General features: G+C 59.7%; 36 protein-coding genes. 6 read left to right on the top strand and 30 right to left on the bottom strand.

The window, feature by feature from the left end:
- Positions 1-184 precede the first annotated feature (184 nt).
- Entirely contained in the window at positions 185-859 is a 675-nt protein-coding gene (locus L972_RS01535) for an ATP-binding domain-containing protein (RefSeq protein WP_047434712.1), read from the bottom strand.
- A gap of 166 nt (positions 860-1,025) precedes the next feature.
- On the opposite strand from L972_RS01535, the gene L972_RS01530 reads away from it, so the two are divergent.
- From L972_RS01530 to L972_RS01520, 3 genes are all read left to right on the top strand, one after another.
- Positions 1,026-2,345 (top strand): MFS transporter, encoded by a 1,320-nt coding sequence (locus tag L972_RS01530; protein ID WP_047434708.1) that lies wholly within the window; start codon positions 1,026-1,028, stop codon positions 2,343-2,345.
- Between the two features lie 138 nt (positions 2,346-2,483).
- Positions 2,484-3,206 (top strand): MarC family NAAT transporter, encoded by a 723-nt coding sequence (locus tag L972_RS01525; RefSeq protein WP_047434705.1) that lies wholly within the window; start codon positions 2,484-2,486, stop codon positions 3,204-3,206.
- Between the two features lie 159 nt (positions 3,207-3,365).
- The gene (locus L972_RS01520; RefSeq protein WP_005340062.1) at positions 3,366-3,569 is read left to right on the top strand and encodes a hypothetical protein; all 204 of its coding nucleotides are present in this window, start codon (positions 3,366-3,368) and stop codon (positions 3,567-3,569) included.
- Between the two features lie 132 nt (positions 3,570-3,701).
- On the opposite strand, the gene tldD is transcribed toward L972_RS01520, so the two are convergent.
- From tldD to L972_RS01390, 26 genes are all read right to left on the bottom strand, one after another.
- Positions 3,702-5,150 carry a metalloprotease TldD gene (gene tldD / locus L972_RS01515; RefSeq protein ID WP_026035085.1) on the bottom strand — a complete coding sequence of 483 codons (1,449 nt, stop codon included), beginning with the start codon at positions 5,148-5,150 and terminating at the stop codon, positions 3,702-3,704.
- 133 nt (positions 5,151-5,283) lie between these two features.
- The gene (locus L972_RS01510) at positions 5,284-6,102 is read right to left on the bottom strand and encodes a carbon-nitrogen hydrolase family protein (RefSeq protein ID WP_047434701.1); all 819 of its coding nucleotides are present in this window, start codon (positions 6,100-6,102) and stop codon (positions 5,284-5,286) included.
- Positions 6,103-6,127: 25 nt separating this feature from the next.
- Positions 6,128-6,448, bottom strand: a complete 321-nt coding sequence (locus L972_RS01505; protein ID WP_047434698.1) for a Dabb family protein — start codon at positions 6,446-6,448, stop codon at positions 6,128-6,130.
- 34 nt (positions 6,449-6,482) lie between these two features.
- Positions 6,483-10,376 (bottom strand): YhdP family protein, encoded by a 3,894-nt coding sequence (locus tag L972_RS01500; protein WP_047434696.1) that lies wholly within the window; start codon positions 10,374-10,376, stop codon positions 6,483-6,485.
- Positions 10,377-11,846: a ribonuclease G gene (gene rng, locus L972_RS01495; RefSeq protein ID WP_005340056.1), complete on the bottom strand. Its 1,470-nt coding sequence runs from the start codon at positions 11,844-11,846 to the stop codon at positions 10,377-10,379.
- 95 nt (positions 11,847-11,941) lie between these two features.
- Positions 11,942-12,529 (bottom strand): Maf family protein, encoded by a 588-nt coding sequence (locus L972_RS01490; RefSeq protein ID WP_005340055.1) that lies wholly within the window; start codon positions 12,527-12,529, stop codon positions 11,942-11,944.
- A 2-nt stretch (positions 12,530-12,531) separates the two neighbouring features.
- Positions 12,532-13,017, bottom strand: a complete 486-nt coding sequence (gene mreD, locus L972_RS01485; RefSeq protein ID WP_005340054.1) for a rod shape-determining protein MreD — start codon at positions 13,015-13,017, stop codon at positions 12,532-12,534.
- Positions 13,017-13,907, bottom strand: a complete 891-nt coding sequence (mreC, locus tag L972_RS01480; protein ID WP_047434693.1) for a rod shape-determining protein MreC — start codon at positions 13,905-13,907, stop codon at positions 13,017-13,019. The genes mreD and mreC overlap by 1 nt, the downstream gene beginning before the upstream one ends.
- A 42-nt stretch (positions 13,908-13,949) precedes the next feature.
- A complete protein-coding gene (locus L972_RS01475; protein ID WP_005340051.1) occupies positions 13,950-14,990 on the bottom strand; it encodes a rod shape-determining protein in 1,041 nt (346 codons plus the stop codon).
- 204 nt (positions 14,991-15,194) lie between these two features.
- Positions 15,195-18,857, bottom strand: a complete 3,663-nt coding sequence (locus L972_RS01470; protein WP_162504348.1) for a DUF6701 domain-containing protein — start codon at positions 18,855-18,857, stop codon at positions 15,195-15,197.
- Positions 18,857-19,327 carry a hypothetical protein gene (locus tag L972_RS01465; protein WP_047434687.1) on the bottom strand — a complete coding sequence of 157 codons (471 nt, stop codon included), beginning with the start codon at positions 19,325-19,327 and terminating at the stop codon, positions 18,857-18,859. The genes L972_RS01470 and L972_RS01465 overlap by 1 nt, the downstream gene beginning before the upstream one ends.
- Positions 19,317-20,246 carry a PilW family protein gene (locus tag L972_RS01460; protein ID WP_139714650.1) on the bottom strand — a complete coding sequence of 310 codons (930 nt, stop codon included), beginning with the start codon at positions 20,244-20,246 and terminating at the stop codon, positions 19,317-19,319. Before L972_RS01460 ends, L972_RS01465 begins: the two co-directional genes overlap by 11 nt.
- A complete protein-coding gene (locus L972_RS01455; protein ID WP_047434684.1) occupies positions 20,246-20,806 on the bottom strand; it encodes a prepilin-type N-terminal cleavage/methylation domain-containing protein in 561 nt (186 codons plus the stop codon). Before L972_RS01455 ends, L972_RS01460 begins: the two co-directional genes overlap by 1 nt.
- A complete protein-coding gene (locus L972_RS01450) occupies positions 20,793-21,281 on the bottom strand; it encodes a prepilin-type N-terminal cleavage/methylation domain-containing protein (RefSeq protein ID WP_047434682.1) in 489 nt (162 codons plus the stop codon). The genes L972_RS01455 and L972_RS01450 overlap by 14 nt, the downstream gene beginning before the upstream one ends.
- A 57-nt stretch (positions 21,282-21,338) precedes the next feature.
- Positions 21,339-21,770 (bottom strand): prepilin-type N-terminal cleavage/methylation domain-containing protein, encoded by a 432-nt coding sequence (locus L972_RS01445; RefSeq protein WP_047434680.1) that lies wholly within the window; start codon positions 21,768-21,770, stop codon positions 21,339-21,341.
- Between the two features lie 14 nt (positions 21,771-21,784).
- Complete coding sequence (locus L972_RS01440) at positions 21,785-22,456, bottom strand: prepilin-type N-terminal cleavage/methylation domain-containing protein (RefSeq protein WP_052200014.1); 672 nt, start codon at positions 22,454-22,456, stop codon at positions 21,785-21,787.
- A 77-nt stretch (positions 22,457-22,533) separates the two neighbouring features.
- Positions 22,534-22,995 (bottom strand): hypothetical protein, encoded by a 462-nt coding sequence (locus L972_RS01435; protein WP_047434675.1) that lies wholly within the window; start codon positions 22,993-22,995, stop codon positions 22,534-22,536.
- Positions 22,996-23,083: 88 nt separating this feature from the next.
- Positions 23,084-24,304, bottom strand: a complete 1,221-nt coding sequence (locus L972_RS01430) for a type II secretion system F family protein (protein WP_047434673.1) — start codon at positions 24,302-24,304, stop codon at positions 23,084-23,086.
- A 3-nt stretch (positions 24,305-24,307) separates the two neighbouring features.
- Positions 24,308-26,017 carry an MSHA fimbrial ATPase MshE gene (mshE, locus tag L972_RS01425; protein ID WP_047434671.1) on the bottom strand — a complete coding sequence of 570 codons (1,710 nt, stop codon included), beginning with the start codon at positions 26,015-26,017 and terminating at the stop codon, positions 24,308-24,310.
- Positions 26,018-26,091: 74 nt separating this feature from the next.
- Positions 26,092-27,186 carry a tetratricopeptide repeat protein gene (locus L972_RS01420; RefSeq protein ID WP_047434669.1) on the bottom strand — a complete coding sequence of 365 codons (1,095 nt, stop codon included), beginning with the start codon at positions 27,184-27,186 and terminating at the stop codon, positions 26,092-26,094.
- Positions 27,183-28,073, bottom strand: a complete 891-nt coding sequence (gene mshM / locus L972_RS01415) for an MSHA fimbrial biogenesis protein MshM (protein WP_047434667.1) — start codon at positions 28,071-28,073, stop codon at positions 27,183-27,185. Before mshM ends, L972_RS01420 begins: the two co-directional genes overlap by 4 nt.
- A gap of 92 nt (positions 28,074-28,165) precedes the next feature.
- On the bottom strand, positions 28,166-29,839 hold the full coding sequence (mshL, locus tag L972_RS01410; RefSeq protein WP_047434664.1) for a pilus (MSHA type) biogenesis protein MshL: 1,674 nt from the start codon (positions 29,837-29,839) through the stop codon (positions 28,166-28,168).
- 70 nt (positions 29,840-29,909) lie between these two features.
- Entirely contained in the window at positions 29,910-30,239 is a 330-nt protein-coding gene (locus L972_RS01405; protein ID WP_047434660.1) for a SctD/MshK family protein, read from the bottom strand.
- Entirely contained in the window at positions 30,232-30,879 is a 648-nt protein-coding gene (locus L972_RS01400; protein WP_047434658.1) for a hypothetical protein, read from the bottom strand. The genes L972_RS01405 and L972_RS01400 overlap by 8 nt, the downstream gene beginning before the upstream one ends.
- Complete coding sequence (locus L972_RS01395; protein ID WP_005348605.1) at positions 30,879-31,472, bottom strand: PilN domain-containing protein; 594 nt, start codon at positions 31,470-31,472, stop codon at positions 30,879-30,881. Before L972_RS01395 ends, L972_RS01400 begins: the two co-directional genes overlap by 1 nt.
- Complete coding sequence (locus L972_RS01390; protein WP_047434655.1) at positions 31,472-32,335, bottom strand: hypothetical protein; 864 nt, start codon at positions 32,333-32,335, stop codon at positions 31,472-31,474. The genes L972_RS01395 and L972_RS01390 overlap by 1 nt, the downstream gene beginning before the upstream one ends.
- A gap of 87 nt (positions 32,336-32,422) precedes the next feature.
- Here L972_RS01390 and L972_RS01385 point away from each other — a divergent pair, with 87 nt between their 5' ends.
- Positions 32,423-33,346 (top strand): 1-aminocyclopropane-1-carboxylate deaminase/D-cysteine desulfhydrase, encoded by a 924-nt coding sequence (locus tag L972_RS01385; RefSeq protein WP_052200013.1) that lies wholly within the window; start codon positions 32,423-32,425, stop codon positions 33,344-33,346.
- A gap of 76 nt (positions 33,347-33,422) precedes the next feature.
- On the opposite strand, the gene L972_RS01380 is transcribed toward L972_RS01385, so the two are convergent.
- Entirely contained in the window at positions 33,423-35,351 is a 1,929-nt protein-coding gene (locus L972_RS01380) for an EAL domain-containing protein (RefSeq protein WP_047434652.1), read from the bottom strand.
- A 505-nt stretch (positions 35,352-35,856) separates the two neighbouring features.
- Here L972_RS01380 and L972_RS01375 point away from each other — a divergent pair.
- Together L972_RS01375 and L972_RS01370 are read left to right on the top strand one after the other, a co-directional pair.
- Complete coding sequence (locus L972_RS01375) at positions 35,857-37,383, top strand: EAL domain-containing protein (protein WP_047434649.1); 1,527 nt, start codon at positions 35,857-35,859, stop codon at positions 37,381-37,383.
- 310 nt (positions 37,384-37,693) lie between these two features.
- The gene (locus L972_RS01370) at positions 37,694-38,791 is read left to right on the top strand and encodes a calcium:proton antiporter (RefSeq protein WP_040069504.1); all 1,098 of its coding nucleotides are present in this window, start codon (positions 37,694-37,696) and stop codon (positions 38,789-38,791) included.
- A gap of 144 nt (positions 38,792-38,935) precedes the next feature.
- Here L972_RS01370 and hutH read toward each other — a convergent pair whose 3' ends face one another.
- Positions 38,936-40,468 carry a histidine ammonia-lyase gene (gene hutH / locus L972_RS01365; protein ID WP_047434645.1) on the bottom strand — a complete coding sequence of 511 codons (1,533 nt, stop codon included), beginning with the start codon at positions 40,466-40,468 and terminating at the stop codon, positions 38,936-38,938.
- Between the two features lie 4 nt (positions 40,469-40,472).
- Positions 40,473-41,615, bottom strand: a 1,143-nt coding sequence (gene hutU / locus L972_RS20455; RefSeq protein WP_047434792.1) for a urocanate hydratase, incomplete at its 5' end; no start/stop codon positions are given.

Genomic DNA, 41,615 nt, shown 5'->3' with positions numbered 1-41,615 from the left:
TTGACCCGCCACGGCAGGCAGAGAGAGGGCCGCAGCCAGCAAGGAGGCAAGCAGCGCCGGACGAGAGATGTGTTTCATAAGGCAGGTTGTCATCTTGAATCAAAAGAGGGGGCCAATAGTGCCCCCATCCCGCCTCTCAAATCTGTGAATGCTCCTGCAAAAGGGAGCATTTGACGCCCGATAATTAATCCTCGATTGGCAGCAGATCGGTAAAGACAAAACCGTCGCGCAGCACTGTCTCGCCGACCCGAATGCCGAGCGGACGGGAGAACATGGGGCCATCATAGGCCAGGGTGTGAAACTCGCCATTCTCGCCGCACGGATCGACCCCCGCCGGCAACGCCGCCAGCAGTGCCTCGTCAAAATCATGGCCACCCAGGCTGGCATCCAGCTTGTTCGGGTCGAGAGCACTGATCCGCGCCTTCAACCCAGCGGCCACCATCTGCGGCGCCAGTTCACGGGTATTGCTGCCCCACAGCGGGAATAGTGGTTCGATGCCGGTACCTGCCAGCTGCTTTTCACGGTAGGCGCGCACATCCTCGAGGAACAAGTCGCCAAAGGCCATATGGCGGATCCCCTGTGCCATCACATCGGCGATAAAGCCGGTCATGATGCGGGCGTAATCCTCGTTGCTGCAGGGCCAGGGCAGATCGATGGTGATGAGGGGCAGCCCGACACAGGCGGCCTGCTCGGTCAACAGCTGCTTGCGCACCCCGTGCATCGCCACCCGCTCGAATGCCTGATTGAGGGTAGTAAACAGCCCCACCACCTCGATGGCGGGGTCTTGCCGCAACTGATGCAATGCCCATGCGCAATCCTTACCGCTGCTCCAGGAGAGCAGTACCCGTTTCTTTTCCATCATTCCTCCGCCAGCGGGGCACTCGGATTGCCCCAAAAAGATGCAAGACAGTGTTGCGAATTGCGCGATTTACACACAAGAGGCAGGCAGCATACTCTCGATCACCTGTATATGCCCCTTGTCCGGGGTGACAATAACTAAAAAAACCGATGGGAAACATACGGATATGACCACAAGCACACAACAGCACGATCACGCCCGCCCCCTCAATCGACAGGATTACAAAACCCTGAGCCTGGCTGCCCTCGGCGGCGCGCTGGAGTTTTACGACTTCATCATCTTCGTCTTCTTCGCCGTGGTCATCGGCGAGCTGTTCTTCCCGGCCGATATTCCCGAGTGGCTGCGCCAGTTCCAGACCTTCGGCATCTTCGCCGCCGGTTATCTGGCCCGCCCGCTTGGCGGCATCATCATGGCCCACTTTGGCGATCTCATCGGTCGCAAGCGGATGTTCACCCTCAGCATCATCATGATGGCGCTGCCGACCCTGTTGATCGGTCTGCTGCCGACTTATGCGGTGCTCGGCATCGGCGCCCCCATCGCCCTGCTGGGCCTGCGGATCCTGCAAGGCGCCGCCATCGGCGGTGAAGTGCCGGGCGCTTGGGTGTTTGTCGCCGAGCACGTCCCTGCCCGTCGAGTCGGGGTCGCCTGCGGCACGCTCACGGCGGGATTGACGGCCGGCATCCTGCTTGGCTCCCTCATCGCCACTGCGGTCAACAAGAGCCTGACACCAGCCGAAGTGAGCGAGTGGGGCTGGCGAGTGCCCTTTCTGCTGGGCGGTATCTTCGGCATCGTCGCCATGTACCTGCGTCGCTGGTTGCACGAGACCCCGGTCTTCGCTGAGATGAAAGCCAACAAGACCCTGGCCGATGAGCTCCCCCTCAAGTCGGTACTGCGCAACCACAAGAGCAGCGTGGTGGTCTCCATGCTGCTCACCTGGCTGCTCTCCGCCGGTATCGTGGTGGTGATCCTGATGACCCCCACCTATCTGCAGAAGGTCTATGGCATCAGCCCGGCTGACGCCCTGACCGCCAACTCGCTGGCGATCGTTGCCCTGACCCTCGGCTGCATCGTCTATGGCCGACTGATCGACCTGCTGGGCAGCGGTCTCACCTTCATGTTCGGCTCCCTGCTGCTGGCGGGCTCCAGCTACGCCTTCTATCACGGTCTGGCGGCCGGTACGAGCCAGCTGGTGCCGCTCTATATGCTGGCAGGCTTTGCGGTCGGGATTGTCGGTGCCGTGCCTTATGTGATGGTCAACGCCTTCCCGCCGGTGGTGCGCTTCTCCGGTCTGTCATTCTCCTACAACGTGGCCTACGCCATCTTCGGCGGCCTCACCCCGATGGCGGTGACCCTCTGGATGAAGAGCGACATGCTGGCCCCCTCCCACTATGTGGTGAGTCTGTCGGTGCTGGGTTTCGCCATCGGTCTCTGGCTCTGGTTCCAGCAACGAGCCATCCGGCAGCAGCAAGCGCCGCAAGCGGCCTGACCCGAACAACAAGCCCCGGTATCTGCCGGGGCTTTTTTGTACTGCTTATGTTCAGTTTCGCCAGCATAAGATAGCCTCCCTCTGGGGCCTGCCACCCGCATCGCCCCATGACGTCCAACTCTTTATCCGAGGCTCAAGATGTTCTTTCAGGTCGTATTACTCACCTTGCTGGCGCTGCTGCCCATGGTCAACCCGCCCACCACGGCCACCCTGCTGCTGGGACTGAGCAAGGGGATGTCGCGCGAACACGTGCGCCGTCAGGTCAATCTGGCCGCCATCTATCTGTTCTGCACCCTCTGCATCACCTTCTTTATCGGATCCTCGATCCTGGATCTGTTCGGGATCTCCATTCCGGGCTTGCGTCTGGCCGGTGGCCTCATCATCGGCTTTATCGGCTTTCGCATGCTGTTCCCCGCCCCCAGCCAGCAGAGCGGGGTCGACATCAACCAGAGCATTGCCTTCGTACCGCTCACCATGCCTAGCATGTGCGGACCAGGCACCATGGCGCTGGTAATAAGCGGGGCAGCCCAGATCGCCGAGCTGCCTGACGAGTACAACCGCCTCACCATCTACGCCGGTGTGGTAACGGCGTTTGCCCTGATGAGCCTGATCAGCTGGGGGGTATTGAAGCTGGCAGATCCGGTCTGCAAGATCCTGGGCGCCACCGGCATCGACGCCATGACCCGTATCATGGGCTTCCTGCTGGTCTGCATGGGTATGCAGTTTTGCATCAACGGCATCAAGGAAGTGGCACAGGATCCGGTATTCCACGGCGGCCAGACCGTGCAAACCGCACCGGCGCTCCCAAAGGCTTCCGGCACGATTGATCAGTTACCGCAAAAGCCCACCGGCTCTGATTGAAAACGGTATCAAAAAGTCCCTGACGATCTGCACTGATCTTGTTCCTGATCATGTTATTGACACACAAATGAGTTAGTTTGTTTTTCATACAGACTTTATTCAGATGGACGCTGATAGGTTTGTTGATGAATACCCACTCAACTTCAGGAGAGTATGCAGATGGACAAGATGCTGACCGAAATAGGGAGCCATAGCCTGTTTCACGAGTACCTGAACGTGGTTGGGATTGCGAGCCCATCCCTCGCCAAGATCGAGCAACGCTGGGAATATAAAGATCAAGAGCAGCTGGTAGCCAAAATCCAGATCGACAAACAGGGTAACGCTCGCTATTTCATCGACGCCCGCGCCATATCCGTCAACTGATAACGAATAACCCGCCAGCCCCGGTCCAACGACCGGGGCTTTTTGTTGTCTGCGATCCCCTGAATAGCAAAACCCCGGCAAGAGCCGGGGTTTGAATGCGTCGGGTTACGCCGCTGCGCGGCTAACCAAAACCTACGACGTGCCACCCACGGTGAGCTGGTCCAGTTTGAGGGTGGGCTGGCCGACACCGACCGGTACGCTCTGCCCCTCCTTGCCGCAGATGCCAACCCCGCGATCCAGCGCAAGATCGCTGCCCACCATGGAGACCTGGCTCATCGCTTCGGGGCCGTTGCCGATCAGGGTCGCGCCCTTGATGGGGGCGGTGATCTTGCCATCCTCGATGAGGTAGGCCTCGGAGGCGGAGAAGACAAACTTGCCGGAGGTGATGTCCACCTGACCGCCACCGAAGTTGGGGGCATAAATGCCCTTCTTCACCGAGGCGATGATCTCGGCCGGATCGTACTGACCCGCCAGCATGTAGGTGTTGGTCATGCGCGGCATCGGCATGGCGGCGTAGGATTCGCGGCGCCCATTGCCGGTGAGCGGTACCCCCATCAGGCGAGCGTTCTGCTTGTCCTGCAGATAACCCTTGAGGATACCGTTCTCGATCAGCACGTTGTAGCCACCCGGTGTCCCCTCGTCATCAATGGAGACAGAGCCACGGCGACCCGGCAGGGTGCCATCATCGACGATGGTACAGTGCTTGGAGGCCACCTGCTCGCCGATGCGGCCAGCAAATGCGGAAGATCCCTTGCGGTTGAAATCCCCCTCCAGACCATGACCCACCGCCTCGTGCAGCAGCACGCCGGGCCAGCCGGAGCCCAGCACCACCGGCATGGTACCGGCTGGCGCGTCGATGGCTTCGAGGTTGACCAGCGCCTGACGCACCGCTTCACGCACATAGCCAAAGGCGCGGCTCTCCAGCCCGTCCAGTTCGAGGAACCAGTCGTAACCAAAGCGCCCGCCGCCACCGGCACTGCCACGCTCGCGGCGATCGCCCTTCTCGGCGATCACGGTCACCGACAGACGCACCAGCGGACGCACATCGGCAGCCAGGGTGCCGTCGGTGGCTGCCACCAGCACCTCTTCGTAGACGCCGCTGATGGAGGCCATCACCTGATTGATGGCGGGATCCAGACTTCTGGCGAACTTGTCCATCTGCTCCAGCAGGGCAATCTTCTGGTGCTTGTCGAGGGTCTGCAGCGGATCCATGGCCGGATAGAGCAGGTTCGCTTCGGTGCGCGCCCACGCCTTCACCTTGCCGTGAGCACCGGCTGCGGCGATGCCGCGAGCGGCAGTCACCGACTGTTGCAGCGCCAGCAGGCTCAGCTCGTCCGAGTAGGCGAAGCCAGTCTTCTCGCCGCTGACGGCGCGCACCCCGACCCCCTGATCGATGTTGTAGCTGCCATCCTTGACGATGCCATCTTCCAGCATCCAGGACTCGTGCCAGCTGCGCTGGAAATAGAGATCGCCGAACTCCACCTGATGGCTCATCAGGCTGCCGAGCAGCTGCTGCAGGCGCCCTTCGTCGAGATCGTTCGGGGCCAACAGGGAGGCACTAACCTGGCTCAATAGACTCAATCTTCTTCTCCACTCTCGTAACGAGCTGTTTTAAATCGTCTTGCCGACGGGTTGGCAACAAGCCGCACCATCACAACAAACGGGCATGCTCCAGCACGGGCAAACGGCTGCGTTTCAATTTTTCACCACACCATCAGAGCAAACGGGCGTGTTGCATCACTGGCATGGTGCGTTTCAATTCGTCGATAAGCCCGGGCTCCATCTTCGCCAGCACGGTGCCGCGCCCGGACTCTTTGCTCGCCAGCACCCGACCCCAGGGGTCGATCACCATGCTGTGGCCCCAGGTCTGGCGCCCTGTCTCGTGAGTGCCGCCCTGATTGGCAGCGACTACGTAGCACTGGTTTTCGATAGCGCGAGCCCGCAGCAGCGGCTCCCAATGCGCCTCGCCGGTCACGGCGGTAAAGGCGGCAGGCACCAGCAGCACACGGGCACCGGCTCGGGCCAACTGGCGGTAGAGCTCGGGAAATCGCAGATCATAACAGATCGAGAGGCCGAGGGGACCAAAGGGAGTGTCCACCAGCACAGGCTCCTCGCCGGGGCTGAATGTCTCCGACTCCCGATAGCGGCCGTGATTATCCGCCACATCCACGTCGAACAGGTGGATCTTGTGGTAGTGGCCCCTGAGCTCACCGCTGGGGTCAAACACCAGCAAGCTGGTGTGGATATGGTCGGAACCTGAGATGGTGGTCGGCATTCTTGTCGGCATAGCCCCGGCCACCAGCCAGATGCCGTAATCGCGGGCCCATTTGGCCAGCTGCTGCTGGATCGGGCCCTCACCTATGGCCTCCGCGCCATCCAGATAGCCCTGCCGTTCGCCAAACAGGGCAAAGTTTTCCGGCAGCAGCACCAGCAGCGGCCGCTCTTTGGGCAAGGCCGCCAGTTCGGCGGCGATCTGCTCCCGGTTATCCTGCCAGTGACGGCCAGATACCAGCTGTATTGCGGCTAACCACATGACGTTCTCCTTGTCGCTTGGGCCATCAGACGGTGACAGCATCCCCCGCCTGCAGGGTGTAATCCAGTACAATGATTCGCTCCAGCACAGGACGGAAGATGGCCTTGAGGGCATCGTGATCCGGATGGGGCAGATAGCGCTGGCGGGCCGCTTCGTCGGCGAAGGTCATCAGTACGCTGTGGGTAAAGCCACCATCCCTCCCCTCCGGGCTGTCATTCTCCCCCCACTCCACGGCGGTCACGCCGCTGACCTGATGGGGAATGGCGAGAAAAGCGTTACGCACCGCGTCTATCCGGGCAGGCTGGGTGTCCGGCTTGAAGGCGATCAGCAGGATATGTCGGATCATGGCTCACTCCTTGTGATGGTGCCGGGCCGCTCGTTCAGCGCTGAGCGGGCCCCGCGTGTTTGGGGTTCAGCAGGAAAGGGGTCACCTCTTGGGTCGGCAGGCTGGGAGCAACGGCATCTACCGCCTCTTTCTGCTGCTGGTTGAGCTTGATGCGCGCGCGATCTCGTCCCGCCTCGATCAGCTTGGGTGCGTCGAGCGGGCCCGAGATGCGAAAATCGATGCGGGTCACCACATCCACCACCGGCTCCAGCAGTTTGGAGAGGGCCAGCACATAGAGACCCGTGACCGGCGTGATGGAGAAAGCCGCCACCACCGGCAGGGTGCCCCCCAGATTGGGGGAGAAGCTCAGCTCGTAGTCGAGCTGCCAGCGCACCAGATCGGCGATCCCCTCGCCGCGCAGGTTGCCTGCCGCCCCCTTCATATAGAAATCATCGTTGCTGACCTGCCCCTGCTTGATGGTGGCAGAGGCGGACATGGATTCGAAGTAGAATCCCTTGTCGAACACATCGCGAAAATCGAGCCGCAGCTTGCGCAGCAGGGAGTCGAGACTGAGCAGGGAGAGCAGCCGTGCCCCCTTGTCGTTGACCTCCCGCAAGGTGCCGCCCTCCAGCTGATAGTTGGCACTTCCCCCCAGAGTCGGCAGGCTCGGGCGATAGGGCACATCCTGCCAGTTCAGATCAAAAGCGAGGGAGCCGGGGGCATCGCCGATGGGCGAGGTGTAGCCGAGCCGTTTGAGCAGCAGCTCGCTGTTGTTGCTGGTCAGCTTGCCACGGGCACGGGTCTGCATCCGGTTGCCATCGGCCAGCCAGTCGACGCTGCCGGTGAGCTGACTCCCCGCCAGCCGCACATCCAGCCCCTTGAGTGTCACCTTGTTGGCGCCGGGCACCAGCTCCCCTTTCACTTCACCAAGAGGTAGCTCGCCAAAGCGGCAATCGACACAGCTCACCTTCAACCAGGGGATGGATGCCATGATGGCGTTATCCTGCTTGGCATCGGGATCCGGGCTGAGATCCGAACTCTTGCCAGACCAGTAGATGCGGGCAAACTTGGCATCCACCGGGCGATTGGCCACTGCGGGTAGGCGGATCACCCCCATCACGTCGGGACTGTCGATCATCACTTCGGTCGCCTGATTGGTCGGCCCCACGGTGAAACGCGCCGCCTTGAGGGTGGCACTGCCGATATAGGCGCGAGCCAGTTGCCCATCCACCCACCACTCCTGCGGCAGGAACGCGGGGCCAACCACCGCATTGCCAGTCTGGTTCTGCGCTGGCAACCACTGCTTGAGTCTGGCCAGCCAGCCACCGACATCGGCCTCCTGCTGGTTGATGGCAAGCAGCATGGGGGCATCGCGCATTACCCGGGCGCCCGGCTGACCCACATCGACCCGCACCCGACTGAGATAGGGCACCCCTTCGCCGTAGACCAGTCGGGTCTGCATATCCACATCGGCCCCCAGCACGGCACGAATGTCGGCGCTGCCATCCCGGCCACGGGCGATCACCTTGAGCGGCAGCCGGCTGGCGCTGCTCTTGGCCAGCGGCAGCGGCAGATCCAGTCCCATCCCCTGCAGGTTGGAGTCGAGCGCCAGCTGGAAGCTGAACGGTTTGCTCTCGGGCAGGGTCAGCCCCAGCTTGCCACCCCAGTTGCTGCGGCCGTTGAGAATGCCGTACGAGGCGATGGCCGCAGGCTGACGTCGGCTATCCCACTGCCCCTTGAAATCGAGGTCGACCTGATAGTGATCCGGATGCTGGCGCCCCTGATAGTCGAGGGTCAGCGGCTGGTTCCACAGGCTCGCCTTGAGGTTGTTGAAACGGGTCTGTTCGTTGTCATATTCAAGGCGCCCCTGCACCTTCTCCAGCGGCAGGTCCAGACTGGCGACCCGCACCTTGTTGTTGCTGAAGGTGGCATCGCCGCTCGCCTTCACCTCGCTCTCGCCATCGAGAGGAATATCGAGCTTGACCGAACCGGCCATCGGGCCGCGGATCTCGATCTCCCGCAGCGCCTGACCTACCGAACTGCCCAGCGGGGAATCCTGCAGGTAGTCGCTGATGGCCTTGCCCTCCCCCTGCACCTTGGCATCCACATAGAGGTGGGCACCGGGGGAGAGATCCGGGATCCAGGCATGCACCGAGTCGGAGCTCGCCTTGCCGAGTTTGGTGGAGCGGCTGCGCATATCGAGACCGGCATTCTGGAACAAGAGATCGATCTGCAGGTCGGTGAGCGGCTGCCAATCGGGGAAGAATTCGTAGGTGGCCTGCTCCAGCGGCACCGCCACCTGGAAGATGCCCTTGCCGTTGTCGTAGGGGAAATCCCGAAACTCCCCATACCAGAGCAGGTCGGCCCCCTTGGCCTTGCCCCCCTTGATGGCGCCGCTCAGGTAATCCACCAGCCCCTTGTCCATCGCCTGCAGCGGGAAGTAGCGATCCGCATGGCCCGCATTCTTCACATCGATGCGGCCGGTCAGGGCCAGGAAGGGGTGCTCGAACAGATCGAGGCGGAAACGGCTGGCCAGGGTCAGATCCGGGTTATCCAGCGCGATATCCTGCCCGTAGAGCACCCAGCCCTGTTCCTCACGCCACCAGTCGAGGCGGGCCGAGAAGTGGTCGACCGGGATTGGCACCTTGAAGTGACGGGCGGGATCCACCTTGTCGTTCGCCAGCGCCAGTCTGGCACTACCGCCGGTCGGGGTCAGCCAGAACTCGCCGTTGAGATCCTGCATCCCGGGTATATCCTGCCACGCCTTGAGGCGCACCTTGCTGAAGCGGCCACTGAGGGAGAGATCCTGCCAATCGGCATTGGCCAGCAGCGTCAGATCCTGCACCGCCCCCTGCGGATTGGTCTGGCGCAGGGTCTCGCAGAGTGTGGGGTAGAGCGCCGAGACCAGCTGACTGATCTGGGTGATCTTGTCGAACTCAATGCTGGGCAGATAGCCCTGCACCCGATCCCCGATCCGCTCCAGCTGCAAGCGGCTCTGCAACCAGGGTTTGCCGTCCAGCTTGAAGGTGACGTTGTGGCTGGCCAGTTGCCAGTCGGTGCCCTCACGGCGCAGCTGGATCTTGCCACCATCGAGGCCGAAACGGTGCATTTCCCCTTTCTTGGGATCCTTCCAGATCAGGTAGTTGTTGCCAAACGCCAGCAGGGTATTGCCCAGCTTGCCACTGTCAAACTCGCTCCAGAGCTGGAAGTCGAGCTGACCGGCAACCTTGGGTTCGCCCGCATGGATCTTGGCCAGGGTCGGGGTGATATCGAGCTGGCGGGCCCCCAGATAGAGTTGCCCCTTGAGGCGATCGAGCCGGGCAGTCGGGGCGTCCACATCCAGAATCAGATCGATGGTGCTCTCGCCCACCCCGTTGATGAGGTAAGCCTTGCCGACCCCCTGATGGCGCTTGCCACGGTTCTGCCAGCGCAGTTGGGCGATATCGAGGGCGCGCAGATCACCGAGGGAGGTGGTGACGCTGAGGCGGGTGTTGTGCACATCGAAGGTGGAGAGCTGGGTCAGCAGAAAGCGCAGCAGGGCGCCCTGCTGGGGATCGCCAGAGGGGCTCTCGTCAGCCGGTTGGCCCAAGTCGATGGTGATATCGCCATCGCTCAGGATCAGCTCGCCAAACACCGGCTTTAGCTCGTTAATGGTGCGCCAGAAGTCGAGATGCACCCAGGCTTTGCCGAGCTGTACGGCAAAACGCCCCGAATCCGGGGCGATGGCGAGTTGCTGCAGTTCGAGGGCGGGCCCGGACTGTGTCCAGTCCAGCCCCACTTGCTCCACGCTGACCTTGAGTTGTGAATCACCCAGCAGAGTGTGGATCAGACTCTCCCGGTATTGATTCAGCAAAGGGCCCCCGACCCGTACCAAGGTGACCAGCATGGCCATCAGTACGAACAGGACCCCCAGGGCCAACCAGCCCCGACTCAGCCAGCGATAGACCAATTACATCATCACCACGTCGAACTGCTCCTGACCACAGAGGGGTTCGCTCACTACCCGCACCTGCTTGCCGATGAACACTTCCAGCTCCGCCAGACTGTGGGACTCCTCGCCATGGAGATAATCGGCCACCGCAGGCGCGGCGTAGACAGTGAACTGATCCGCATCGTAGGCACGATTGACCCGGATGATCTCCCGCAGGATCTCGAAGCAGACCGACTCCACCGTCTTGACCCGGCCGCGCCCTTTGCACTCGGGGCACTCGGAGCAGAGCACATGCTCCAGACTCTCGCGGGTGCGCTTGCGGGTCATCTCCACCAGACCGAGCTGGGAGAAGCCGTTGACGTTGGTCTTGGCACGATCCTTTGACAGCGCCTGCTCCAGACTGTGCAGTACCCGACGGCGGTGATCCTCGGACTGCATGTCGATGAAGTCGATGATGATGATGCCGCCAAGGTTGCGCAGGCGCAGGTGACGGGCGATGGCCGCCGTCGCCTCGACGTTGGTATTGAAGATGGTCTCTTCCAGATTGCGATGGCCGACAAAGGCGCCGGTGTTGATATCCACCGTAGTCATGGCTTCGGTCTGGTCGATGATGAGGTAGCCGCCGGATTTCAGCTCTACCTTGCGCTCCAGCGCCCGCTGGATCTCGTTCTCCACGTCGTAGAGATCGAAGATGGGCGACTCGCCCGGATAGTACTCCAGCTTGCTGGCCAACTCAGGCACGTACTCTTCGGTGAAGCGCTTGAGCTGATCGAAGCTCTGGCGGGAGTCAACGCGGATCTTGTCGAGCTCGGCACCGACAAAGTCGCGCACCACTCGAAATGCCAGACTGGGATCCTCGTAGAGGATCTTGCAGGGGGGATACTTCTGCTTGCGCTCGAGGATCTTGCGCCACAGCCGTTTCAGGAAGGCAGCATCCTGCTCCAGCTCCTGCTCCCCCACCCCTTCGGCAGCGGTGCGGATGATGTAACCACCCAGCTCGTCCACATAGCCAGCTACGGTACGCTTGAGGCGCTCCCGCTCCGCTTCGGACTCGATACGTTGGGAGACACCGACGTGGGCACTGCCCGGCATAAAGACCAGATAGCGGGATGGCAGGGTGATATCGGTAGTGAGACGGGCACCCTTGGTACCCAGTGGATCTTTCACCACCTGCACCATGATGTCCTGCCCCTGACGCACCAGCTCGGCGATGTTACCGACCTGGAACTGCTCCTTCTCCTTCACCGCCACACACTCGGTGTGAGGGACGATATCAGAGGCGTGCAAAAAGGCTGCCTTGTCCATGCCGATATCGACGAAGGCCGCCTGCATGCCGGGCAGCACCCGGCTGATCTTGCCTTTGTAGATATTGCCGACAATGCCGCGCTTGGCCTGACGCTCTACATGCACTTCCTGCAGCAGACCGTTTTCGACCAGAGCGACCCGGGTTTCGGAGGGGGTAACGTTAACCAGCAGTTCTACCGACATAAGTAACCTTGCCTGTTCCAGTTTTGAATTCTATAGAGCCAATCCGGTACAACGCGCGCAAGGGAGAAACGCAGCAGAGCACAGCTGACGGGAAATTATTTGAGCTGTTCCAGATGATGCTTGATCAGCAGGTCTGTCTCCAGCAGGGGCAGGCCGACCACGGCGCTATAGCTCCCTTCGATGCGGCTGACAAACTTGCCGGCAATACCCTGAATGCCATAAGCCCCGGCCTTGTCACAGGGCTCACCGGTCTGCCAGTAGGCCTCGATCTCGGCCTCGTCCAGCTTGCGAAACGCCACGTTGGTGGTGACCAGACGCACGTCACAACGATCCTTGCTGGCCAGCGCTACCGCCGTCATCACCTGATGCACCTTGCCGGAGAGGGACTCCAGCATATCTTTGGCATCAAGCAGATCGGACGGTTTCTCCAGTACCCGGTCTCCCAGCACCACTATGGTGTCGGCACCCAGCACCGGCAACGCCGTCGGCGCACACGCCACGCCCGCCATCGCCTTGTCACGGGCGAGGCGGCAGACATAATCCTGCGCCTTTTCACCCTCTTCCCGCTGCTCGGGCACATCCAGTTTCAGCACCTCGAAGCGGTAGCCAATCTGGGTCAGCAGTTCACGGCGACGGGGAGAAGCCGAGGCGAGATAGAGTTGTGGTTCGTTGTTTTTGTTCATATTTACCTGATATTGAAGCGGCGCCGCACCTTGCGCAGCACCAGAAACACCCAGGGCCATATTAGCATCGTCGTCAACGTCGACCAAAAGTAGGAGAAGTTGAGACTGGCCTGGCTGAACAGATGCTCGGCCCAGAATACCGTCATTTTACCCACCAGCGAGAGGCCACCGATGATCAGTGCCTGCTGCCAGAGGGAGAAGTTGCGGATCTTCTGGAACTGGAAGGCCGCCAGATAGGTGGTGATGGCCATCGCCATCGCCCGCACGCCGAGGGTACTGCCAAGCAGCACATCCAGCAGCAGGCCCGCCACCCAGGCGGTGCCGACGTTGGTCCGGTGCGGCAAGGCCAGCGCCCAGTAGATGAGCACCATGGCCAGCCAGTCCGGGCGGAAGGGGTCAAATTCGAAAGGAAGCGGCAGGATCGACAGGCTCAAGGCCAGCAGGATCGAGATCCAGATCCAGATCCTGCCGCTGGCGGGTTCTAGCATCAGCGGGTGGCTCCTGCGGCGGACGCAGCGGGAACCGCCCGTTCGCCATCCTCATCATGTACTTCAGGCTTCTTGTCGGTCCACAGCAGCAGCAGATAACGCAGTCTGTCCAGCTCCACCAGCGGCTTGGCCTCGACCTGGGCGAAGGGCTTGCCCTCCACATACTCGGAGCGGGTCACGGTCGCCACCGGATAACCTTCCGGGAAGCGGCCACCCAGACCCGAGGTAACCAGCAGATCACCCACCTGAATATCGGTGTTGCGCGGCAGGTTGCGCAGCTCAAGCTTGTCGAGCTCACCACTGCCGGAAGCAATGGCGCGCAAGTCGTTGCGCAGCACCCGCACCGGAATGCCATGGCTGGAGTCGGTGATCAGCAGCACGCGACTGGTGGTGGAGCCCACGTGGAGCACCTGACCAATCACACCCTGATCGTTAATCACCGCCTGACCGTTGTAGACGCCATCCAGCGCCCCCTTATTGATCAGCACCTGATGGCTGAAGGGGTCGGAGTCCACCGACAGCAGCTCGGCCACCATCTTGCGGGACTCCTTGTGCACCGGCGAGCCCAGCAGCTCACGCAGCCTTTGGTTCTCGTGTTCCAGCTGATCCATTTTGAGCAGACGGGCCCGCAGAGTGAACAGTTGCTGCTCCTGCTGCTTGGTCTGCTCGATGAGATCGGCGCGGGTCTGCACCTGGGTCGACATGGTGTCGAGCAGGGTACCGGGCGCATTGGCCATGTATTGCAGGGGACTGACTAACGAACTGAGGTAGACGCGGACATGGGTAAACACACCGAAGCGGGAGTCCGCAACGATGGCAGCGATGGAGATGATGACGGCGAGAAACAACCGTAACTGAAGCGAAGGGCCTCTACCAAAAATGGGTTTCATGGGTCGTCAAAAAAGAGCCGGCACGCTGGCCGGCTTTGGGTCTTATTCGTAGTGGAACAGATCGCCACCGTGCATATCGATCAGCTCCAGCGCCTTGCCGCCGCCACGGGCCACACAGGTGAGGGGATCTTCGGCCACGACGACAGGAATGCCGGTCTCTTCCATCAGCAGACGGTCGATATCTTTCAGCAGTGCGCCACCACCGGTCAGCACCATGCCGCGCTCGGAGATGTCGGAAGCCAGTTCCGGCGGAGACTGCTCCAGCGCCACCATGACGGCAGCCACGATACCGGACAGCGGCTCTTGCAGCGCTTCCAGGATTTCGTTGGAGTTGAGAGTGAAGCTGCGCGGTACACCTTCAGCCAGGTTGCGACCACGGACTTCTATCTCGCGCACCTCTTCGCCCGGATAGGCGGAGCCGATCTCGTGCTTGATGCGCTCGGCAGTCGCTTCACCGATCAGGCTGCCGTAGTTGCGACGGACGTAGCTGATGATGGCTTCGTCAAACTTGTCGCCACCGATACGGACTGACTGGGAGTAGACCACACCGTTCAGGGAGATGATGGCCACTTCAGTGGTACCACCACCGATATCAACCACCATGGAACCGGTCGCTTCGGATACCGGCAGGCCGGCACCGATGGCAGCAGCCATAGGCTCATCGATCAGGTAGACCTCACGGGCACCGGCGCCCAGTGCGGACTCCTTGATGGCGCGACGCTCAACCTGGGTTGAACCGCACGGTACACACACCAGCACGCGCGGGCTGGGGCGGAAATAGTTGTTGTCGTGAACCTGTTTGATGAAGTGCTGCAGCATCTTCTCGGTCACGTAGAAATCGGCGATCACGCCGTCTTTCATCGGGCGGATTGCGGAAATGTTGCCCGGGGTACGGCCCAGCATCTGCTTGGCGGCATGACCGACAGCAGCGACCGATTTGGCGTTCCCGCGCTCTTGGCGAATGGCGACAACTGAGGGTTCGTTAAGGACGATCCCTTGATCTTTTACATAGATCAGGGTGTTGGCAGTTCCCAAATCGATCGACAGATCGTTGGAAAAGACGCCTCTGAGCTTTTTGAACATGGCTACGGGAAATCCTAAGAATTTGGAGGTGCAGAAAACCGGCTAACTTTACCAATGCCCACCCCAATGGGCAAGCGCTCAAACTGTCGCCAATCAATCAGGCGCGACAAAAATGCGAGTCATCACTCACTCGCACACGCTTGCAAACACTAATAAACAAGGATTTAGGGGGATGCTGTTGAGCCATTCCCCCTTTCACATCATTCAGTGCAATACTTCGCGCCGATAAATAATTCTGTCATTACCCCGGCTGGAGCCGAAAATGGCCTCACCTTGCAGGTTGCCGTCATTAGCACTCGTTGGGTCAGACAACCAGAGGGGCTGCGACGGCTGTTTTGCCAATTCGACCTTGTAGGGAATGCGCACCGAGATGTCCGGCTTGGCAAAGTGGAACAAGATCTCCCCATCTTTCGCCAGTGCAGCATCCCCACCCGGTGCCGAACTACCCAACCCCAGCTTTATCTTGCGACCCGCTCCCAGATTCAGCTCGCGAGTCGCCGCATCAAAGGTGTGACTCGGATTGAGGAAAGTGAACCCCTGATTGGCCAAAGAGAGCTGGGTACATTGATCTTCCTTGTTTTGCAGCCAGTTGCCCGCTTCGTAATATTGCATCTGCAGTGGAATGGCCAGCGGCGCCGAGGCAAGACCCGCCGCCGTGCCCGCCTGCAAGCGGCCGTACAACAGCTTTTGAGTACCCAGCAGCACCGCATTACACCCCGATCCGGAACATGTCCCAGCGACAGCAGTATTCATATTTGGATTAGCCAACAGTGTATTGCCGCCATCCTTATCATCGACTTTGAGACCAAAGCTCAACGTGGCGAAAGGTGCTTCTGGACTCGCTGCACGATCAAAGCGGGTATTCAGCCCCAAAGGTGACTGCTGATTAACGCTCGCAATACCACTTGCCCAGCTGAGCGAGGGAGATAGTGTAATACGCTTGTCACGCGCAACCCCATCCAGAGCATTGGCAGCCACCATCTCAGCAACCCCTTTAGCGAACGCCCCCTTATAGTTTTCTGTCGTCCCTTTCTGCAGATTGCGTGCAGTGAGGACAAAACCACTGACAAAGGGCTGGCTCATATATGTAAAGGCATTGCAGGCAGGCGTGATAAAACCATTACTCAAACTGTAATCCCAAGGTACGAAACGACCGATGGGTACGCTCCATCGCAACACAGTCTCAAGTTGGGGTAATTCATCCTGATAAGCGGGATAAGGCACAAAATTGCTGACGCCTAACCGGATCACCCCGACCTCAGACCAATTCGCCGTCACGTTTGCTTCCCCGCTCGCCAACGTGATCGCTGTCGGCGAAAATGCTCCAGTGCCGCCAGCTGCAGGCGCTAACAGCGCCCAAGAGACCGCCTTATTACTGGTCGCAAAGCCAGGGGTTAGCTGATCCTGCTCATTCAGGGCTCGCGCTTGCAGAGTAAAGGACTCTCCCGCTTTACGATAGACAGGGCATGCTGCATATGTGTTGTCGTTACTGCCCGAGCAGCCACTTTGTCCTTGTGCCTGGAGTGCGATCGCTTTAGGAATCACAGCAACCGTATCACTACCGGTCAGCTTAAGGGTGCCGGTGACATCATTCTTCTGGAAAGTAGCATCCAGTCGCAACACCCCCGCATCCGGGTACTGTACGGTCAGTTGACCCACCCCATCACTGTTAAACGCAACCTTAACGTTTCCTGATGGCGCGAGCGTGGTGCTATTGACCGTCGGCACGGCAGTGCTGCTCTCAGAGACGACCTTGCTCGAGGTAAATTGGAGAGTCTGATCTCCAGTCAGTAAGGGCACGCATACCTTGGTCGCCCCCACATCGTTTGATTTGATGGCGCGGATCGAGGTGACTCCCGAGGTACCGGCATAGAAGGTGGGGACATTGAAACGCAGTGCAGCATCGGCAAACGGGAGCGTGCAATATTGTTTAGCAGGCCCCAATGAACCGGACCGACATAAGGTATCACTCTGCGGCCGCAGTGGCGGAGTCGAGCTGGACACGCCCATAGTGATGGAACTGGCCGAATAATTACTTAGCATCACCTTAGTGGTGCCGCCAGTTATAGTGACAACACCATTATTCACGTTATTTAAACCACTACCTGACGACCAACCACCATTCGTAAAGGGGTTAGGAGTGAGCGCTGCCGTAACAGTACCCGACATTAGTTGTGAACAATCCTCATTGGCACAAGCTTTAATTGTGATCTCTTCAGGCTGGCAGGTGATTGCCTGCCCTGAATGAGCGAATTCGAAATGATGTACTTGAACCCCGACCGGATTCACTTTCAATGCACATATCTTTACGTTATCAATATCATGTATATTGTTTGAGCCACCTGTTGAGCCGGTGAACGAAAGGTAAAAGTTTTCTGGTATAGGTGACTGACCTAAACCATTAGCGGTAGCATCAAATGTAGGTATCCCAGGCACTGCTGCATAACCAGCACCAGTATTTCGATCTATTGACACCATGGTTTTATTTCCCGAACGGGAATCTACAGTCAAACGGTAGCGATGGGGGGGATTAGGGTAATTATTGCCATTGTGGATCGACGGGTTCAAGGTCGGTGAACCATAAAGATAGCGATATCCAGTTGTAGCAGAGCCAGAACCTCGAATAGCAATTGAATTCTTGCGGCGAGTTTGATTATTACTACCGCCTTCTGCAGAAAAGTTACCAAATTCGTCAATGCCAACACCCAACCAGCCACCTGCGAATCCGGGTGCAGCACTGCCTTTATGGCCATACCCCAGCGGTCCACCAAATGCCCCTGGTTGAGGGGTTATCTTGGCGTCTGACAACACCATGGCAATACCATCTGCACCAGTGCCACCATAAGCGGAATGATCGAACTCTACCGTCACCAAGTTATTAGCAGCAGGAAATAACTTAAGGTAAGTCAATGAGGTAGCTTGGTCATTCTTATTTTCAGTTAAACGCAAACGCCCCTCTTTAATTGAAGGGGTAAATGGACCTTTACTGGTTTTTACCACCCATTCTGGTTTGAGTGATGATGAATCAAAATTATCATTGAAGCATTGCAGTTTTGGCTGTCCATCATCATATATAACTTTACTACTACTTTGCATTGTAACATTTTTTGCACTAAGACGCCCAGTTAATACAACTTGCTCCTGCAACACCGCATCTCCTGCGACATAATAGCTGCCCTGAACATTGGCATTTCCTTTCACATATAGGGCACCACCAACGAATATATCCATGTCGCTCGCACCAGTGAATACTGAGTCCCTTTCAATAGTGAAATCACCTCTGACATAAAAACTTGTCTGACCAGAGCCGACTAGTGTTACCACCCCAGAATTAAGGTAAAAATCACCATCGATAATATATGTTTTACCCGCAGTCAAAACCAAGCTGGAGTTATTAAAAAGGGTCACTCCTTTTAATACGTATGCTGTATAACTGTCCGACACGTTCATCGCACCATCATTCAAAGTGACGGGCCCTATATCCCAACGCGTAGAGCTCACTCTCAGACCATAATTTACAGTAGTTCCTAACGTCACGGTTGGTAGCACCCATGGTGCAATAGTGTAACTTTTTGCATCTGTGCTACTAAGCATGCTTGGCGCTGAACGGACTTGACTAGCGATATTTGTTATAAGGCACTTACCTATTCCACATGCTTGATCATGCATCTCCCATTCATTCTTCAAACGTCTAAAGCAGACATCCTGAGAGTTATAATTTTCAATTTTTGCATTTTCTTGCATGTAAAGAGTTCCTCCGGTGGAGTAACTCTGAATTGGTCCGGGGAAAATGCTGTTGCAATCAATTGCAGCCCAAACTGGTGAAACCATGATGTATAAGCAAATGATCAGAAATAAATTGCGCATCAGGGAGTTCCTCCATCATAAGCTTCGGCCATCAGGGTTCGGCTCACTACAAAATCAGGATTGGCACTGCTAAGGTCGGAGCTGCCACAGGTTCCGACACTCTCGAGACGGTAGCCCGTGTTGCTCTGGTTGTTATAGGTCACCGGTACCTCCCGGCAGCTAACCACAACCTGACAACCAGCCAAACCGATGTTGTCATTAAACTGCTGTGTGGCAAGTACCAGACCACAACGATTAGGTGATGACACAGCCGGTCTGTTAGGGAATAGCTGATATAGAGCAATCTCCAGCCCGCTCTGGGCGGCCAGCAGGGCACGCACGCTGCGCACCTCCACCGTATTTTTCTCACCACTATCGACCAGAAAACGGCCCATGGCAGCCGCCAGCAGCGCCATCACCACAATAACAAACAGGGCGATCATCAAGGCACTGCCTCGCATCCGTCCGAAAGCGTGTGGATCAGGGCACATTGAACACCTCTATCTTGTGGTTAAAGGTGACCGACTCCCCCTTGCGCTCGAAGACAAAGCGCATACCAAACTCCCCTTCGGCGTTAAACGCCGAGGTTTCCCTATAGAAGGTGCCATTACGAAGGGAGTCCGCCATCAACACGCCCTGTGCAGGTAAGGGTCCCCCAATGGGCGCGGTAGCGCGGGTCAGCGCGTTTCCTTCCACACAGTAACGTACCTGCTGGTTGGCAAAGTAGACCCGGCTGCCGGGAGAGAGGCCCGTCAGACTCTCGGCACTGGTATAGCGGATGGTTTGCGCTCCGGATACGGGCGTCAGCACATCCGTAACCCTGGCTACGCAGCGGCCATAATCGCAGCCTGCCGTAAGCGAACCGACATTTTTGTCCGGCACGGGGAATACAATCAGCTGATCGTCTTTTTTAACGGCGGTGGCATCCACATCCAGCGGATTGGCAGCAGAAGCCGGGGTCGCCATCACCAGCTCAAGGGTGGCCGTGCTCCCCGACATGGCGCGGTTAAGTGCCAGATAGCGGCTCGAGGTGCTGATGGGCCAGAACCGCAAACAGGCACCGGTGTCGTCCCATGTCCCGCCAGTCGTCTCGATCCGCTCCGAGCCCGGCACCGCATCGCGCAGTTCGCGGTTAAGCCGCTCCATGGCGAAGCGGGCATCGCTCATCAGCTGCTCACGGCTGCTGGCATCGCCATAAATCTGGGTACCGATACCGATAAACTGGCTGGTAAAGGTCGCCATTATCCCGAGCAGCAGGATGACCATCACCAGCTCGACCAAGGTAAAGCCACTGTTACCCCGAGGTTTGCGGTAGGTTCGATTGGCCGCCAAGCGTGATCGGGTGCCGGAATTGGCTAAGAGTGCGAATATTCTGGCAGACAGGCAACACTCGACAGAGGAGCGATCCATCAGTAGTTCCCCCGGTAGAAGGAGAAATCGAGTACGCTCTGATCCGGTAGCTTGATCTGCAGATCAATACGCTTGCCCACAGAGCAGGGGGCGACACAACTCTTGAAGGTGCCGTCGCTGAAATCGGCTCCACTCACCGCAATTTTCACCTGATAGTTGCGATACTCCTCGCTACTGACTCCCACCTCAGTTTGGGTCAGCGTGTTGGCATCCACCCAGCTACCTGCGGTATCGAAATCATCCACATCGTTATAGGCATAGGATGCGGGCTCGCCATCCGGACCATAACTGGTGGAGCAGGAAGAGATGGTCACCCCAGCCACCTGCTCGCCACAACGATAACGACCACCGTTATGATCCGAATGTTCATCAAACGACTTTTGCAAGATCTCGCCGGAGAGGCGCTGGGCCAGCTGGGCGGCCCGCACCTGCTGCACCGGGTCTACCGCCTGAGGTGCCTGATTGATAAGCAACCCCAAAATGCCAGTCAAGGCCACCGCCAGCAGCACTATGCCAACGATCAGCTCAATCAGGGTGAAACCACGCTTAAGGGATCTCATGGATATATCCCTCTGACTCAATCTGGATACGGCTGGTTTCGCGACCATCACTCACCAGCAAGGTACAACCGGTGGCGCAGCTGCCTAGCGGTCTGCCCATCTGATCGAAGCGCAGCACGAAGTTGTTGCTGTTATTGAGGGAGATAGACATACCGGCAGAGGGGGTCACCAGCCGACCACGGGTGCGCAGATTGTCGGTCCAGCCACTGCTCAGATCATCGCTGGCAGGACACGCAGCATAAGTACGGTGGGCAAAACGGGGGGAGGCAACCACCAGCTGGGTGCAGCGGTTGGCGGGCTCATGCATATTGACGGTCTGCACCAGCCGCAAGCGGGTCAGCAACTCGTCACGTACGCTTTGAGTTTCAAAGCCGCCTTTGCCCAGCCATTTGGGCACGGCAAAGGCGGCCAGAATCCCGAGTAACAGGATCACCAGTACCAATTCAATCAGGGTAAAGCCCTTGGTTGCAGGCATGGGACTTCTCATCAGGGAAAAGAGAAAGCGAGGCCGAAGCCTCGCTTGGTCGAACAATCAGTTACTACAACCACTGACATCAACACTAAAGGGATCATTCTCTGATGCCTCATTGTATTTGACTTGGCAATTAGCGTTATTGCCTGCAGCAGCAGGCTTGAAGGTCCCTTTGGATGCAGATACTTCATCCCATCCATCTAAGGTAACTGCGCTTGCGATGGTATCTGCTGTCGGATAGCCAAACTTAGCCTTAACAGTAGTTCCCGCAACAGATACAGCAGCAGAAGACTTTTCGATCCCCTGAATTGCAGCTTTGCTGTAAACTAGGTTGGCCGCACTTTGCAAGGATGCCTTAACCCCATCAGCAGCAGCTTGACGTGCATCATCCTGCAGATTCAGGAACTTGGGTGCAGCGGTAACCGCCAGAATACCCAGAATGATGATCACGATAACCAGTTCGATCAGGGTAAAACCCGCCTGTTTTTTCATTTCACTTTCCTCTGTTAATTAATATTTGTGGTCACCTGACCGGATGCCGGGCGGTAACTGAAACTCATAAATGCATCAGTCTTGCCTTGCGGATCCTGATACTTGCCATCACGGCCCTTACTCAAACTATTGACCAAATAGTAACGGCAGACCGAATCCAGTCCATTACTGCTCACTGTGGCATAGTATTTCAGGTCATTGCCGCTACCGCGCACTTCATTGAAGCTGGCCGTAGCCTTGGGCGGGTTTTGCAGTAACCCCTCCCAAATATTGAGACAACGTTCGGCGGTCAGATTAGCGGGATCCACATCGGGATTACCGCTTGCAACGGTATCCATGGGATAACCGGGCGACAGCTCTCCGTTGCTGATCTGGGTATCGCTCGGAGTGGTCAGATAGAAGCGGCTGCCGTCATAGAGCACGGTATTGAGGCTGTCCTGTTTGGCGCGACCTTCCGCCTCCCATTGCGCCCGCACCAGCGAAACGCCGGTAGCAAAACCGCCGGAGACTCCCTCGACGCTGGCCTTTTTCGCTTCATCGGTCACATCGAGAAAGCGTGGCAGCGCAGTCACCGCCAGGATCCCCAGGATCACGATAACGATCACCAGCTCAATGAGGGAGAAGCCGGCAGACCGTCTCCTCATCCCGTTTTCCGGCATTGTTGGTGCCATTGGTTTCATTGTCATGCTCCCTCCGTAATGCCCTACATTATTTCATGCAGGCCCAAAAAAATCATGTAGTTGGGTCATATGATTAGTTTCATTCAAGGCTTTTTCATCACCCGCCCGTCAGAAAACTGATAAACCAACCAATAACCATCCCACCCCATCTCGCAACCACTGCCATCGGGGCGGGCCAGAACCTGCAGGGGAGGCATGCCCCCCTTCGTCTCACCCATCAGTGCCAGCCACAACTGACGGCAATTTTCCGAAGGGGATTGCAGCGGCACTAACCCCAGGGGCCACCCTCGGGCATCAAACTGCCACCCCTTGCCGGCGACATGCAGTGTCTGCGGGCGCCGCTCATCGAGCCAAATGCCGTGCAAACGCTGTGCCCGCTCGGCAAATTGCTCCCCCAGCAAGGTGAGAGTGAGCTGCTGCGCCTCTTCCCGGTGGCCCTGATAGCTACGCACCAGGGTCGCCACGATCACCATCAGCAGGATGATCACGGCGATCCGCCTATATCCGGTCAGCCAGCGATCATCCTGCTGCGTCTGTCTGTTCATCCAGCCCTCGACTCCACCGCTCACTTGCCTCTTACGGCTCGCATCATGTCCCACCACTCAGGCGTGAAGATATCCAGTTCCAGCAAGATTACTTGCCGCGAACAGCGCGCATCATGTCCCACATCGGTGTGAAGATACCCAGCGCCAGGATCAGCACCATCACCGCCACGATCCCGATCAGGATCGGCTCGATCCGTGCGGTGAGACTCTTGAGGTCATAATCCACTTCCCGCTCGTAATACTCGGCCGCTTCATGCAGCAGGTCATCGACCTGACCGGTCTCCTCCCCCACGGCGATCATCTGCATCACCAGCGGCGTAAACAGGCCGCTGCTGCTGGCTGTGCGCAGCAGGCTCTCGCCCCGCTCGATACCGGCGCGCATATCCCTCACCCGCCCCGCCATCCAAGCGTTATCCACCGCATCGGCCACTAGCGTCAGTGCCGTGTTCAGCGGCACCCCGGCTTTGAGCATCATGGAAAAACTGCGGGCAAAACGGGCCAGCAGGGAGCGCTCGATGATGGTGCCGACAATCGGCAATTTGAGCTGCCAGCGGTGCCAGGTCAGCTTGCCCTTGGTGGTGGCGACCCAGCGGCGCCAGCCAAACACCATCCCCGCCAGAATGGCGAGCAGCAACCACCAGTAGTGGACGAAAAAGTGGGAAGTCGCGAGCAGAATGCGAGTCGCAAGCGGCAACTCCACCCCGAATTTGGCGAACATGCCGGCAAACACCGGGATCACCATGATATTGAGGATCACCATGGCGATACCGATGGCGATCATCACGAAGCTGGGGTAGCGCATGGCGGTCTTGATCCGCTTGCGGGTCTCCAGCTCCAGCTCGAAATAGTTCGCGAGCTGCAAGAAGGACTCTTCCAGCTGACCTGTGTTCTCACCCACATGGATGATGGCGACAAACAGGCTGCTGAATACCTTGGGGTGCGCCTGCATCGAGCTCGACAGCGGACGACCGTTGCCGAGATCTTCCCCCAGCGAGTGCAGCGCCCGTTTGAGCGGCTTGCTGTGAGTGCTCTCCTCCAGCCCGGCGATGGCGCGCAGGATCGGGATCCCGGCCCGGGTCAGGGCATACATCTGGCGGCTGAAGATCACCAACTCATCCAGCTTGACGCCCCCTTCCAGCAACAGTGACCAGTCGATGGCAGCGGATTTGGCCTTGCCCGGTTTGAGCTCGGTGGGCATCACGCCACGGCGCATCAGCTGCTCGGCGGCCGCCATCTCGTTGGCCGCTTCGACCACGCCACTGGTGGCGTTGCCCTGGCTGTCACGCCCCTTGTAAGCAAAGTTAGCCATCGCTTACCCCAAATCCTCGGCCAGTCGCAGCACCTCATCCACCGAGGTGATCCCCTGACGGGCATAATCGAGGGCTGTGAGGGCCAGCGGCCGATAGTGTTCATGTTGACGGGCCGCCTTGGCGAACCCTTCCGCATCGTTGCGGCGCAGGGCATCCATCATCGGCTGATCCAGCTCCAGCAGCTCGTAGACCCCGATCCGGCCGGAATAACCGGTAAAGTTGCAGCTCTGGCAACCCCGGCCCTTGTGATAGGTGTGTTGGCCGGGCGCCTCGCCGGAGAGTACGGTGAGCCAGGTGGCCTGCCCTTCGTCGGGCGCCTTCTCCTCAACGCAGTGCTCACATACCCGCCGCACCAGCCGCTGGGCGACCACCGCCCGCAGGGCGCTCGCCACCAGATAGCCGGGCGCCCCCATGTCGATGAGGCGCAAGGCACTGGTCACCGCATCGTTGGTGTGCAGGGTGGTCAGCACCAGGTGACCTGTGATGGCGCCACGCAAGCCGATCTCCACCGTCTCGTTGTCCCGCATCTCCCCCACCAGCAGGATGTCCGGATCCTGACGCAGGGTGGAGCGCAGCACGTTGGAGAAGGTGAGGCCGATCTTGGAGTTGACCTGCACCTGATTGACGCGGGAGAGACGATACTCCACCGGGTCTTCTACCGTGATGATCTTGTTGCTGGACTGGTTGAGCTCGGAGAGTGCGCCATAGAGGGTGGTGGTCTTGCCGCTACCGGTCGGGCCGGTCACCAGAATCATCCCGTGCGGGCGTTTGAGCTGGCGACGGAAACGGGTCAGGATCTCCGGCGGCATCCCGGTTTCGGTCAACGACAAGATGCCGGAGGATTGATCCAGCAGACGCATCACCACAGACTCGCCATACTGCACCGGCATGGTGGACATCCGCACATCCACATCGCGACCGCGCACCTTCATGTTGAAGCGGCCATCCTGCGGCAAGCGCTTTTCGGAGATATCGAGCCCCGCCACCAGCTTGAGGCGCAGCACCAGCGCCTGGGCGATACGCACCTCGTTGAGGATGTTCTCGTGCAGAATGCCGTCGATCCGCTGGCGAATACGCAGCACTTTTTCGTCCGGTTCGATGTGGATATCCGACGCCCCCACCTGCACCGCATCCTCGAACAGGGAGCGCAGCAGCTTGGCCACCGTCGCCTCCCCCTCGTCGTTGGCCCCTAGGTTACTGGAGCCCAGCTCAAAGCCGGAGTCCTGATACTCCTCCTGCAGCTGTTCGGCGAAACTTTCAATCTCGCGGGTACGGCGATAGAGGCGGTCGAAATACTCCAGCAGCTGCCCTTCCCGCGCCACCGCCAGCACCATAATGCGCGGGCTGAGCAGGGCGGCGATGGCATCCAGTGCGCTCAGATCCGCCGGATCCGACATCGCCACCGTCACCTTGTCGTCGGTAAGGTTGACCGCCAGCGCCCGATAACGGCGCGCCTGCACTTCGGGCAGCAGCGGCACCGCGGCGGCGTCGATGGTGAGGTTGTTGAGATCGAAGAAAGGCACATCCAGCTGGCGGGCGAGGAACTGCAACAGCTGCACCTCGCTGATAAAGCCGAGGTCGATGAGGGTGGTGCCCAGCTTGCGGCCGGTCTGACGCTGCTGCTGCAAGGCAAGCTGCAGCTGATCATCAGAGATGATCTGCTCTTGTACCAGCAGGTCGCCGAGGCGCATTTTCAGTCTGGGTTGTGCCATGTTTGCTCCGATCTCTGTTACTTCACACCCGTTGCCGCATCCGATTAGGCTTTGCTAATCGAACCTGCTGTTTATCAAGGGGTTAGTTGGCCAATTCGTTGTTCCAGCCAGTTGGTCGACGCCTCGCCGAGGTTGCCGTGCAGCAAGGCGTTGCGATAGGCATCGAGCGCCCGCTGGCTGTGGCCCTGACCATCCTCGGCCACGCCGAGGCCAAGCCACCAGCGGCCCTGATCCGGCTGCTGACGCAGCAGCTTCACATAGAGCGCCGCCGCATCGGCATTCTGGCCCAGCTCCTGAGTCAGCCCGGCCCAGGTGGCGTAGTAGTCCATGTTGCTGGCGAGATCCGGCTGATAACCGGACAACCAGCCAAGCGCCTGCTGCTGCTGCCCCTCGCTGATGGCAAGGCGGGCCAGCAGCAGGCGAAAATCGGCCTGCTGGGGATCGAGCCGGATCCCCTCTTCCAGCAGCTGACGCGCCTCGGTCAGGCGGCCCTCGCCGTAGAGCAGCCCCGCCAGCTGCTCGCGCGCCCCCTGGTTGTAGGGATCGTGGGCCAGCACCTGATAGTAGTTGTCCTGCGCATCCCGCAGGCTTCCCTTGGCCATGGCGGTCGTCGCCTTGCGCTCCGCCAGTGCCGCCAGCTCCTTGGCCGACAGCTCGACCGTCTCGATCTTCAATACGCTCGGCTTGCGCGGCACGCTGGCGACTGCCTGCTGCTCTGCCGCCAGTTCGGCGTAAAGCTCGGGCTGCAGCTCTTCATCGGTCGGCTCGGACTCGTCAACATCGCTGGAGGCGTCAAAGGGCGCCCCATAGGCCGTATCGCCAGAGTCATGCTCCCCAACCTCATCATTCACCTCATCCTGACTTGGCAACGGCAGCGCGGCCGCCACCTCGACCGGCTCGGGCTGGCTGACCGGCGCGGCGGCCCTTGCCACCACATCGGGAGTCACCGCATCGGGAGCTAGCACTTCACTGGCAGCCGTCACGGTATGGGTCTGTTGCCAGTAGCTCCAGGTTCGCCAACCGAGGATCCCCAGTGCCAGACCGCAGATCAGGGTCAGCAGCAACATCCACCATCCCTGCTGGGGCGCAGGGGCAATATAGACGGCAGTTCCCTCGGCGCCTTGCTGGCGCCTGTCCAGATCTTTCAGCATCTGGTTGATAACGCTCATGGCCAGACTCCATAAGCCAGGGCGCACCCCAGCAACAGTAACAGGGGCCACCAGCGCCGTGGTGCAAAGTGGCTGGCATCGTCGGTATCGCGAATGGCGAGCCGTACCAGACGGCTATCGATCTGGCGCACACCCTGACCATAGGCCAGCATCAGGCACTTCTGCGCCAGGATATTGATCAGTCTCGGGATCCCTCGCGATGCGCGCCACAACAGGCGCATGGCTCGACCTGCAAACAGCGGAGCCCCGCGATACCCGGAGACCTGCAATCTGTGCTCCAGATAGGCGCGAGTCTCGTCAAAACGCAGCGGCCGCAGGCTGTAGGAGAAGCCAATCCGCTGGCGCAGTTGGCGCAGATGCGGCTTGGCCAGTCTGGCATCCAGCTCCGGCTGACCGAACAGCACGATCTGCAGCAGCTTGCTCGATTCGGTCTCGAGATTGCCGAACAGGCGGATCGCCTCCAGCGTCTCGTCCGGCAGCGCTTGCGCCTCGTCGATCAGCACCACCACCCGACTGCCCTGCTGGTGCAGGCTGATCAGGTGACGATGGATACGATCGGTCAGATCCAGCTCGCTCTGATCCCGTACCGCCAACCCCAGCTCCAGCGCCAGCGCGATGCGCAGCTCGGCCGGAGTGAGGTGGGGATTGGGCAACCAGGCAAGCCGCACCGGACGCGCTTCCGAGCCCAGCTCGCTGAGCAACTTGCGGCAGAGCAGGGTCTTGCCTGTACCCACCTCGCCGGTCACCTTGATAAAGCCCTCCCCCTGCGCCAGCGCCCAGTTAAGCACCTGCAGCGCCTCTTCGTGAGGCGGTAGGCCGTAGTAGAAGCCGGTATTGGGAGTGAGGCTGAACGGCGCCTCCTGCAGGCCGAAGTGGGTCAGGTACATGAGACCTCACCTGCCACGGCAAGCAAGCAGCCTGTGCTGGCAAGGCAGCACAGGCCGTTCGGGATAAGGGTGACCGCATCTGGTGTCATGGGTCAGCCCTTGGCCGGATACCACTTGTCGAGCAGCTCGGAGGAGCGTTGCAGCTCGTTTTGCCAGGTATCTTTCTCCACCACGGTCGGTTTGAGCATGATCACCAGCTCCACCTTCTTGGTGCTCTCGCGACGATTGGTAAAGGCTTCACCCACCCAGGGGATATCCCCCAGCAACGGCACCTTGCTGACGATCTCCTGCTTGTCGGTCTTCATCAGGCCGCCGATAACGATGATGTCACCGTTATTGGCCTGCACCACGGTATCGGATTCGCGGATCGAGCTCTTGGCAAGCGGCAGTTGCAACTTGCCACCCGAGGTACCCATGTCGATCACCTTGTTTTGCTCTTCGGTATCGATAACCGAGGGATGGATATGCAGCAGCACCTTCCCCTCTTCATCGATCTGCGGCGTTACGTCCAGCGCTATACCGGAGAAGAAGGGGGTCAGCTCCACGTTAGGTGTCTTGTCTGTGCCCGTCGAGGTAGTGGTAATGGTGGTGGACGCATTGGTGACGTAATACTCGTCCGTCCCCACCTTGATCACCGCCTTCTGGTTGTTGGTCGCGGTGACACGGGGACTGGAGAGGGTATTCACATCACCCTGGGTCTTGAGCAGGTTAACCGCTACATTGAAGTTGCCATCAGAGATGGTAAAGCCAGCCCCCCCCCCGAGCGCAGTAAAGATCTGGTTGGGGGTGGAAGGCAACTGGGTATTGGCCAACGACTTGCCACCGGTAATCCCCTTGTTGCCATCCCAGCTGGCAGAGAGACCGCTCCAGTCCACCCCCTGCTCATACCCTTCATTGAGAGCAACTTCGATGATCCGCGCCTCCAGCACCACCTGCCGCTTGAGGTGACTCTCGGACTGGGTCAGGAATTCACGCACCGCCTTGAGCTCTTTCGGGTAGGCGCGAATGGTGACCAGACCTGCCTGCGGGCTGGTGATCACCGCGCGACCGTCACCCGTGCCAATCAGGGTCTGCAGAGAGTCGCGCAGATCAGTCCAGTAGTCGCTGTTGGTGTCGGTTTCGATACGGGTGCCGTTGTTGTTGTCACCGCTCGAGTTGTTGCTGGTTGAGCTGTTGCTGCCGCTGTTGTTGTTCGACGCACTGTCAAAACTGCTGTCGCTGCTGTTATTGCTGTCATTGGCCGTCACCCCGCCGGTGCTGACCGAGGTGCGGGAGAGGCCACGGCGGGACATCATCAGATAGTTGACCGGGATGGTTTCGGTGCGCAGACCCGCCGGATAGATATGGAAGACATTGCCCTTGCGCTGCACGTCGAAGCCGTACATGTCGCCCACCACCGCCAGCACCTCTGGCAGAGTCACATCCTTGAGCTCGACGGAGACCAGCCCGGCCACCCCGGGGTGAACCGCCACGCTGTAGCGGGAGCCCTTGAACAGGGAACCGAAAAACTCCACCGCCTCCACATCGTGAGCCGCGATACGCAGCCGCTTCTCCGGCATGCCGACCGGCATCTGCGGCCGGTTCAGCTGCAGCAATTCACTTTGCACCGATTTGGGCAAAGCGGTCAAAGGGGCAGCCTGTTTCTGCTGTTCGTTCATGGCCTGTTTGAGGGCATCCTTGGCCTGGGTCGGCTCGGGGTGCTGATACGTGGTACAGCCTGCAGCCATCATGGCCACGGAGATCAGACAGAGACGGTGTTTTTTCATGTAATTAGGGCACCCTGACTTGCAATTAAACTCGATAAAGCCGATTCACCTCTCGAGAGGCAAGCACGACTCAAACCCGGATCTTGCTGGCAAACAGTGTTACCGCATGGCGTTTTCCCGCCTTTTCCAGCACCACGGCATCGGCATTGATGGCCACCAGCGTATAGCCGTCCACCTGTTGTCCGACCCGATAACTCTTGCCATTGAGTACCGCCAGTGCCGGGCCATTGCCCAGCACGACACTCTGCAGCTTCGGCAAACCGGCATTGCTCTCGCCAGTTGCACGGGCGCCAACCGCCACATCAGCCAGTGGCGCGGTGGGATCCTGCAATACCTCGACCTGCTCCGCCTGTACCAGCAAGCTGAACAGGCAACAGCACAACGCAAATACTCTAGCCACGGATAAACTCCTTGCTGGTACTCAGGGTGTAGATCTCCATCTCCACCACCGCGCCGGGATAGGCTTTGACCTGATAGTCGAACTGCTTCCAGTAGAAGTGACGCGGCAAGGCTTCCAGCGCTTTAAGATATTGATACACATCGAAATAGCCGCCTTCAAGCTGAAGCCGGATACCATGCTTGTAGAGATTGACCTTCTGCTCTCCCGCCATCAGCGGGGTCGGCTCCAGCGAACTGAGGGCCAGCATGTGAAGGTTGGTGGAGCGGGAGAGCAGCGCCTCCAGCACCAGCGGCATCTCGTGCGCCGGGATCAGATCGACGGTCTGGGCCTTCAGCTCATCGTCGATCCGGGCCAGATCCGCCTCGACTTGCGCCAGCTGGTCGCGAACTCCCTGATTGGGATCCCGCTTGAGCCGTGCCTGTTTGCCGAGGTTTTCCAGCTCCATGATCTCGAGGTCGCGCTCGGCGGCGCTCAGGGCCATGCGATCCTGCTGCAGGCGGGTATCGGCGCCATCGAGCCAGCCGTAGAGTCCGGCCGCGCCCAGCAGCACCAGACCAGTCAGCAGGATCAACACCCGCTCCCGCTGGCTCAACACGGCGATACGCAGGCCCCATGCCTGCCATTGTGCTTTCAGGTTCATCAGGGTTTCTCCCGCGCAATGCCGCTCAACTGGAAGGTCAGACGACCCTCCTTGTCACGGCCGAGGGTCAGTTCACCAAACTCCTTGCCTACCAGACTCGGGGTCTGCTTGAAGCGGTTGACCCAGGCCGGTACATCCTGACTGCGTCCGGCAAAGCCGGAGAGGTTGATCCGCCCTTCGTTGATCTCGATGCGCTGCAACGAGAGGTTGCTGTTGCGAATGCGGGAGAGATCCGCCATCACGCTGGCATAGCCCTGGGATTTTTGCAGGGTCAGGCTGCCCAATTGGCGCATCAGCCCCTGCTTGGCCGTCAGCTCATCCTGCTTGTTGACCAGTTGCTGTTGCAGTCGGGGATCCGCCTGATGGCGCGCCAGCTCGGCATCGAGCCGCTGCGCCTCGCTGCGCTTGAGTTCCAGCTCGGCAGAGCGCTGCGCCAGCGCCCGGCTGACCTGCTGCTGTTGCCAGCTGTAACCGACACCCGTCAACAGGATCAGCAGCAGCGCAAAGCCCCATACCAGCGCCATCTGATTGAGGCTGGCCCACTGCCGCTTGGGGCGAAACTCGGCGCCATAGAGGTTTATCTGACGTTTCATCACGCATCCTCCCCGATGGCGGCTGCGTAGGCCGAGAGGTATTCGACGCCGGCCAGGATCGCCTTGTTGGCCATGGCGGAGACGGCAAAGCCGAAGGTCTGCTCCATGTGGCGCACCAGGGTACCGATAAAGGGCGAGGCGACGGCAAACTGCATCTGCCCCAGCTCGGGCAATTTCAGCTGGCCCGCCAGATAGTCGAGGGAGCGCTGGATCTCCAGCGCCAGTGAATCGAGCAGCATGCTGTCCGGCTCATGTTCGCCAGTCAGGCTGGTAAAACCGCGCAACTGGCGGGAGAAGCAGAGCCCGCCCTGATGGAAGACCAGCAGTTGCAGATCCTGCCCCTTGGGCTGCCACAGCAGCATGCGCACCGTCTCGTCAGCATCGTAGAGAGAGGTGAGCGCCAATTCGTCGCTGATGATGGATTGCAGGGTAGCGATGCCGTTGATGGCATCGGCCAGCTGTTGCACCCGGCTCTTGGGCAGGCAGATCACATTGATGCGCGGACGACCGGCAGGCGGGGTGGGCAAGTCCACATAATCCATCGCCAGTTGCAGCACGGGTTCGCTGACATAGTCCTTGATGGCCCAGGGAAGCGCCCCCGCCATCTCGGCGTCAGGCACGGCAGGCTTGTCGATCTGGATCTGTTGATAAAGGCTGGCGGCGAGGGCCACCCGCACCGTAGACTTGGCCAGCCCATGACGGCTGAACAGCTCGTTCATGGCCACTGCCCACTCCTGTGGGCCGTTGATGGTGCGCGTCGCGAAGACGGGGGGATTGCCCACCGCAGCCAGCATGATCCTGTCATTGGCCAGCAAGAGCCCGACCTGGCGGCTTGGCGTCGACCGTCTGAACAGTTGTTTCATGTAAGCCCGCCCATCAATAGTGATTAAATGTATGAAATATTAACATAAACAGCAGATTAGCCTCCAGATTAAAAGACGGACTCACCATTGCAAGCCATCCTTTCCGCCGAGCCAGAGGGTCAAGCCATCCTCCCTTCCCCCCTGCAACGCCTCCACCATCCGTTGCTGACCTGCTATGGCGTCGAGCTGTGGTGCAAGCGGGATGATCTGATCCATCCGGCCATCTCCGGCAACAAGTGGCGCAAGCTCAAATACCATCTGCTGCATGCCAAAGAGCACGGCAAACGGCACCTGCTCTCGTTTGGTGGCGCCTACTCCAATCATATCCACGCGCTGGCGGCAGCGGGGTGCCAATCTGGTCTTCGTACTACCGGTATCATACGGGGCGAATATGACGCCGTCAGTAACTCTACCCTGCGGGATGCCCGGCGCTGGGGCATGGATCTCGTTTTTGTCGACCGCCAGAGTTACCGGCGACGGCAGGATCCCGACTGGCTGGCCCAATTCGATGCACCCGATACCCTGATCGTGCCGGAAGGGGGTAGCAGCCCGCTGGCCATCCCCGGCGTGGCGGAACTGGTCGACGAAGTGCCCTTCTCGCCGGATCTCTGGGTACTGCCCTGCGCCAGCGGCGGCACTCTGGCGGGCCTGATCGCCGGCAAACGGGATCGGGAGCAGATCCTCGCCATTGCGGTACTGAAAGGAGGCGGCTTTATCGCTGACGAGGTGTGTCGCCTCCATCCCGCGGCTGCCAATATCCCCGGCTGGCGCATCGCGCTCGATCACCACGATGGTGGCTATGCCAAGTTCAGCCCGGCCCTCTGGCAGTGGGTGCAGGATTTCAGCGCCACAACCGACCTGCCCCTTGAGCCTATCTACAGCGGCAAGGCAATGTGGGGTCTGTTTCGCGAGCTGGCGGCGGGCCGTATCGCCCCCGGCAGCAAAATCGTCTTTATCCACACTGGCGGCATGCAAGGGCTCGCCGGTCTGCGGGAGCAGGGGCGACTGTGAGCCCCGCCTGACGGCAACCGCAAACAGCATCGCAAACAACAGAGGGTCGCCCCAAGGCGACCCTCTGTTGTTTATCTCAATCACCAGCCGGTTCCAGCACCAGCCGCTGGGGCTCGGCAAACCAGGGGCCCTGCCCGGCATGCACCCCGAGGTGGCGCAGCATCTTCCACTCGTCGCCACTCTCCACCCCCACTGCCAGCACCCGGGTACGGGTATTGGCGCAGCCGCCTACCAGACTGCGTACCGCCATCTGGTTGACCTGACGGGCATGGATCTCCCGCACCAGACTGGGGTGCAGCTTGAGGAAGTTGATCTCGAACTCCTTGATGTACTGGGTGCTCACCACATCCTGACCGGCATGATCGATGGCCAGCTGGCAGCCCAGCATCCGCAGGGAGCGCAGCGGCCGCTTGAGCGCCTCGAAGTGGCGGGTCACCTGGGATTCCGAGAGTTGCAGGATCAACCGCTCGTTGGTGCTACGCGGCAGCTGGAACAGGGCGAAGAAGAGCCAGCGCTGGAACTCGCGGTTTAGCAGGCTCTGGGCACTGAGGGTCAGGCTGATGGGGCAGCTCTGCTCGGAGCGCTGGCGCAGCAGGGCGAGAGTGCGCTCCGCCACCAACCGATCCAGTTGCAGCAACAAGCCCACCTTCTCCGCCATCGGCATGAAAATACCCGCCTGCAGGGCACGCCCCTGCTCGTCGTGCAGATAGGTGAGCAACTCCTGCTGCAGCACCACCTGCCCCCGATCCTGCTGGATCGGCTGGGTGTAAAATTCGATGCCGTGCTCTTCGAGACGGCGGCTGATCAGGGTGCGCCAGCGTACCGTGCCCTTGCTGCTCTGCTCTTCATCCAGCTGCTTCTCGTAGAGGAACCAGCCGTTGTGCCCCTGCAGACGAGCGCTCTTGAGGGCAAGCTCAGCCTCCTCCTGCACCTTGAGCAGGCTGTCTTGCGCCTGATAACAGACGGCGCCGAGATAGACCGCCGTCTCGGGGTTGACCTCCTGCGGCCAATGCAGCCGTTGCAGGCTCTTGAGCAGCTGGCTGGCGCTATCCACCATCTCGCTCTCGGACATATTGGGCAGCAACACCGCAAAAACCTGACCGGCGTAGCGGGCCTGCAGGGCGCCGTTATGCTTGCGCACGAAGGCACCTATGGTGGCGCTCGCCTCCATCATCAAATCGTGCCCCAGCAACTCGAACTGATCGGCCTCCAGCTCCTCCAGACAGGCGAGATCGATCAGCAGCACGCCGCCGCTCATCACGCTCGCCTCCATGATGGCGCTCTCCAGCCGGTTGTCGAAAAACAGCCGGTTGCCGATGCCGGTCATCTTGTCGACGAAGGCGTTGCTTCGAATGAAGTTGTCGAAGCGGCTGCGCTCCTTGCGGGCATCCGCCAGCTCGGCGAGCAGATGATCGAGGGCCTGACTGGCGGCCACCGGCCACTCTTCGGCGGGGTCATGACTCAGTTTGGAGAGTTTGTCATCGAGGATCAGCTGGGCACGAATGCCCAGCAGCTCGGCTCCGCGCAGCTGCTGGCGCAGCCAGCGGATGGAGTACCAGAGACCGAACACCACGATAAAGATGCCCAGCGATATGCCGGACATCGCCTTGATGGAGTATTCCGCTTCCTTGAAGGGGCGCTCCAGTTTGAAGTTGGCCTGCATGCCGGCCTGATGAGGCAGCGGGTGGCTGTATGGCACCAGCAGCTGCTCGTCGACCGGATTGCGCACATCGCGGAACCAGTAGACCCGCTGGTTATTCTGGCGCACCTCCAGCTCTACCACATGGGCAGCCCGCAGCAGGGTGGGCAGCCAGTGGCTCATATCCTCCATGTCGTGAGCAACATCGAGCTGCTTGTCGATCACTTCGACCAACGCATCGACCTTCTTTTGCTGCAACTCCATGCCCAGCTCGCGAAAGCTGAACACCCCGCCAATCAGCACGGTCGCCATGGCTGCAATCACGCAAAGGGTGATAAATGAGACAAGCTGTGTAGTGAGTTTCATGCGCCTTTCCGTATGCCCAGCATCATCCATGTCGCCTCATGGTAGCAGCGGCGATCGGGCCACAGCTATGGATGAAGATCCCGCTTCTGCAATTTAAGCGGGCAAGCATAACCCAAAGCAGAGGGAGAATACCAAGGATGACGGGCTGCAGACGCGGGAAAGGGGCGGGATGACAGACAGAAAAATGGTCCCTCAAAGGGGACCAAAAGGAACACTCATATCAAAACTAACACTCTGTGCTACTGACAAAAAACAGATACAGGAGTATTGAACACACGGTGAGTCAAACCGCAGGGCTACTCTAATGCAGTTCGGATAAGCTGAGCAATTGTCATTTATGACAGGTCAGCGATTGAATCTAGCCAAAGTTAATAATAAACACATTTAAAATCATGCAGTTAAAAAATCAATCAACAAGTGTGACAAGTCGGACTCAAATTGATTGCACTAATGCTCTATGATGGCTAAGTCCATTTGTGTCTCATGAAACTGGCAGGTACTTCCTTTGCGTAAATCACCCGTCTGGATCGCTCTGTTGCTGTTCGTCCTGCCTGTCGTGGGCAGCCAGTTTCTCGGCCTGTGGTTTGCCAAGCCGATGGCCTTTCATCTGCTGGAAGAGAAGGTTGCCGAGCTCAAGGGAGCCATGGCCGTACGCCACCGGGAGCTGGATGCCGCCATCAACAAACAACTGGCACAATTTGAGTTCAACTGCGGCGCCAAAGACATGGAGCTGCTGCGCGATCCGCGCTTCTACAGCGCTCATATCCGCCTGCAAGGGCTGGAGCTCGCCTCCGGCAACAGCTGCTCCAGCCTGGGGGTGGAGATCCCGCTGATCAAAGAGCTCCAGAATAGCGGGCAGAAGTTCGGCAAACTGGGGATCACCGCTACAGTGGCCAAATACAATACCGAACAGGAGCTGGTGGCCTTTTACCGATCCGGCGGCAACCTCGCCTACTGGGTGCTGGATAACAGCTGGAGCCACGACCTGCTGCAACACCCCTGCAGCCACTGCTTCTATCTGGAGTTCAGCCGACAGGATAACGATGCAAGCACAGTCCACTTTCCCCGTGGCGACAAGGAGATCAAACAGGAAGAGAGCAATATCAGCCTGAGTTTCTTCGATCCCAATGAACTCACCAAACAGACGGTCTGGGCGGGTAAAGCGCTGGAGCAATATGCCCATGACCAACTCAATCACTACGGTCTCTGGTTCGGTATCGCGCTCGGTGCCCTGTTAAGCGTCACATACTGGCTGCTGCGCAGCTATCGGCGCTCCCTCAAGGGACTGCTGCAAACAGGATTGATACGCAGGGAATTTATTCCCCTCTACCAACCGATAGTGGATGCCCGTACCCACCAAGTGGTGGGATTCGAGGCGCTGCTGCGCTGGCAGCGGGGAAGCGAGCTGATCCCCCCGGGCACCTTTATCGAATATGCAGAGGAACAGGGACTGATCCTGCCGATGACCGAACAGTTGCTGGAGCAGGTGATCACTGACCTGCCGCAGCTGGCACCGGAGCAGTGGGTCAGCGTCAATCTGGTGGCGGCCCATATCGAGCAGCCCCTGCTGCGCACCCTGCTCGCTCACAGCCAAAACCCCTCACCCACCCGGCTCACCTTCGAGCTGACGGAGCGCAAGCCGATCCTCGACATCAAGGCGGCCACCGAGGAGATCACCCTGCTGCAACAGATGGGGTATCACTTCAAGCTGGATGATTTTGGTACCGGCTACGGCGGCTTTGCCTACCTGCAGAGCCTGGGGATCCGCCAGATCAAGATCGACAAGATGTTCGTCGATACCATAGGCACCAACGACCTCAAACGCAGCGTACTGGATGCCATCATCGTCTTCGGTCGGGAATCGGGCATGGAGATGATCGCCGAAGGGGTCGAGAGCCAGTTGCAGGTCGACTATCTGAGCCAGCACGGCGTCTATCTGATCCAGGGATACTTCTTCGGCAAACCCATGCCGCTGAAGATACTGACCCATTGGCAACGGGAGTGGCAGTTACAACACCAGAAGGCCAGCTAACGCAGATATGGCAGGATCTGGCCGCGAAAAGGTTTGGCCAGCGGCTCGACATCATCAGGTTGATGCTGGCGGTAGCACCGTAACCCAGCCCGGCCATCAGGCGAGTAAATCCTCCTGCAGGCCCGGGCCCGGCTCAGTGGTGAAGTCGAACCACCTCCTGCCACCCCTTATTTACATTCAGCAACAAAATGATCTGCCCTGACGGGGATAACAACCTTTATCATAAGGAGCCGGTTATTGCGCAACCGATAACCGTGCAGCCTGTTTACGTCATCCGGTCGTCCAGACCCCCAATAGAGAACCATTGCCTATGAAGACAGTTATCCGGCAAGAGATTGCCCTGCCCGTTGGCCTGCTGACCCTGCTCTTTTTCAAGACCCTGGGCAGTGACCTGCTGACAGAGACAACTCCGCTCGGGATCTATCTTCCGGTTTCAGCGGCACTACTGGCCATCGTCACCTGGGCCATCTTCTCGGTGGTGCGCCACTCCGATGCCCTCGCCATCAAGCTGGGCGAGCCCTTCGGCACCCTGATCCTCACCCTCTCGGTCATCTCGCTGGAGGTGGTGATGATCTCCTCGGTGATGCTGACCGGCGAGCCCAACCCCACCATGGCCCGCGATACCATGTTTGCGGTAGTGATGCTGGTGAGTACCGGTCTGGTGGGCTTCACCCTGCTGTTTGGCGGCTGGCGCTACCACACCCAGAGCTTCAATCTGGACGGGGTCAAATCCTATCTGGTGGCCATCATCCCGCTGGCCCTGCTCTGTCTGGTGCTGCCCAACTTCACCGAGGGCGGTGCAATCGGCAGTATGTCGCGCGCCATGTCGTGGATGCTGATCATCATCTCGATCCTGCTCTACGGGGTCTTCCTGCTGATCCAGACCCGCAGCCACAGCCACTTCTTCGTCGACAGCGATCACGAGGATTATGAGGAGCACCACGGCCCGTTGCAGAGCAACGTCTATCACACCATCCTGCTGCTCGCCTACCTGCTGGTAGTGATCCTGCTGGCCAAGACTCTGGCCATCCCCATCAACTACGGGGTGCATGTGATGGAAGCGCCCGCCGCACTGGGCGGCTTTATCGTGGCCTGCATCGTGCTGGCCCCCGAAGCAGTCGGTGCCATCAAGGCCGCCTTCAACAACCAGCTGCAGCGGGCAATGAACCTCTACTTCGGCTCCGTGCTGGCCACCATCGCCCTCACCGTGCCTGCCGTGCTCTTTATCGGCTCCATGCTGGGTCAGGAGGTACGCCTCGGCCTCTCCCCCGCCGATATGGTGCTGCTGGTCACGACCTTGATGGTCTGTAAAGTGACCTTCAGCAGCGGCCGCACCAATGTGCTCCATGGTGCGACCCATCTGGTGTTGTTTGTGGTCTATCTGTTCCTGATGTTCGAACACGAATAACCGCGTTCAACCAACGTCAGAAACGCAAAGACCGCCCGATGGGCGGTCTTTTGTCATCTGCACCCGGATCTCACCGGCGCCAGTGAAGCGGCTTTCCCCTCATCCCCCACCCTTCTCCCGCCAGAGGAGAAGGGTGATCAAGGCTTACAGGCTGGGCAGCACCCCGGCCGGGATCAGATCGTTGTAGCTGGCACGGCCCAGCAGGGCGGCGGCCGCTTCGATGTCCGGCGCGAAGTACCTGTCCTTGTCGTAGAAGCTCACCTCTGCCCGCAGTCGCCCCTTGGCCAGCTCGATCAGCGCGGTACTGCGCAGCGGCGCGCGAAAATCGAGCCCCTGTGCCGCCGCCAGCAGTTCAACTGCCAGAATGCCGCGGGTGTTCTCGGCCATATCGGCAAGCCGGCGGCCAGCGAAGGTCGCCATGGAGACGTGATCCTCCTGATTGGCGGAAGTGGGCAGACTATCCACCGAGGCGGGATGGGCCAGGGTCTTGTTCTCGGAGGCCAGCGCCGCCGAGGTGACCTGAGCGATCATAAAGCCGGAGTTGACCCCGCCGTTGTTGACCAGAAACGCCGGCAGACCGGACATCCGAGAGTCGATCAGCAGCGCCATGCGCCGCTCGGAGAGGGAACCTATCTCGGCGATGGCCAGCGCCAGATTATCGGCGGCGAAGGCAACAGGTTCTGCGTGGAAGTTGCCGCCGGAGAGGATCTCCTCGTCATCGGCAAACACCAGCGGGTTGTCGGAGACCGCGTTGGCCTCGCACACCAGCACCTCGGCGGCGTGGCGGATCTGGGTCAGGCAGGCACCCATCACCTGCGGCTGGCAGCGCAAGGAGTAGGGATCCTGCACCTTCTCGCAGTTGTGATGGGACATGCCGATCTCGCTGCCATCCACCAGCAGGTGGCGATAGCAGGCGGCCGCATCGATCTGGCCACGCTGACCGCGCACTTCGTGGATGCGAGCATCGAACGGCCGACGGCTGCCAAGGGCGGCTTCCACACTCATGGCACCTATGGTGATGGCACCAGCGAACAGATCCTCGGCATGGAACAGCCCTTCCAGCGCGAAGGCGGTGCTCGCCTGAGTGCCGTTAAGCAGCGCCAATCCTTCTTTGGGTGCCAGCGCGATAGGCTCGAGCCCGGCAATTTTCAGCGCAATAGCAGCGTCGATCAGCTCGCCCTTGTGGCGAGCCTTGCCCTCCCCGATCAGCAGGCAGCTCATATGGGCCAGTGGCGCCAGATCGCCGGAGGCACCGACGGAGCCCTTCTTCGGCACCACCGGATAGACTTCAGCATTGATGAGGGTCATCAGGGCCTCAAGCACCGTCAGCCGGATGCCGGAGAAGCCCCGCGCCAGCGAGTTGAGTTTGAGCACCATCATCAACCGTACAGTAGCGTCATCCATGTACTCGCCAATCCCTGCCGCGTGGGAAAGCACGATGGAGCGCTGCAACTCGTCCAGCTGCTCCACCGGAATGCGGGTGTTGGCCAACAGGCCAAAACCGGTGTTGATGCCATACACCACCCGGTTCTGTTCGATCACCTTGGTAACCACGGCAGCTGAGGCGTGGATCCCCGGCAGCGCGGCCGGATCCAGTGAAACATGTACCGGCTCGCGGCTGACGCGGCGCAGGGTGGCAAGATCCAGCTCGCCCGGGGTAATAATCAATTCAAACATGGTGTTACACCTTTCCTTTGACACCGTTGGCGCCGTCAATCATCGGCAGATCCAGTTTCGCCTCATGGGCACAGTTGATGGCAATCTCGTAGCCGGCATCCGCGTGGCGCATCACCCCGGTGGCCGGATCGTTGCGCAGCACCCGACCGACGCGGCGGGCAGCGTCATCGGAGCCGTCACAGACGATCACCACGCCGGAGTGCTGGGAGAAGCCCATGCCGACCCCGCCGCCGTGGTGCAGCGACACCCAGGTCGCGCCACCAGCGGTGTTGAGCAGGGCGTTGAGCAGCGGCCAGTCGGAGACGGCATCGGAGCCATCCATCATCGACTCGGTCTCGCGGTTCGGGCTCGCCACCGAGCCGGAATCCAGATGGTCGCGGCCAATGACGATGGGGGCTTTCAGCTCGCCGTTTTTCACCATCTCGTTGAAGGCCAGACCGAGCCGCACCCGATCCTTGACCCCGACCCAGCAGATCCGCGCCGGCAGCCCCTGAAACGCGATGCGCTCGCGGGCCATGTCGAGCCAGTTGTGCAGGTGAGGATCATCGGGGATCAGCTCTTTCACCTTCTGATCTGTCTTGTAGATATCTTCCGAATCGCCGGATAGGGCCACCCAGCGGAACGGCCCAATCCCCTCGCAGAACAGCGGGCGAATATAGGCGGGGACGAAGCCGGGGAAGTCGAAGGCGTTCGCCACCCCCTCCTCCAGCGCCATCTGACGGATGTTGTTGCCGTAATCGAGAGTCGCCGCGCCGCGCTCTTGCAGGGTAAGCATCGCCTCCACCTGACGGGCCATGGAGCGACGGGCGGCCAGATTAACCTCCTGCGGGGCACTCTGCTGCAGCTCGCGCCACTTGGCCACGCTCCAGCCCTGCGGCAGGTAGCCGTGCACCGGGTCGTGGGCGGAGGTCTGGTCGGTCACCACATCCGGTGTGATGCCCCGGGCCACCAGCTCGGCGAAGACGTCGGCGGCGTTGCCGAGCAGGCCGACGGAGACGGCTGTGCCGCTCTGCTTGGCCTCTTCGACCATGGCCAGCGCCTCATCCAGGCTGTGAGCCTTCTTGTCCACATAGCGGGTGCGCAGACGAAAATCGATGCGGGTCTCGTCGCATTCCACCGCGATCATCGAGAAGCCAGCCATGGTGGC

The organism is Aeromonas sp. ZOR0001 (genome assembly GCF_000801015.1).
In the GTDB taxonomy this organism is placed as follows: Bacteria; Pseudomonadota; Gammaproteobacteria; order Enterobacterales; family Aeromonadaceae; genus Aeromonas; species Aeromonas veronii.
The sequence above is the reverse complement of the archived record's forward strand: the minus strand, read 5'-3'. Positions and strand labels throughout refer to the sequence as shown.

Excerpts from the sequence above, each read along its gene's own strand:
- L972_RS01525 (WP_047434705.1), top strand. The coding sequence starts at position 2,484 with ATGTTCTTTCAGGTCGTATTACTCACCTTGCTGGCGCTGCTGCCCATG.
- L972_RS01490 (WP_005340055.1), bottom strand. The coding sequence starts at position 12,529 with ATGAACAAAAACAACGAACCACAACTCTATCTCGCCTCGGCTTCTCCC.
- mshL (WP_047434664.1), bottom strand. The coding sequence starts at position 29,839 with ATGAAAAAACACCGTCTCTGTCTGATCTCCGTGGCCATGATGGCTGCA.
- mreD (WP_005340054.1), bottom strand. The coding sequence starts at position 13,017 with ATGCTAGAACCCGCCAGCGGCAGGATCTGGATCTGGATCTCGATCCTG.
- L972_RS01420 (WP_047434669.1), bottom strand. The coding sequence starts at position 27,186 with ATGAGCGTTATCAACCAGATGCTGAAAGATCTGGACAGGCGCCAGCAA.
- L972_RS01460 (WP_139714650.1), bottom strand. The coding sequence starts at position 20,246 with ATGGATCGCTCCTCTGTCGAGTGTTGCCTGTCTGCCAGAATATTCGCA.
- mshM (WP_047434667.1), bottom strand. The coding sequence starts at position 28,073 with ATGTACCTGACCCACTTCGGCCTGCAGGAGGCGCCGTTCAGCCTCACT.
- rng (WP_005340056.1), bottom strand. The coding sequence starts at position 11,846 with ATGTCGGTAGAACTGCTGGTTAACGTTACCCCCTCCGAAACCCGGGTC.
- L972_RS01475 (WP_005340051.1), bottom strand. The coding sequence starts at position 14,990 with ATGTTCAAAAAGCTCAGAGGCGTCTTTTCCAACGATCTGTCGATCGAT.
- L972_RS01530 (WP_047434708.1), top strand. The coding sequence starts at position 1,026 with ATGACCACAAGCACACAACAGCACGATCACGCCCGCCCCCTCAATCGA.
- L972_RS01400 (WP_047434658.1), bottom strand. The coding sequence starts at position 30,879 with ATGAACCTGAAAGCACAATGGCAGGCATGGGGCCTGCGTATCGCCGTG.
- L972_RS01470 (WP_162504348.1), bottom strand. The coding sequence starts at position 18,857 with ATGCGCAATTTATTTCTGATCATTTGCTTATACATCATGGTTTCACCA.
- L972_RS01380 (WP_047434652.1), bottom strand. The coding sequence starts at position 35,351 with ATGAAACTCACTACACAGCTTGTCTCATTTATCACCCTTTGCGTGATT.
- L972_RS01435 (WP_047434675.1), bottom strand. The coding sequence starts at position 22,995 with ATGAACAGACAGACGCAGCAGGATGATCGCTGGCTGACCGGATATAGG.
- L972_RS01450 (WP_047434682.1), bottom strand. The coding sequence starts at position 21,281 with ATGCCTGCAACCAAGGGCTTTACCCTGATTGAATTGGTACTGGTGATC.
- mshE (WP_047434671.1), bottom strand. The coding sequence starts at position 26,017 with ATGGCACAACCCAGACTGAAAATGCGCCTCGGCGACCTGCTGGTACAA.
- L972_RS01465 (WP_047434687.1), bottom strand. The coding sequence starts at position 19,327 with ATGTGCCCTGATCCACACGCTTTCGGACGGATGCGAGGCAGTGCCTTG.
- L972_RS01535 (WP_047434712.1), bottom strand. The coding sequence starts at position 859 with ATGGAAAAGAAACGGGTACTGCTCTCCTGGAGCAGCGGTAAGGATTGC.
- L972_RS01395 (WP_005348605.1), bottom strand. The coding sequence starts at position 31,472 with ATGAAACGTCAGATAAACCTCTATGGCGCCGAGTTTCGCCCCAAGCGG.
- L972_RS01390 (WP_047434655.1), bottom strand. The coding sequence starts at position 32,335 with ATGAAACAACTGTTCAGACGGTCGACGCCAAGCCGCCAGGTCGGGCTC.
- mreC (WP_047434693.1), bottom strand. The coding sequence starts at position 13,907 with ATGAAACCCATTTTTGGTAGAGGCCCTTCGCTTCAGTTACGGTTGTTT.
- L972_RS01505 (WP_047434698.1), bottom strand. The coding sequence starts at position 6,448 with ATGATCCGACATATCCTGCTGATCGCCTTCAAGCCGGACACCCAGCCT.
- hutH (WP_047434645.1), bottom strand. The coding sequence starts at position 40,468 with ATGTTTGAATTGATTATTACCCCGGGCGAGCTGGATCTTGCCACCCTG.
- L972_RS01445 (WP_047434680.1), bottom strand. The coding sequence starts at position 21,770 with ATGAAAAAACAGGCGGGTTTTACCCTGATCGAACTGGTTATCGTGATC.
- L972_RS01440 (WP_052200014.1), bottom strand. The coding sequence starts at position 22,456 with ATGACAATGAAACCAATGGCACCAACAATGCCGGAAAACGGGATGAGG.
- L972_RS01430 (WP_047434673.1), bottom strand. The coding sequence starts at position 24,304 with ATGGCTAACTTTGCTTACAAGGGGCGTGACAGCCAGGGCAACGCCACC.
- L972_RS01455 (WP_047434684.1), bottom strand. The coding sequence starts at position 20,806 with ATGAGATCCCTTAAGCGTGGTTTCACCCTGATTGAGCTGATCGTTGGC.
- L972_RS01510 (WP_047434701.1), bottom strand. The coding sequence starts at position 6,102 with ATGTGGTTAGCCGCAATACAGCTGGTATCTGGCCGTCACTGGCAGGAT.
- L972_RS01370 (WP_040069504.1), top strand. The coding sequence starts at position 37,694 with ATGAAGACAGTTATCCGGCAAGAGATTGCCCTGCCCGTTGGCCTGCTG.
- L972_RS01520 (WP_005340062.1), top strand. The coding sequence starts at position 3,366 with ATGGACAAGATGCTGACCGAAATAGGGAGCCATAGCCTGTTTCACGAG.